The sequence below is a fragment of the Exiguobacterium sp. SH3S3 genome (assembly GCF_004337115.1).
In the GTDB taxonomy this organism is placed as follows: domain Bacteria; phylum Bacillota; class Bacilli; order Exiguobacteriales; family Exiguobacteriaceae; genus Exiguobacterium; species Exiguobacterium aurantiacum_A.
In genome coordinates, this window is sequence record NZ_SJUU01000002.1 from 1 (window position 1) to 57671 (window position 57671).

Annotated in this window: 54 protein-coding genes (1 of these 54 running past the window's edge); 7 read left to right on the top strand and 47 right to left on the bottom strand. The window is 52.6% G+C overall.

The genetic code is table 11. The features are described 5' to 3' along the window. Positions 1–140 precede the first annotated feature (140 nt). From cccA to EVJ28_RS01895, 24 genes are all read right to left on the bottom strand, one after another. A complete protein-coding gene (cccA, locus tag EVJ28_RS01780; RefSeq protein ID WP_070327002.1) occupies positions 141–479 on the bottom strand; it encodes a cytochrome c550 in 339 nt (112 codons plus the stop codon). A 132-nt stretch (positions 480–611) separates the two neighbouring features. Then, entirely contained in the window at positions 612–1706 is a 1095-nt protein-coding gene (gene rpoD / locus EVJ28_RS01785) for an RNA polymerase sigma factor RpoD (protein ID WP_016508087.1), read from the bottom strand. 35 nt (positions 1707–1741) lie between these two features. Continuing rightward, a complete protein-coding gene (gene dnaG, locus EVJ28_RS01790; RefSeq protein WP_236634022.1) occupies positions 1742–3559 on the bottom strand; it encodes a DNA primase in 1818 nt (605 codons plus the stop codon). 110 nt (positions 3560–3669) lie between these two features. Continuing rightward, positions 3670–4512, bottom strand: a complete 843-nt coding sequence (locus EVJ28_RS01795; RefSeq protein ID WP_131458002.1) for a pyruvate, water dikinase regulatory protein — start codon at positions 4510–4512, stop codon at positions 3670–3672. Next, positions 4499–5128: a transcriptional regulator CcpN gene (ccpN, locus tag EVJ28_RS01800; RefSeq protein ID WP_070327000.1), complete on the bottom strand. Its 630-nt coding sequence runs from the start codon at positions 5126–5128 to the stop codon at positions 4499–4501. Before ccpN ends, EVJ28_RS01795 begins: the two co-directional genes overlap by 14 nt. A 21-nt stretch (positions 5129–5149) precedes the next feature. Next, complete coding sequence (gene glyS, locus EVJ28_RS01805; protein ID WP_131487880.1) at positions 5150–7204, bottom strand: glycine--tRNA ligase subunit beta; 2055 nt, start codon at positions 7202–7204, stop codon at positions 5150–5152. After that, a complete protein-coding gene (gene glyQ, locus EVJ28_RS01810) occupies positions 7197–8099 on the bottom strand; it encodes a glycine--tRNA ligase subunit alpha (protein WP_016508054.1) in 903 nt (300 codons plus the stop codon). The genes glyS and glyQ overlap by 8 nt, the downstream gene beginning before the upstream one ends. 280 nt (positions 8100–8379) lie before the next feature. Continuing rightward, a complete protein-coding gene (gene recO / locus EVJ28_RS01815) occupies positions 8380–9129 on the bottom strand; it encodes a DNA repair protein RecO (protein WP_131457993.1) in 750 nt (249 codons plus the stop codon). 3 nt (positions 9130–9132) lie between these two features. Continuing rightward, the gene (era, locus tag EVJ28_RS01820) at positions 9133–10041 is read right to left on the bottom strand and encodes a GTPase Era (protein WP_070326997.1); all 909 of its coding nucleotides are present in this window, start codon (positions 10039–10041) and stop codon (positions 9133–9135) included. Positions 10042–10075: 34 nt separating this feature from the next. After that, on the bottom strand, positions 10076–10417 hold the full coding sequence (locus EVJ28_RS01825) for a diacylglycerol kinase family protein (RefSeq protein WP_131487882.1): 342 nt from the start codon (positions 10415–10417) through the stop codon (positions 10076–10078). Next, positions 10414–10890 (bottom strand): rRNA maturation RNase YbeY, encoded by a 477-nt coding sequence (gene ybeY / locus EVJ28_RS01830; RefSeq protein ID WP_131457992.1) that lies wholly within the window; start codon positions 10888–10890, stop codon positions 10414–10416. Before ybeY ends, EVJ28_RS01825 begins: the two co-directional genes overlap by 4 nt. Further along, on the bottom strand, positions 10868–12949 hold the full coding sequence (locus tag EVJ28_RS01835; RefSeq protein ID WP_236633362.1) for an HD family phosphohydrolase: 2082 nt from the start codon (positions 12947–12949) through the stop codon (positions 10868–10870). Before EVJ28_RS01835 ends, ybeY begins: the two co-directional genes overlap by 23 nt. 17 nt (positions 12950–12966) lie before the next feature. Further along, entirely contained in the window at positions 12967–13929 is a 963-nt protein-coding gene (locus EVJ28_RS01840; protein ID WP_370253379.1) for a PhoH family protein, read from the bottom strand. Positions 13930–14056: 127 nt separating this feature from the next. Beyond that, positions 14057–14521 carry a hypothetical protein gene (locus tag EVJ28_RS01845; RefSeq protein ID WP_131457991.1) on the bottom strand — a complete coding sequence of 155 codons (465 nt, stop codon included), beginning with the start codon at positions 14519–14521 and terminating at the stop codon, positions 14057–14059. 5 nt (positions 14522–14526) lie between these two features. After that, positions 14527–15507, bottom strand: coding sequence for a flotillin-like protein FloA (gene floA / locus EVJ28_RS01850; RefSeq protein WP_016508066.1), 981 nt, complete (start codon positions 15505–15507; stop codon positions 14527–14529). Continuing rightward, the gene (locus EVJ28_RS01855; protein WP_070326992.1) at positions 15504–16016 is read right to left on the bottom strand and encodes an NfeD family protein; all 513 of its coding nucleotides are present in this window, start codon (positions 16014–16016) and stop codon (positions 15504–15506) included. Before EVJ28_RS01855 ends, floA begins: the two co-directional genes overlap by 4 nt. Before the next feature lie 136 nt (positions 16017–16152). Further along, entirely contained in the window at positions 16153–16602 is a 450-nt protein-coding gene (locus tag EVJ28_RS01860) for a GatB/YqeY domain-containing protein (RefSeq protein ID WP_070326991.1), read from the bottom strand. Between the two features lie 33 nt (positions 16603–16635). Then, a complete protein-coding gene (gene rpsU / locus EVJ28_RS01865; protein WP_286203271.1) occupies positions 16636–16830 on the bottom strand; it encodes a 30S ribosomal protein S21 in 195 nt (64 codons plus the stop codon). Positions 16831–16909: 79 nt separating this feature from the next. After that, positions 16910–17575, bottom strand: coding sequence for a deoxyribose-phosphate aldolase (gene deoC, locus EVJ28_RS01870; protein WP_070326989.1), 666 nt, complete (start codon positions 17573–17575; stop codon positions 16910–16912). A 77-nt stretch (positions 17576–17652) separates the two neighbouring features. Continuing rightward, positions 17653–18516 carry an EamA family transporter RarD gene (gene rarD, locus EVJ28_RS01875; protein WP_236634008.1) on the bottom strand — a complete coding sequence of 288 codons (864 nt, stop codon included), beginning with the start codon at positions 18514–18516 and terminating at the stop codon, positions 17653–17655. Between the two features lie 147 nt (positions 18517–18663). Continuing rightward, on the bottom strand, positions 18664–19821 hold the full coding sequence (locus EVJ28_RS01880; protein ID WP_071397776.1) for a bifunctional cystathionine gamma-lyase/homocysteine desulfhydrase: 1158 nt from the start codon (positions 19819–19821) through the stop codon (positions 18664–18666). Further along, positions 19787–20725 carry a PLP-dependent cysteine synthase family protein gene (locus tag EVJ28_RS01885; RefSeq protein ID WP_131469707.1) on the bottom strand — a complete coding sequence of 313 codons (939 nt, stop codon included), beginning with the start codon at positions 20723–20725 and terminating at the stop codon, positions 19787–19789. The genes EVJ28_RS01880 and EVJ28_RS01885 overlap by 35 nt, the downstream gene beginning before the upstream one ends. Before the next feature lies 1 nt (position 20726). Further along, positions 20727–21194, bottom strand: a complete 468-nt coding sequence (locus EVJ28_RS01890) for an S-ribosylhomocysteine lyase (protein WP_016508081.1) — start codon at positions 21192–21194, stop codon at positions 20727–20729. Then, on the bottom strand, positions 21191–21835 hold the full coding sequence (locus tag EVJ28_RS01895) for a class I SAM-dependent methyltransferase (protein ID WP_131469708.1): 645 nt from the start codon (positions 21833–21835) through the stop codon (positions 21191–21193). The genes EVJ28_RS01890 and EVJ28_RS01895 overlap by 4 nt, the downstream gene beginning before the upstream one ends. Before the next feature lie 338 nt (positions 21836–22173). Between EVJ28_RS01895 and EVJ28_RS01900 the strand changes: the two genes are divergently transcribed. Next, positions 22174–25842, top strand: coding sequence for a S8 family serine peptidase (locus tag EVJ28_RS01900; protein WP_131487884.1), 3669 nt, complete (start codon positions 22174–22176; stop codon positions 25840–25842). Positions 25843–25941: 99 nt separating this feature from the next. On the opposite strand, the gene EVJ28_RS01905 is transcribed toward EVJ28_RS01900, so the two are convergent. The 6 genes from EVJ28_RS01905 to hrcA all read right to left on the bottom strand — a co-directional run bounded on the left by EVJ28_RS01905 (position 25942) and on the right by hrcA (position 32333). Continuing rightward, complete coding sequence (locus EVJ28_RS01905; protein WP_131457986.1) at positions 25942–26688, bottom strand: 16S rRNA (uracil(1498)-N(3))-methyltransferase; 747 nt, start codon at positions 26686–26688, stop codon at positions 25942–25944. Between the two features lie 3 nt (positions 26689–26691). Beyond that, entirely contained in the window at positions 26692–27630 is a 939-nt protein-coding gene (gene prmA / locus EVJ28_RS01910) for a 50S ribosomal protein L11 methyltransferase (protein WP_070326982.1), read from the bottom strand. Between the two features lie 18 nt (positions 27631–27648). After that, positions 27649–28755 carry a molecular chaperone DnaJ gene (gene dnaJ / locus EVJ28_RS01915; protein ID WP_131439963.1) on the bottom strand — a complete coding sequence of 369 codons (1107 nt, stop codon included), beginning with the start codon at positions 28753–28755 and terminating at the stop codon, positions 27649–27651. A 109-nt stretch (positions 28756–28864) separates the two neighbouring features. After that, on the bottom strand, positions 28865–30688 hold the full coding sequence (gene dnaK / locus EVJ28_RS01920) for a molecular chaperone DnaK (RefSeq protein WP_071397788.1): 1824 nt from the start codon (positions 30686–30688) through the stop codon (positions 28865–28867). Between the two features lie 29 nt (positions 30689–30717). Continuing rightward, positions 30718–31293: a nucleotide exchange factor GrpE gene (grpE, locus tag EVJ28_RS01925; RefSeq protein WP_131487886.1), complete on the bottom strand. Its 576-nt coding sequence runs from the start codon at positions 31291–31293 to the stop codon at positions 30718–30720. Positions 31294–31310: 17 nt separating this feature from the next. Continuing rightward, complete coding sequence (gene hrcA, locus EVJ28_RS01930; RefSeq protein WP_131457984.1) at positions 31311–32333, bottom strand: heat-inducible transcriptional repressor HrcA; 1023 nt, start codon at positions 32331–32333, stop codon at positions 31311–31313. A 192-nt stretch (positions 32334–32525) separates the two neighbouring features. Here hrcA and EVJ28_RS01935 point away from each other — a divergent pair, with 192 nt between their 5' ends. Continuing rightward, positions 32526–33131 carry a DUF1054 domain-containing protein gene (locus EVJ28_RS01935; protein WP_131457983.1) on the top strand — a complete coding sequence of 202 codons (606 nt, stop codon included), beginning with the start codon at positions 32526–32528 and terminating at the stop codon, positions 33129–33131. Positions 33132–33168: 37 nt separating this feature from the next. Here EVJ28_RS01935 and hemW read toward each other — a convergent pair whose 3' ends face one another. From hemW to lepA, 5 genes are all read right to left on the bottom strand, one after another. Then, a complete protein-coding gene (hemW, locus tag EVJ28_RS01940) occupies positions 33169–34323 on the bottom strand; it encodes a radical SAM family heme chaperone HemW (RefSeq protein ID WP_131487888.1) in 1155 nt (384 codons plus the stop codon). Between the two features lie 66 nt (positions 34324–34389). Further along, entirely contained in the window at positions 34390–35574 is a 1185-nt protein-coding gene (locus tag EVJ28_RS01945) for a DUF1015 domain-containing protein (protein ID WP_131487890.1), read from the bottom strand. Positions 35575–35586: 12 nt separating this feature from the next. Then, positions 35587–36750 carry a phosphoglycerate dehydrogenase gene (locus EVJ28_RS01950; protein ID WP_070326974.1) on the bottom strand — a complete coding sequence of 388 codons (1164 nt, stop codon included), beginning with the start codon at positions 36748–36750 and terminating at the stop codon, positions 35587–35589. Further along, positions 36728–37804: a 3-phosphoserine/phosphohydroxythreonine transaminase gene (serC, locus tag EVJ28_RS01955; RefSeq protein WP_131487892.1), complete on the bottom strand. Its 1077-nt coding sequence runs from the start codon at positions 37802–37804 to the stop codon at positions 36728–36730. The genes EVJ28_RS01950 and serC overlap by 23 nt, the downstream gene beginning before the upstream one ends. A gap of 107 nt (positions 37805–37911) precedes the next feature. Continuing rightward, entirely contained in the window at positions 37912–39735 is a 1824-nt protein-coding gene (gene lepA / locus EVJ28_RS01960; protein ID WP_070326972.1) for a translation elongation factor 4, read from the bottom strand. Positions 39736–39954: 219 nt separating this feature from the next. On the opposite strand from lepA, the gene rpsT reads away from it, so the two are divergent. Next, positions 39955–40215 (top strand): 30S ribosomal protein S20, encoded by a 261-nt coding sequence (gene rpsT / locus EVJ28_RS01965; RefSeq protein WP_034778152.1) that lies wholly within the window; start codon positions 39955–39957, stop codon positions 40213–40215. Between the two features lie 30 nt (positions 40216–40245). Here rpsT and EVJ28_RS01970 read toward each other — a convergent pair whose 3' ends face one another. Beyond that, on the bottom strand, positions 40246–40677 hold the full coding sequence (locus tag EVJ28_RS01970) for a GNAT family N-acetyltransferase (RefSeq protein WP_131487894.1): 432 nt from the start codon (positions 40675–40677) through the stop codon (positions 40246–40248). A 9-nt stretch (positions 40678–40686) separates the two neighbouring features. Beyond that, positions 40687–41691 (bottom strand): DNA polymerase III subunit delta, encoded by a 1005-nt coding sequence (gene holA, locus EVJ28_RS01975; protein ID WP_083273932.1) that lies wholly within the window; start codon positions 41689–41691, stop codon positions 40687–40689. 97 nt (positions 41692–41788) lie between these two features. Here holA and EVJ28_RS01980 point away from each other — a divergent pair, with 97 nt between their 5' ends. Further along, a complete protein-coding gene (locus EVJ28_RS01980) occupies positions 41789–41953 on the top strand; it encodes a YqzM family protein (RefSeq protein ID WP_070326969.1) in 165 nt (54 codons plus the stop codon). Positions 41954–42006: 53 nt separating this feature from the next. Here EVJ28_RS01980 and EVJ28_RS01985 read toward each other — a convergent pair whose 3' ends face one another. From EVJ28_RS01985 to EVJ28_RS02015, 7 genes are all read right to left on the bottom strand, one after another. Continuing rightward, positions 42007–44148: a DNA internalization-related competence protein ComEC/Rec2 gene (locus EVJ28_RS01985; RefSeq protein ID WP_131487896.1), complete on the bottom strand. Its 2142-nt coding sequence runs from the start codon at positions 44146–44148 to the stop codon at positions 42007–42009. Position 44149: 1 nt separating this feature from the next. Further along, positions 44150–44701 (bottom strand): helix-hairpin-helix domain-containing protein, encoded by a 552-nt coding sequence (locus EVJ28_RS01990; RefSeq protein ID WP_131469721.1) that lies wholly within the window; start codon positions 44699–44701, stop codon positions 44150–44152. A gap of 180 nt (positions 44702–44881) precedes the next feature. Continuing rightward, positions 44882–46525, bottom strand: a complete 1644-nt coding sequence (locus EVJ28_RS01995) for a methyl-accepting chemotaxis protein (protein WP_131487898.1) — start codon at positions 46523–46525, stop codon at positions 44882–44884. Next, positions 46522–47493, bottom strand: a complete 972-nt coding sequence (locus EVJ28_RS02000; protein WP_131468362.1) for a BMP family lipoprotein — start codon at positions 47491–47493, stop codon at positions 46522–46524. Before EVJ28_RS02000 ends, EVJ28_RS01995 begins: the two co-directional genes overlap by 4 nt. Positions 47494–47649: 156 nt before the next feature. Continuing rightward, positions 47650–49170 carry a flotillin lipid rafts scaffold protein FloT gene (locus tag EVJ28_RS02005; RefSeq protein ID WP_131469727.1) on the bottom strand — a complete coding sequence of 507 codons (1521 nt, stop codon included), beginning with the start codon at positions 49168–49170 and terminating at the stop codon, positions 47650–47652. A 3-nt stretch (positions 49171–49173) separates the two neighbouring features. Continuing rightward, positions 49174–49695 carry an NfeD family membrane protein gene (locus EVJ28_RS02010; RefSeq protein ID WP_131457976.1) on the bottom strand — a complete coding sequence of 174 codons (522 nt, stop codon included), beginning with the start codon at positions 49693–49695 and terminating at the stop codon, positions 49174–49176. Next, positions 49695–50096 (bottom strand): hypothetical protein, encoded by a 402-nt coding sequence (locus EVJ28_RS02015; protein ID WP_070326962.1) that lies wholly within the window; start codon positions 50094–50096, stop codon positions 49695–49697. The genes EVJ28_RS02010 and EVJ28_RS02015 overlap by 1 nt, the downstream gene beginning before the upstream one ends. Positions 50097–50219: 123 nt before the next feature. Between EVJ28_RS02015 and rnhC the strand changes: the two genes are divergently transcribed. From rnhC to EVJ28_RS02030, 3 genes are all read left to right on the top strand, one after another. After that, positions 50220–51131, top strand: coding sequence for a ribonuclease HIII (gene rnhC, locus EVJ28_RS02020; protein WP_131457975.1), 912 nt, complete (start codon positions 50220–50222; stop codon positions 51129–51131). Between the two features lie 72 nt (positions 51132–51203). Further along, on the top strand, positions 51204–52016 hold the full coding sequence (locus EVJ28_RS02025) for an alpha/beta fold hydrolase (RefSeq protein ID WP_071397801.1): 813 nt from the start codon (positions 51204–51206) through the stop codon (positions 52014–52016). A gap of 343 nt (positions 52017–52359) precedes the next feature. Further along, entirely contained in the window at positions 52360–53382 is a 1023-nt protein-coding gene (locus EVJ28_RS02030; protein ID WP_131458000.1) for a PTS sugar transporter subunit IIC, read from the top strand. Between the two features lie 47 nt (positions 53383–53429). Here the strand turns inward: EVJ28_RS02030 and pheT are convergent, their stop codons facing one another. The 3 genes from pheT to EVJ28_RS02045 all read right to left on the bottom strand — a co-directional run. Beyond that, on the bottom strand, positions 53430–55805 hold the full coding sequence (gene pheT / locus EVJ28_RS02035) for a phenylalanine--tRNA ligase subunit beta (protein ID WP_131457974.1): 2376 nt from the start codon (positions 55803–55805) through the stop codon (positions 53430–53432). Positions 55806–55817: 12 nt separating this feature from the next. Then, the gene (gene pheS, locus EVJ28_RS02040; RefSeq protein ID WP_131457973.1) at positions 55818–56840 is read right to left on the bottom strand and encodes a phenylalanine--tRNA ligase subunit alpha; all 1023 of its coding nucleotides are present in this window, start codon (positions 56838–56840) and stop codon (positions 55818–55820) included. 299 nt (positions 56841–57139) lie between these two features. Continuing rightward, positions 57140–57671 carry the 3' portion of a TrmH family RNA methyltransferase gene (locus tag EVJ28_RS02045; protein WP_131469729.1) on the bottom strand. 215 nt of this gene lie beyond the right edge of the window, so 532 of the gene's 747 nt are visible here — the last part of the coding sequence; its start codon lies beyond the right edge, outside the window — the gene reads right to left on this strand; the stop codon is at positions 57140–57142.

Genomic DNA, 57671 nt, shown 5'->3' on the forward strand with positions numbered 1-57671 from the left:
AGATGATTTTACTCATGGATGCGTTCCCCCGTCTGAATGAATAGGTTCATTATATCGATTCGACCGCACACAAAAAACCCTGAATGAGCACTTTTTATCAAGTGTCTATCATTCAGGGTTCAGTTCAGTACGCCTCACCCTTATTGTTCGATCAACCATGTCGCGAGCACGTCGGCTTCTTCGGCAGACGCGAGACCGGCCGGCATTGTACCTTGACCGTTGACGATGATGTTCGCGATTTCTTCAGCAGACAAACGTTCTCCGACTCCAGTCAACGCCGGACCGACGCCACCTTCAAGATTTCCGCCGTGGCAACCTGTGCAGCCTTTAGCAGCGTACAAGTCTTCCGGGTTCATCTCGGTGACGGCTGGACCTTCAGCGGCTTGTTGCGCTTGGTTTACGCCAAAATACGATAATGAGACCATAGCGATGATTGCGACGATCGCAATCGCTGCAAACGGTAACAATGGATTACGCATTGTATTTCCCCCTCATGTTCTTTCCAAATTTCTACCCATCACTATTTTACTCAAAAAACAATAAAGAAGGAAGGAAAATCACTCATTTTCCTTCCTTTCTTCTAAAACTTCACATTTTATTCAAAAACACGATTAATCGAGGAAGTCTTTCAAGCGTTTCGAGCGACTCGGGTGACGGAGCTTCCGTAACGCCTTCGCTTCGATTTGACGGATCCGCTCACGCGTGACCCCGAACACTTTACCGACTTCTTCGAGCGTGCGCGTCCGACCGTCATCAAGCCCGAAGCGGAGACGGAGTACGTTCTCTTCCCGGTCTGTCAACGTATCGAGCACGTCTTCGAGTTGTTCTTTGAGCAGCTCGTAGGCTGCTGCATCCTGAGGTGCCATCGCATCTTGATCTTCAATGAAGTCACCGAGGTGCGAATCGTCCTCTTCACCAATCGGTGTTTCAAGCGACACCGGTTCTTGCGCGATTTTTAAAATCTCACGAACTTTCTCAGGCGTCAATTCCATTTCCTTGGCAATCTCTTCAGGAGCCGGCTCACGCCCGAGGTCTTGCAACAATTGACGTTGAACACGGATCAATTTGTTGATCGTTTCGACCATATGGACCGGAATCCGGATCGTTCGGGCTTGGTCGGCGATGGCACGTGTGATCGCTTGACGAATCCACCACGTCGCATACGTCGAGAACTTGAACCCTTTCATGTAGTCGAACTTCTCGACTGCCTTGATCAGACCCATGTTTCCTTCTTGGATCAAGTCAAGGAACAACATACCGCGACCGACATAGCGTTTCGCGATCGAGACGACGAGACGAAGGTTGGCTTCAGCGAGACGTTTTTTCGCCTCGTCATCGCCTTGCTCGATTCGCTTCGCGAGTTCGGTCTCGTCTTTGGCACTCAACAAATCGACACGGCCGATTTCTTTCAAGTACATCCGGACCGGGTCGTTGATTTTAATTCCTGGCGGTACAGCCAGATCATTCAAGTCGACCTCTTCGTCTTCTTTTTTCGTAGGAGTCTCTTCGGCATCGGCCGCATCTTCTGTGACGCGGATGTCTTTGCCTTCTAAATCTTCAATGAAGTTATCGATAAAATCTGAATCGACCTCAAAATGGCTGAGGCGATCCTGGATCGCTTGCATCGATACGACACCCTTCTTTTTCCCCAACTTTTCAAGTTCGTCTATGGCGTTAAATAAATCCTCTTTTTTCTTCTCTGCCATCTAGCAGTTCAACTCCTTCCAAACTTCCTTCACGTTCATCGTTCACGTAAGCGGCGACTCCGGGTAATCAATTCTTGTAGCTTCGATGCCTGGTCTACTATACTTTCGGCATCCTGCCCGATTTCCCTTTTTGCTCGCTCGATTTGACGCTGTTCCTCATAACTGTTTATCACCTTAATGTATTCATCTAAAACCTCTTCAGTCAGATCATCAGGCGCTGACATGAGCCGAATCTCTGCATAGCGGTTGGCATAGTCAGGACGTTGGTCGCAGTGACGCTCCATAAAAGGCGGCATGACCTGCTCAAACTCTTCAAGCGTCATATCTTCTGAAACGATCTCATAAAACGCCGTCGCCAACATGCGATGAATCTCATCTTGGTAAGCTAGGCCGAGTCGGTCGCGGACGAAGCGAACCCGTTCCGGTCCGCTGAGCATCGCCCGTAACAGTAATTTTTCGGCCTTCACAAAACGTGGTTCATTCGCCTTACTCGATCGTTTACGGATTGGTTCTGGTTCACGAAGCGCTGGCGATGCCTGCACTTGGCTCGACACCGGTCGCGGCATTCGATTCGCTAGCGTTTCGACAGGAATGTCAAACTCGTTCGCCAATTTTTTTAAATATAAATCGCGGCGAATCGAGTTGTCCGTCTTGCTGATTTCCCCAAGCATCGCTTCAATAAACCGAATCCGTTCTCCTTCTCGATTCATATTTTTCCCGCGCCGAAGCGTCCGGTTCATGAAATCGAGGACGGATAAGCGTTCCGATTCGACAAAACGTTGCCATTGCTCCCGACCGTTCGTCCGAATATAATCATCCGGGTCCGTCTTCTCCGGTAGCATGAGCACTTGGACGTCGAGCGGATACGCCTCGAGCATGCGAACGACTTTGAGCGTCGCCTCTTGTCCGGCATGGTCTCCGTCGTAACAAATCACGACTTCATCGACCATCCGTGACAACGCCCGGGCATGCTGCGATGAAAATGCCGTCCCGAGTGAAGCGACGACCTCGGCCGTCCCGGCTTGGGCGACTTGGAGGACATCGACGTTCCCTTCGACGAGGAGCACCCGTTTTTGTTTCCGCATCGATGCACGTGCTTGTGAAAATCCAAATAACAGCTCACTCTTGTTAAAGAGTGGTGTCTCCGCCGTATTTACATACTTGGGCTGTCTGTCGTCAATCGCACGGCCGCTAAATCCGACGATTGTGCCGTCTCGATCCGCAATCGGAAAGACGACCCTTCCTTCGAACCGGTCAAAATATTCACCGGATCTAGATTTAGAAATAAGTCCTGCCTCGACCATGACTTCTAGGTCGAACCCTCTTCGCTCGAGTGAATCGACGGTGAAGCGGCGTTGATCAGGGGCGTATCCGATTTTGTACTGCCCGATCGTCGTCTCGGCCAAACCGCGTTCACGTAAATAAGTCAAGCCGACTTCTCCGGCCTCGGTTTTCATCAATACCTCGTGATACAGGTCGGCGATGATCCGATGAGCATCACGCATTTGTTTACGAACGACTTGATCGCGTGTCAGCTCTTCGTCACCGGCCACCCCTTCTACAGCGATGTTTGCCCGTGTCGCTAAGCGCTCAATCGTTTCCGGGAAGGACAACCCTTCCGTTTCCATGACGAACGTAAAGACGTTCCCGCCAGCACCGCAACCGAAACAATGATACATGCCTTTTTCAGGCGATACGGAAAAAGAAGGACTATTTTCCGAGTGGAACGGACAAAGTCCGACAAGACGGTGGCCTTGTTTCTTCAATTCAACGCGTTCACTGATCAAGTCCACGATATCCGTGGCTTGTTTCACTTCCGCAATGACTTCATCCGGTATCCGTGGCAACTCCACCACTCCCTATCCAATCTCGCAACGAAACGGAACGCTCACCACGTTCCGTTTCACTATCGTGTCAATACTCTATTATACCGTTAACACGCGTCGATTACTAATGCGAGCGCTCAGTCATCTTTCGACTGTTCAAGCTGACGTAAAATGATCCCTGCCGTCTCTTCGACCGCCTTATTCGTCACATCGATGACCTCGCAGCCGATTCGTTCGTATATCCCTCGCGCGTACTCGAGTTCCCGATTGATTCGCTCGAGTTGAGCGTAATCCGCTTCCGGTTTTAAACCGAGCGATTTCAAACGCTCCATTCGAATCGAAATCAACTTGTCCGGCGAAATGATCAAACCGACACACTTATCCGGTGACAGCTCAAACAGTTCTTCGGGCGGACGCGACTCCGGCACGAGCGGGACGTTAGCGACTTTATAACGTTTTAGCGCCAAATATTGTGACAGCGGCGTCTTCGATGTGCGAGACACACCGACGAGGACGATATCAGCCTTTTTCAAGCCACGCGGATCGCGTCCGTCGTCATACTTGACGGCAAACTCCATCGCCTCGATTTTACGGAAGTAATCCTCGTCTAGACGATAGATCAGACCCGGTTTCTCACGCGGACTCTCCCCCAGTTTTCCCGATAAGATGTCGAGGAGATCACCGAGCAGGTCGATCGTTTTGACGTCATACGTTTTACCGAGCGACACGAGCAATGAGCGATGTTCTTCGTTAACGAGCGTGAAGGCGATCACCGCTCCTTGGGCTCTAGCCTGCGTGACGACATCATGAATCGTCTGTTCGTCTTCGACGAAAGGAATCCGGAGTGTCTCGATCGCATTCTCATGGAATTGGATGCTTGCCGCCCGGACGACGAGCTCACACGTTTCTCCGACAGAGTCACTCACGACAAATACGAGTTGTTTGTTTATCAAACCAATTTCCTCCTCAGAACGATTCATCGTTGGCAAGTGCAATCAACACCTTGGTCATGTTCGTCTTCGTCATTCGGCCGAGCACGATGAGCGAACCATCCTTCTCTTCGACGACAGGCATGGCGTCAATCTGTTTCTCAATCAACTTCATCCCGGCCCGAATGAGCGTCTCACCTTTTTCACAAACGGTAATATTCGGCATCCGTGTCATAATGACGTTGACAGGCAATTGGTCGAGGTCCTGATTGCCGATGGCCGCCCGCAGTAAATCTTTGCGGGACAACACCCCGACAAGTTCATTGTCTTTTCCGACGACGAACAACGACCCGACATCTTCTAAGAACAACGTGACGACCGCATCATACACGGTCATTTCATTGCTGACGACTTTCGCGGACGACATGAAATCACCAACGGTCAGCGAATCAAGTTTTTCGCGGAGCAGCGATGAATTTCGTTTGCCGACGAACGTGTAGCCGACGCGTGGTCTTGCTTCTAATATCCCAGTCATCGTCAAAATGGCAAGATCAGGGCGGAGCGTGGCACGGGTGAGCGATAACTCTTGAGCAATCTGCTCTCCCGTGATCGGTCCGTTCACTCTCACAATCTCAACAATCTTCTGTTGGCGTTCATTCAGCTGCATAGCCAACCCCCTCTAGTTTAATCAGAGTACGAGCGCGCTGAAGTCAGCAACACGCTCGATCGTCGTAGCGAGTCGCTTCATCTCACTGAGACGATTATGGCGAATCGTTTCTACGTCGCTCATGACCATCGTATTTTCAAAATAAGCACTTATCGGTTGTTCAAGCGCTCGAAGTAATGTGATGGCACGCATGTAGTCGCCCACTTCGACCGCTTCATGTGTCTCGGGCAACGTTGATTCGACCGCGGCGTGAAGGGCTTTCTCTTCAGCATTCTCAAACAGGGCCGGATCCACTAGTCCTGGTTCGCCTTTTTTAGCGATATTGACGACGCGCGTCAACTGCTCGATCAACTGTTTCGCCTCGTCTGACAGCATGTTTTGAACCGCCTCCGCGCGAGCGTCGAGCTGTTCGACAGTCAGACCAGTCGTGAGAACGGCGTCAATCACGTCGTATCGTACTTGTCTCTCTTGCAGACGATACTTCAAGCGGAGCATAAAGAAGTCATTAAGTTGCGCCTTGACTTGTTCTTTATCGGCATCATAAAGTCCTGCTTCCACCTGAGATTCGACAACTTGTGAAAGTAATTTGTCGACTGGTAGATCGACGTGCCAATCTCCAAGAATTTGAACGACTCCTTGCGCTTGGCGGCGAAGGGCGAACGGATCTTGTGAACCGCTTGGAATCATGCCGACCCCGAAGAACGCAGCAATCGAATCGAGTTTATCCGCGAGTGCGAGCGCGGCCCCCGTCGGCGTGGCCGGTGAAGCGTCTCCGGCGAAGCGTGGCATATAGTGCTCACGGATCGCGGCCGCAACTTCTTTGTCCTCACCTTGCTGGAGTGCATACTTTTCTCCCATCACGCCTTGAAGCTCGGTAAATTCGTAAACCATCTGGCTAACGAGGTCGAATTTATGGATTTCCCCAGCGCGTTCGACTTTCTGAGCATCGGCATTGAACAGTGGAGCGAGCGTGAGCGCGAGTTGTTGGACGCGGCGAACTTTCGCGCCTGTCGTCCCGAGCTTCTCATGAAAGACGATGCGATCGAGACGGTCGAGCTGGTCGTCGATTTTCGTCTTTTTATCTTCTTCATAGAAGAAGACGGCATCGGCGAGTCGTGCCCGGATGACTTTCTCGTTCCCTTTGGCAACGTTTTGCAGATGGTCTGCGTTACCGTTACGAACCGTCACAAAATAGTGTTGGAGCGTGTCACCGATATAGACTGGGAAATAGCGCTGATGCTCTTTCATCGTCGTGATCAACACTTCTTCAGGAAGGTCGAGGTAGCTCGCGTCAAACTCACCGAACAGAGCTGTCGGCCATTCGACGAGGTTCGTCACTTCTTCAAGCAACGACGCGTCAAGTGGCACCGTCCATCCTTGTTCATTCGCCAACTGTTCGATTTGACGTTCGATGCGTTCGCGACGGTCGTCGTAAGATGCGACGACAAACTCTTGTTCGAGCGTGGCCACATAGCGGTCAGGTGATGAGATTGTCACGTCGCCTTTACTTAAGAAGCGATGTCCGCGTGTCACGTTACCTGTTTGGACGCCCTCGATCTCGAAATCGATCTGTTCTGTCCCAAACATGGCGACTAACCAGCGGATCGGACGCATGTAGCGGAGGCTGCTCGTACCCCATTTCATATTTTTCGGGAACGTCATGCCGCGGACGACGTCTTCAAGGCCGCCAAGTAATGAAGCCGTCGGCTGACCTGACTCGTGACGATCTGCGAAGACGTATTCGACCCCTTTTTCTTCCGCGAAGTAAAGGTCGTCGACTGACAGTCCGCGTCCACGCGCAAATCCCGCTGCCGCTTTCGACCAGTTTCCGTCTGCATCTTGCGCAATCTTTTTAGCCGGTCCCCGGAGCGTCTCCGTCAAATCTTGTTGACTCTCCTCGACGTCACGAACGAGTACAGCGAGACGACGTGGTGTCGAATAGACCGTGACAGCTCCGAAGTCGACGCGGGCGTCCGACAAGAACGCCGCCACGCGCTCTCCTAACTGTTTCTCCGAGCGGAGCACGTATTGGGCTGGTAGTTCTTCAAGTCCAATTTCTAGTAAAAGGTCACGCATCCAAGGCACCTGCTTTCTCTTGATTAAGGAGTGGGAAGCCGAGGCGTTCCCGTTCTTCGATAAATTTGGCCGCACATGCCCGCGACATGTTGCGGACACGTTGGATGAAACCGGTCCGTTCCGTCACCGAGATCGCGCCTTTCGCGTCGAGCAGGTTGAACGTGTGCGAGCATTTTAAGATGTAATCGTACGCCGGGAAGACGAGGTTTTCCTCGAGCGCCCGCTTCGCTTCTTTCTCATACGTATCGAACAACGTGAACAACATATCGACGTCTGACAGCTCAAACGTGTACTTCGAGTGTTCAAACTCTGGCTGATAGAAAATATCGCCATACTTGAAACCGTCTGTCCAGACGAGGTCGAACACACTCTCAACTTCTTGAATATATGACGCGAGACGTTCGAGACCGTACGTGATCTCGACGGCGATCGGGTCGCACTCGATCCCGCCGACTTGTTGGAAGTATGTGAACTGGGTGATTTCCATCCCGTTCAACCATACTTCCCAACCGAGTCCGGCCGCACCGAACGTCGGGTTTTCCCAGTTGTCCTCGACGAAGCGAATGTCGTGTTCGAGCGGGTTGATACCGATCAACTCCAAACTCTCCAAATAGAGTTCTTGAATGTTGTTTGGGGACGGCTTCATGATGACTTGGAATTGGTGATGTTGATACAGACGGTTCGGGTTTTCCCCGTATCGACCGTCAGCCGGACGGCGTGACGGCTCCGTATAACAAACGTTCCACGGCTCTGGTCCGAGACTCCGTAAAAACGTCATCGGGTTCATCGTTCCGGCCCCTTTTTCTACGTCATACGCTTGCATCGTCAGGCAGTTTTTCGACGCCCAAAAATTTTGCAACGTGAGAATGATTTCTTGCACCGTTTTGTGCTTCATATGTGACACCTCCAAAAGTATTGAAACGACAAAAAACGCCCCTATGTGCCATGCACATAGGGACGGGATTACCCGCGGTTCCACCCTACTTGCCTCGGTATCGAGGCCACTCTTTGGATTGGGGCGCTCCGGAATCGCCATTCGCTCTCTTCATGGCGTTCGGCTCTCACCTTCCCGAACTCGCTTTACCCATGATTTAAGAACTACTCATTTTCCCTCACAGCGCACGCTATTTCATTTGTCTAATCGTAGATTATGGTATCGAACCTTGCATGAATTGTCAATCATCGTTCAAGTAAAGTCGCTGCATCTGATCGAGGACCCGTTTCGTCTTGAGGTTCAGTCCGCTGTAAGAGTCCATATAGGCGTCAAACAGTTGCCGTAACAGGAGACGTGTCTCCTTCGTCAACGGGACGTTACTAAACTCTGACAACTCATGCCGGCTCAACAAGTAAAGTAACTTTGCCAGCCGCTCACTCATCTGAATCGACCCTGCCTCTTGGTGGCGCGAACAGAGAAACCCGCCCGACGTCACGGAAAAGAACATCGGGTCGGTCACATCATTGCACCGCACACAACCGGTCAAGACCGGGGCGACGCCGAGCAGATACATAATTCTGAGTTCGAAATGATGGGTGATGATCTCAGGGTCCATTCCGGCGTTCAGCGCTTGGAGCGCGTCATTCAAAATTCGGTATAATGGCCGATTCGGGACTCGATCTTCGACAGTTTTATCGACGAGTTCGAGCAAGTACACGGCATACGCCATCCGCTCGACATCTTTACGGATTTCCGGGTATGACGTGATCACGTCAGACGACTTGAGTTGACCGAGACCGCGGCTCGCCGGGAAGATATAGACGGCTTCGACGAACGGTTGGCTCGCTGCGTGCAGCCGGCTCCCCGGCTTTTTCGCACCGCGTGCCATGACGGCGACTTTCCCGAGCTCTTCTGTGAAGAGGGTCACGACTTTGTTGGATTCACCGTAATTGACGGTCCGAATGACGATGCCCGTGACTTTTTGTAACATGGCTCAATACTCGTCGTCGCGGAACCCGAGGTCACGGAGTTGGCCCATCTTATTGCGCCAATCTTTTTGGACTTTCACCCATAAGTTTAAATACACTTTCGTACCGAGCAAGAGCTCGATGTCATGACGCGCCTCCGTCCCGACCTGACGGAGCATCGCACCTTTCTTGCCGATGACGATTCCTTTTTGCGAGTCACGCTCGACCATGATGACGGCTTCGACGTCGACCATGTCCGAGTTGTCTCGTTTCTTGATCGATTCGATGTTGACCGCGATCGAATGCGGAATCTCATCGCGCGTGTTATGGAGCACTTTCTCGCGAATCAGTTCCGAGATGATGAAGCGCTCCGGGTGATCCGTCACTTGATCAGCCGGATAGTACATCGGCCCTTCTGGTAGCAGCTTCTTGATCTCACCGATGAGCGGTTCGACGTTATTGCCTTGCAAGGCTGAAATCGGAACGTACGCCGCGAAATCAAGTTGATTCGTATACTGTTCGATGACAGCAGGGATCTCGTCCGGATGAATCAAATCGATTTTGTTCATCACAAGGATGATCGGTGTGTCGAGTCCTTTCAACTTCTCGATGATGAACTCGTCACCGGCACCACGCGGCTCTGTTACGTTGACCATGAACAAAATCGCGTCGACTTCGCGCAACGCGTTCGTCGCCACTTTCATCATGAAGTCGCCGAGACGGTGCTTCGGTTTATGGATCCCTGGCGTGTCGATGAAGATGATTTGCGTGTCGTCTGTCGTATAGACACCTTGGACCTTGTTACGTGTCGTCTGGGGTTTGTCTGACATGATGGCGATCTTTTGACCGATGACCCGGTTCAAGAACGTCGATTTCCCGACGTTCGGACGTCCGATAATTGAAACAAAACCTGATTTAAAACCTTCTTGATACATAGTGCACCTGCTTTCTAAATTTCCAATACATTGATTATAAAGCGAATAAATACGGTCCGAAAATGACGAGCGCTGTTACGGCTGCTCCGCCCGAAGCGACGAGGACCGAGCCCGCCGCGACGTCTTTCGCTTGTTTGGCGAGCGGCTCGATGTCTTTCGTCACGAGATCGACCGTCCGTTCGACGGCCGTGTTCATCAATTCGAGAGCGATGACAAGCACGACCCAACCGAACAAGATGAGGTTTTCAAGCGTTGTCGTCGGGAGCCACCAACAAAACAATCCGACGAGCAAGCTTGCAATGAGGTGAATCAGCATGTTCCGTTCGGTTCGCACTGCGTGCACGATCCCGCGCACCGCAAACCAGAACGGATTCACACCTCGCCTCGCTTCAACTCAAAGTGAGCGAGCACTTGCTCCTGACGCGCCGTCATCTCGGCTTCTTCTTCTGGCGTCATATGGTCGTAGCCGAGCAAATGGAGAAAGCCATGGATCGCCAAGAAGCCGAGTTCGCGTTCAAACGAATGACCGTAGTCCGCCGCTTGCTCGCGGCACCGCTCCACCGAGATGACGATGTCGCCCAATAGACGAGGTTCATCCTCATCGAGCATGAAGTCCATCTCTTCTTCTCCCATCTCGTCAAACGCAAAACTGATGACGTCCGTCGGCGCGTCTTTGCCGCGCCATTCCTGGTTGATGACTTGAATCTCGTCATTCGTTAAAAACGTGACTGACAGTTCACTCGGTTCTTCGACTTGTTCCGCCGAGGCCGCGTGAACTAAAATCGATTCGACTAACTCGAGCTGAGACTCGGTCAACAGCCCTTGTTCATCGTTCGAGATGATTTGCATGTAATTCGCCTTCTTTCTTTAGTTCTGGGTATTCGATCCGTTCATGGAACAAGCCGGTCAACGTCTCGCACGCACTCTCGCCGACACGCCACACTTCCTTCGTCGTCAAGTCACACTCTTCGAACTGACCGTCTTGGAGCTTGTCGCGAATGATCGAGCTGACGAGCTGGCGTATCCGCTCCGGTGTCGGCTGTTTTTGCGACCGGACCGCTGCTTCGATCGAATCGACGATCATGACGACCGCCGCCTCACGCGACTGCGGTTTCGGTCCCGGGTAACGGAAGCGTGACTCCGACACGTCTCGTGACTCTTTCGCTTTCACATAAAAGAACTTGAGCAGCGACGTCCCGTGATGTTGCTCGGCGATGTCGATAATCTCTTTCGGCAGTTTATAGCGCCGCAACAAATCAGAGCCGTCGTAAGGATGCGCCATAATGATGTCGGCCGACTCTTCCGGTGTGAGCCGGTCGTGCGGGTTCACGCCGTTTTGTTGATTCTCGATAAAGTGGAGCGGCCGTTCCGTCTTGCCGAGGTCGTGATAATAGCTCGCGACCCGGGCGAGCAGACCGTCGGCCCCGATCGCCTCACACGCCGACTCGGCGAGATTGGCGACCATCATGCTATGGTGATACGTACCCGGAGCCTCCATCAACAGTTTTCGCAGCAGCGGGTGCGTCGGGCTCATCAATTCGACTAAGCGTCCGGACGACAACACGCCGAACCAAGGCTCTAGAAACGGCAGGAAGCCGAACGTGAGAACGATCGACAACAAGGCGCTCGTGATCGCGAAACCGGATAAATAGGCGACCATCTCCCACGTCACTTGCGTGTTCCGCAAGAACAGGAGCGCGAGCACCATGATGATGTTGATGATTCCGAGCAAGACGCCTGAAAGGAACAAGCGTTTCCGTTGAATCTTCGGTTCGACCAAAAAGACAGCCAGGAAACTCCCGGTCGCAAAGTAAACGACCGTCATAAAGCTCGTATTTTGGCCAAAGCTCGCAACAATTGAACCAGCGATCATCGTGATGAGCGCCGAAGCCAACGCGACCCGTTCATCGACTAAGATACGGAGCAATAAGACGACGAACGCCGTCGGGGCGATGACGTACGCATACGTCGTGAACTCGATCCCGATATAACCGACGCCGAAGAAAATACCTAGTTGCAGCAATAGTAGGCCATAGACAGTAATCAAAATTTTAGGTCGGAGCAAAAGTTCTTGAATTTTTGAACGGATCAGCATGAATAAAAATCCGACCGTCAAGAGTCCGCTGAGCAAATAGGCACCGAACAAAGGCGCGAACGAACGGTTCGGGTCAATCGCACCGGTCAATTCGAGCTTCCGATAGATTTCACGGGTCACGACTTCCCCTTGGTTGACGAGGAGCTGTCCTTCTTGAATGATGACCGGTTCAACGGCGTCGATCGCTTCTTGTTCTTTCTGACGAGTCGCTTCCGAATCGAAAACATAGTTCGGGACGATCAGTTGGTCACTTAAACTCGTCGCGACCGCTCGGAATTCTAACGACAACGGTGATTGGTCGATGACCGTCGACGCCCGGTCTCTCGCCTCGGCAATCGACTCGGAACTCGTTTCGATCCGATTCGCCATGACTTCTTGAAGCGCCGTCACGGCGACGTCTTCGACGGTACGACGCGTGTTCACGGTCGCCTCCAGGAGTGAGTTCAACTCATCGTCTGCAAGGAGCCCGTTCACTTCTGTAGAGTTCAATCGATTTTTGATATCAGACAGTTCAGTGTCCTCATCCGTGTCTTCGAACGCCGCAAACAATTGCTCGATTTTGGCAATCTGTTGATCGGCGAATTCACGGCGTAATGAGAACTGACTCCCGACGGCGTTCGTCGCGTCTTGTCTCAGACGGTCCGACGCGACCCTGTCCTCGATCGTGATCGGGGAGCGGATATCTTGTGCGGCGATGCCAAGCGGCTCTACGCTGATGATTGATGGGCGCACCGTAAAGTAGAGGATCGCGCCAAGGATGAGAAAAAAGAGGACGGAGATTGTGGCGACCGTCCAATGACGTGCTTGCTGCATCAGTGCCCCCCCTTTCGTCATGTAATATCTGTACTGTAGGCGTTGATGATTTTTTTGACGAGTGGATGCCGCACGACGTCTGAGGCGCTAAAGTGTTCGAAGTGAATCCCGTCGACTCCTTCGAGGAGATGGAGCGCTTCTTGAAGCCCCGACGCTTTCCCTCTCGGTAAGTCGACTTGCGTCAAATCACCGGTGACGACCATCTTCGACCCGAACCCGAGCCGTGTCAAAAACATTTTCATCTGTTCTTTCGTCGTATTCTGCGCCTCATCCAAAATGACGAACGCATCTTCAAGCGTCCGTCCGCGCATGTAAGCGAGCGGGGCGACTTCGATCGTCCCTCGCTCGAGCAGACGGTTCGTGTGTTCGACACCATAGACGTCAAACAAGGCGTCATAGAGCGGTCGTAAGTAAGGGTCGACTTTCTCTTTTAAGTCACCCGGCAAGAAACCGAGGTTCTCACCCGCCTCGACGGCAGGACGCGTCAAAATGATCCGTTTCACTTGACCTTCCTTCAGCGCCCGCGCAGCCAGGACGACCGCCAAATACGTCTTCCCGGTCCCGGCCGGCCCGATCCCGAACACGAGGTCGCGTTTCTCGATGGCCCGGACGTAACGGCTCTGTCCGACCGTCTTCGCCCGGATCGGTTTTCCTTTGTTCGTCGTGAAGACGACGCGGCCATAATGTTCGAGCAGTTCTTCCCCTTTGCCGATCTTAATATGTTGGATGACACTGATCGCATCGCCCTCGTTCAACCGTGCACCTTGTTTAACGAGTTGTTGCAACGTCTTGATCACACTTTTCGTCAATTCGAGCGTCTCCGCGCTGTCGGCTTGGATGATCAGCTCTTCGCCACGAGGCGTAAGTGCGACGGCAAGCTCGGCCTCGATCGCACGGAACACCTCGTCTTTCGGTCCGAGGAGTGCCTGCCCTTCGCTCGCATGTTCCATGACGAACGGTATCTTATCTGTCGTAATCAATGGATGTTTCTCCCCCTCATCTATAGATTGTTCCTTCTTTACTTTAGCACTATCATGCCGTTCGTGAAAGAAAGACCGTTAGCTCGAGCCACAAAAAAAGCAGCGACATCGAGTCACTGCTAAAAAATTACCGACGGCGGCGTTTCGAGACCGGCGGCTGAAGAATCTCACTCCAGACGATGGCTTGACGCGCTTGCTTCATCGTAATGCGCGGTTGCGCTGTCTGTCGTGAATCGGTCGCTTCCGTTATCGGAGGGATTTTGACTGCCTGTTCGAACGCAGCGCTCACTTTCGGGAGCGACTCACGCGACTTTGGTGCGTGCCGATTCGGATCAAACTCGTGCCGGTCTGAATTTTCGACCGGAATCGCGACACGACGACGAACTTTTTGCGGTACTTTATTCTGTCGTTCGTCTCGCGGATCGTTGAGTGGTCCATCGACTTCTTTCATCATGTCGCCGACCGTATCCAAATACCGTTTCAGATCCGTGCTCGGTGGCTTTTCTCCTGTAGATGACGACTTCTCAAGTCGCTTCATGACCGCGGAAGCGACCCCGAAGGCGACTAATAGTAAGATCCATAATCCATCCATATCGATTACTCTCTATCAGATTCGACTGGGTGCCCGATCGCATTACGCATTTGCGTATCCGCTTGGACGTTCAAGTAGTTGACGTAATCCATGACCCCAAGCTTGCCGTTACGGAGCGCATCTGCCATCGCGAGCGGAACTTCCGCCTCGGCCGCGACTACTTTGGCGCGCATTTCTTCGACCGATGACTTCATCTCTTGCTCGCGGGCGATCGCCATCGCGCGACGTTCCTCAGCTTTCGCCTGCGCAATTTTCTTATCTGCCTCGGCTTGGTCGGTTTGGAGCACCGCGCCGATGTTTTTACCGATATCAATGTCGGCGATATCGATCGACAAGATTTCAAACGCCGTCCCTGAATCGAGACCTTTCGTCAATACGGTACGTGAAATCATGTCCGGGTTCTCAAGCACGTGTTTATGGTTATGTTGCGAACCGATCGTCGAGACGACCCCTTCACCGACACGGGCGATGATCGTTTCTTCACCGGCACCCCCGACGAGGCGGTCGATGTTGGCCCGGACCGTGATCCGCGCTTTCGCTTTCACTTCGATCCCATCCATCGCCACACCGGCGATGAACGGTGTCTCGATGACTTTCGGGTTAACCGACATCTGAACGGCTTCTAACACGTTCCGGCCAGCAAGGTCGATGGCGGCGGCACGTTCGAACGATAATTCGATATCGGCACGGTGCGCCGCGATCAAAGCGTTGACGACACGGTCGACGTTACCGCCGGCTAAAAAGTGACTCTCGAGCTGGTTCGTGTTCAAGCCGATGCCTGCTTTGACGGCTTTGATGAGCGGGTTGATGATTTTAGACGGGACGACGCGACGAAGTCGCATCCCGATCAATGTGAAGATGGAGACGTGGACGCCTGAAGCAAACGAGCTGATCCACAGGCCGACCGGTACAAACGTGAAGAACACGGCGAGCGCGATCAATCCCCCACCTGTGATGAGTAACGTGCTTAATAGTTCTGGTGTCATTCTGTTACATCCTCCTTCGGTTCTACAAAGCGTCGGACGACAACGCGTCCCGAGTCGACTTTATACACCTCAATTTTTGTTTGTTCATCGAGATAGCTACCTTCTGCCACGACGTCGATTCGTTCGCCTTCAATCTCAGCAGTACCTGCTGGACGAAGCGGCGTCAATGTGACGCCGACTTTCCCAAGCAACCTCTTACGGTCGTCATGAGACAAATACCCCTTATCAGTCGACGTCGAATCGGTCAAAATCAAGCCTTTGTACATGAGTGAGCGATTCGACTGAAGTCGACGGTACGCCCAAAAACCGAGTCCCGCAACAAGCGCCGTCGCTAAACCAAGTGACAGCCAAAGCTGCCCGATCGTGGCACCTGCCATAATCAAACTCGCCACGACGGCGCCTATCCCGAGGACCCCGAACAATCCAAAACCGGCAACGAACACTTCAATTCCAAGAAGGACAATCCCGACGAAAAACACCGTCAGAATCACTCCGAGACCAAATGTCATCGTATTGCTACCCCCTTCCAAATCCAAAGCTACCTCTTATCTCTAGTGTATACGAAACAAGATTGAATGTGGTTTCATAATACGCAAAAAAAGGCAGAAACTTTTGGATTTCTCCAAAGATCCCTGCCTTTTATCATTAATTCGTCAATTGTTGTTTGACAATTCGGTTCACAAGACCACCGTCAGCCTTGCCTTTAACTTGTGGCATGACGACGCCCATCACCTTACCCATATCGGACGGACCCGCAGCGTTCGTCTCGGCAATTGCTGCCTTGACGATTGCTGTGACTTCGTCTTCAGAGAGTTGCTTAGGCATGTAGACCTCTAGTACGACAATTTCATCAGCTACTTTAGAAGCAAGGTCTTCACGACCAGCGCTTTCGAATTCTCGGAGGGAGTCTCTGCGCTGTTTCATCTCTCGGTTGAGCACCGTGAGCTCCTCTTCCTCAGTAAGATCTTGTCGACCAAGTTTGATGGCCTCGTTCTGGAGCGACGCTTTGACCATCCGGATCGTCGTGAGACGATCTTTCTGTTTAGCGCGCATGGCTTGCTTCATGTCGTCCGTCAAGCGTTCTTGCAGACTCATGAGCCAACACCCTCTCTACAAAAGAAACTTCAATCAGAATTTCTTGTTCTTGCGAGCAGCTTCTGATTTCAATTTACGTTTTACGCTTGGCTTTTCGTAGTGACGACGTTTGCGAACTTCGGCAAGAGTGCCATCTTTCGCAACACCGCGTTTGAAACGACGAAGAGCGTCTTCAAGCGATTCGTTTTTACGGACACGAGTTTCCACTAGTTTTCCCTCCCTCCGAATTACACGACTAAGGAAACGTGTTTCACACGTCATACCACATTATAGTGAAATTAAGTCGTGTGGTCAACTACTACTTCAATTAATAATCGCTGTCCGAACGCCCGCCTGTGACGATGGCAATTCCAGCAGAAGCGCCAATGCGCGTTGCACCAGCATCGATCATCGCTTGTGCGCCTGCGAAATCACGGACGCCGCCTGATGCTTTGACGCCAAGATCCGGTCCGACCGTCTCACGCATGAGTCGGATGTCTTCGACGGTAGCGCCGCCAGTTGAGAATCCAGTCGACGTTTTCACGAAGTCTGCACCCGCTTTGACTGACAGCTCAGCCGCTTTTTTGATTTCTTCTTTAGTAAGCAGGCACGTTTCAAAGATGACTTTGACGAGCGTACCGTTTGCTGCTTCGACGACGGCACGGATGTCGCGTTCGACGAGGTCGAAATCGCCGTCTTTCATCGCACTGATGTTGATGACCATGTCGACTTCGTCTGCGCCGTTGGCAATCGCATCTTTCGTTTCGAACGCTTTCACTTCAGGTGTGTTCGCACCGAGCGGGAATCCGATGACCGTACAAACTTTGACGTCCTCATCTAATTTAAGTTGCTCGGCAGCGTAAGCGACCCATGTCGGGTTGACACAAACGCTCGCGAATTTGTACTCAAGTGCCTCTGCACATAGTTTTGTGACTTGATCTTTCGTTGTTTCTGCCTTCAAGGCCGTGTGGTCGATATAACGTGCTAATTCCATAATAAATTCCTCCTCTGACATATAGGTCTGACATCTAACATATTATCATGTTTTTGAGAAATGTAACAGCTTTCACTTCATGCAAGTTGACGGCGTTTTCGCGTTTGGACCCAGCTGTTCCAACTGAAGAAAAAGATGGCGATCCAGATGCATGTGAACGCGAAGATATGATACGTCGTGAACGGTTCATCGTACAAGATGACACCGATCGCCAGACTGAGCGTCGGGGCGATGAACTGTAAAAAACCGACGAGCGTGAACGGGATATGTTGCGCCCCGTAACCGAACAACAGGAGCGGCAACGCCGTCATGACGCCCGTGCCTAAGAGCGCGGCCCAAACAATCGGTTCGCCCGTCATCGTGAGCCCGCCGCGCGACGTTTCGAAGGCGAGGAAGATGACCGCGACCGGAACGACCGCGAGCGTCTCGATGCCTAGACTGACCGTCGACGCAAGCGGCCGCCGTTTTTTGACCATCCCGTAAAACCCGAACGTACTCGCCAATACGAAAGCAATCCACGGGAACGACCCATAACCGAACGTCAAGACGAGCACCCCGACCGTCGCGACACCGACCGCGAGCCATTGGACTCGGTTTAATGATTCCCGAAAAACGAGGACACCTAACACCATGCTGACGAGCGGATTGATGTAATATCCGAGCGATGCCTCGATGATATAGCCGTGATTGACCGCCCATATGTAGACAAACCAGTTCGCACTGACGATAAAGCCGTTCAACATAAAGGCGTTCCGCGTCGCCCGATGTCTGAGCGCATAATTGAATTCAGTCCACTGTTTCGTCCATTTCAAGACGAGTAAAATGAATAGAAACGACCAGACGATACGGTGGGCGAGGATTTGACTGCTCGGTATTTCCTGTAGAAACTTCCAATAGATCGGCAGGATGCCCCACATGACGTACGCACCGATTGTGGGCATGACTCCTTTATTCAATCCGTTCACCCGCTCTCCTAATCAATTATCGTCAGTTTAGTCGATGCGTTTCGGACATTCAAGCGATTTCTTCCACCCTTCCCACGACAAAAGAGGCGCGCTCTGAGAGCGCACCTCTTGTCACACGTTCGTTCAGCTCGTGATTGTCGTCAAGGCCGCAAGTGCTTGCTCCAAGTCTTCAATCAAATCGTTCACATCTTCAAGTCCGACAGAGATACGGACGAGCCCATCCGTGATGCCGAGTTCTGCCCGACGTTCGGCCGGAATCGAGGCATGTGTCATCCGTGCCGGCACGCTGATCAAGCTCTCGACCGCACCGAGACTTTCAGCGAGCGTGAAGTAGTTCGTTTTCGCAACGACCGTCTCTGCCGCTTCGGCCGATCCGACGTCAAAAGCGATCATGCCGCCAAAGCCTCGGGCTTGTGACAGATGGACTTGTTTCGCCGTCTCGCTGGCAATGCTCGGGTGCAGCACCCGGCTGATCGCCTCGTGAGACGTCAAGAACTCGACGAGTGCGAGCGCGTTCGTCTCGATTTCTTCCATCCGGACCGCGAGCGTCTTGATGCCGCGCACGACGAGGAAGCTGTCTTGCGGCCCGAGCACGGCTCCGACCGAGTTTTGTAGGAACGCCAAACGTTCCCCAAGTTCTTCGGTCCGGGCGACGACGAGACCGGCGACGACGTCACTATGCCCGCCTAAATATTTCGTGGCACTGTGCAAGACGTAGTCCGCACCGAACTCAATCGGATTTTGGAAATACGGTGTCATGAACGTATTGTCGACGACGAACAAGACGTCAGCCTCGGTCGCAATGTCACGCACACTCCGCATGTCCGTGACGTTCAAGAGCGGATTCGTCGGCGTCTCGACATAAATCATTTTCGTGTTCGGTTGGACGGCTTCGCGGACTGCCGCCGCGTCAGACGTATCGACAAAAGATGCTTCCAAGCCAAGTGATTGAAATACTCGATTGAATACACGGTACGTTCCCCCATATACGTCAGAACCGACGATGACGTGGTCCCCTGATTTCATTAACATGAGAATCGTTGAGATGGCGGCCATCCCTGAAGCGAACGCAAAACCACGCGCCCCGCCTTCGATGTCGGCGATCAGCGTCTCAAGCGCCGTCCGCGTCGGGTTAGCCGTCCGCGAATATTCATACCCGTCCCGCAAATTGCCGATTCCGTCTTGTTTATAAGTACTCGTTTGATAGATGGCTGGTGTCACGGCACCCGTCAACGGGTCCGTCGTCTTACCGCCGTGAATAAGCGCTGTTTTTGTACGCATGTTCTGCCTCCTTGACTATTCCTTGACTTAAATATCGTTCGACACTGTCCGGTAAAATCGTGACGATGACACCTTTGGTCATCCGGTTTGCTTCTTGCACACAGGCGGCGATGGCCGCACCGGACGAACTTCCGACGAGCAGCCCTTCTTGCTTCGCCAAATGGGCGACGTAATAAAACGCGTCATCATCAGAAATCGTATAGATCCCGTCGACAAGTTCACGATCTAAAAATGGAGGCCACTTCTCGACACCGATTCCTTCTGTTTTATGGGGCCCTGGTTGCCCACCGTTTAGGATTGATCCTTCGGGCTCGACGACGACGTTGCGGGTGCCGTGATTTTTTAGAACCGCGGCCACCCCAGTGAACGTGCCACCCGAGCCCGCGCCGGCGATGAAGACGTCGATATTCGGTATATCTTGCAATAGCTCTTCGGCGAGTGAATCGACGTACGTATCCGGGTTATCCGGATTCGAGAACTGTTCAGGTAAATAGGCGTTATGTTCAAGCGCCAACTCTTTGGCCCGCTCGATCGCACCCTTCATCCCGAGCTCGGTTTCCGTGTTAATGACAGTCGCGCCGAGCAATGACATGAGCGCTTGCTTCTCTTGACTAAACTTTTCAGGCGTGACCGTCATCAAGTTCACTCCGTACCGCTGACAGGCGAGGGCGAGTCCGATACCAGTATTTCCGGCCGTCGGCTCAACGACCGTGCCACCTCGTTCGAGTTGGCCGCGTTCAAGCGCTTGTTCGATCAAATGAAGCCCGAGCCGGTCTTTCACACTCCCGCCTGGATTCATCATCTCGAGCTTGCCGTATATTTTAACGCCTTTCGGAACAGGCAACGTCCGTAACTCGAGCAGCGGCGTGTCCCCGATCAGTTCATAGACGTTGTTGACGAGCATATTACGCTTCGTCCTTAAAGATGATGTGCCACTCGTCACGTTTCGCGAGCATGTCGGCCGCTAATTTTTTTGCGCCCTCAAAGTCGTGGTGGTTGGCACTTCCGCATTGGATCGGGTTTTGCGCCGGCAACTCTTCCGCAGCGACCGCATCACGCAACGTCGCTTCGACGAGGCTGAGCATCGCTTCGTAGTCTCCATCGTTCAACATCGTCCAGTAAAAACCAGTCTGGCAACCCATCGGCGAGACGTCGACGATTTGCTCCGAGTGACTGCGGCTATTTTCAGCGATCAAGTGTTCGAGCGAGTGGACGGCCCGCATCGGCATGAGTCCCTCGTTCGGTTGGATGAAACGAATGTCGTATTTATAGATCGTATCGGCCGTCCCTTTTTTCACACCCGCTAAACGGACGTAAGGCGCTTGTACTTTAGTATGGTCCAAATTAAAACTTTCGACTTTATAACTTTTCATGATTGAGTTCCTCCAGATTGTTTCGTAGCCACGACGAGCCAGACGAATTTATTTTTTTGTGTCAGCGAGACCGTATAGCCGTTCGCTTCGAGCATTGCTTGGATCGTTTGCGTGTACGGATAAAACTCACGGTTCAAGTCTTCGATTAAATCGTCGTAACCGTTCCCGCTCGCCCAGTCGAGAATGTCTCGCTTCGCCTTTTGCGAGGCGAACATCGTGTCGAGTAAGACGAATCGCGGTGAATCGAGCTGCTCGACGTAACCTTGAATCGCTGTCCGTTTCTCTTCATCCGTCAGATGGTGAAATGCGTATGACGACACGATCGTATCTATCTGCTCTGTCGTCGGATAGTTTAAAAAGTCACCGTCGATAATATCAATCTCAAGTTTTTCGGCGGCGACAGCCCGCATCTCCGGTGACGGTTCGACCGCAACCAGCTCGTGACGTTCTAAAATCTTCATACTTAAGTTCCCGGTCCCGACTCCGAACTCCATGACCTTCCCTTCGAGATGATCCACGACCTCGCTCAACATCTCCTCATAACCTGCGAACACTTCTTTATATTGCTCGTCATGTCCGGCCACGGTCGTGTCGTATTGCGTTGCCCATTCCTTAAAAATGTCCATGAACTGTAATCCCATTGCTCCACCCCACCGCTTTATTCCGACTATGTCGATAAGTTTTATATGTTTTATCTATTCAGACCATACCAATTTTCCAAAAAAATCTCAAGCGAATTGTTCGGATCATTTTATTCGAGGGCATATCACGCCCCAATTTTGAAACTTGAGTTGAACGCGTGAATTTAGACCTAGCTGTTTTAGTAAAAGATAGGCCGAAAGTAATTGTCAGAATTTTTAAACTTGTTCAAATTCATTACCCTTTATTTCGAAAAAACCAAGGATTATCAGTTCGAATTAGGCTATCATTTTCCATAAATACATATACTTCTCAATTAAACGATTGGAGGATTTTCAAATTGCCAAAACTTAAATTTTATGTAAACGTCTCCCTGGCGACATGCCTGGCGTTGACACCTGGGCTGCTCGGACTCGGAACAGATCCGGTACTTGCCAAACGATCCGTTACGCCGAACGCTGAGATTGCCGACAAGCAAGAAAAATTGCGTGTCGTCGTCGAACTCGTCGGTGCACCTGCCATCGAACAAGCAAAAAAGAAAGGGAAAAAATTCAATGAATTGACGAAGGCCGAGAAAGACAATGCTCACGGGCTCGTCAAAGCCGAACAGAAAAAAGCGAAAGCCGCCATCTCAAAAAAAGGTGTGAAAGCAGAAACGATTGAAGAGTTCACGACCGTCTTCAACGGATTCAGTACGTTGCTCTCGGCTACAGACGTCCAGAAAGTTGAAGCGTTGCCTGAAGTCGCTCACGTCCATGTCGTCAATGAATACGAGCGTCCCGAGGTCAAACCGGATATGGTAACGAGTAACGGCATGGTCCAATCGCAACAGACATGGGGCGACTATGGGTATACCGGCGAAGGAACGATCGTCGCCGTCATCGATACGGGTGTCGATGCAGACCATCGCGACTTCCGCTTAACCGATGATACAAAAGCAGAGCTCACGCAAGGTGAGGTCGAGTCGGCAGTCAGTGAGTTCGGTTTGCCGGGAGCCTACATAAACGAGAAAGTTCCTTACGCTTATAACTATTACGACGAGAACGATGATATTCGCGATGATTCCCCTGGCGCCTCGATGCACGGGATGCACGTATCGGGTACGGTCGCGGCCAACGGGGATGAGGCGACTGGAGGTTTGAAAGGTGTCGCTCCAGAATCGCAAGTACTCGGTCTCAAAGTATTCAGCAACGACCCGAACTACGCCTCGACGTACGGCGATATCTATATTAAAGCGATCGACGATGCCATCAAACTCGGCGCCGACGTCATCAATATGAGTCTCGGATCGACGGCCGGTTTCGTCGATGCCGACTCACCCGAGCAACAAGCGGTACAGCGTGCTGTCGATAACGGTGTCTTCATGTCGATCTCAGCTGGTAACTCGGCGTACTTCGGAAACGGATACGATCTCCCTTATGCGAACAATCCGGATACCGGCGTCGTCGGCGCTCCGAGCGTGAGCTCGGCCTCGACTTCAGTCGCCTCACTCGAGAACGACCAAATCCAATTGGACGCTTTCTCGATTCAATCCGGTGACAAGACAGATAAAATCGGATGGAAGAAACAAGATGGCCCAGCTTTCACGAACGGGGACTATGAACTCGTCCATGTCGGTGACGGACAGCCTGGTCAATACGTCGGGAAAGACTTGAAAGGGAAGATCGTCTTCGCGGTGCGTGACGGCGCCTATTTCTACTCGAACATTCAAAAGACAGCCGAAGCGAACGGGGCTGCCGGTGTCATCGTCCGCGGTGCCGTCGGTCATGGTGATTACGTCAGTATGGCGCTAGCGAACCCACAAATCCCGATGGCGTCACTCAGCATTAAAGACGGAAATGAGCTTCAACAGCGACTCGTTGCCGGTGAACAAATGAACATTAAATTCGCAGGTGACCGCATTAGCGTCGCTAACCGTGCAGCCGGTTCACTGTCTAACTTTACTTCGTGGGGCGTGACGCCAAACCTCGATTTCAAACCTGAAATCTCGGCGCCAGGCGGACAAATCTTCTCGACGTTGAATGACGATCAATACGGATTGATGAGCGGAACGTCGATGGCTGCACCACACGTCGCAGGAGGCGCCGCCCTCGTGCTCGAACGTGTCGATCGCGAGTTCGCTTTAAGCGGTACGGCTCGGGTAACAATGGCGAAGAATTTGTTGATCAACACCTCGAAAGCCGTGACTGATATCGGTCCATACAACCAACAGTTGAATCAGAACCTCCCATACACGCCGCGTCGGGGAGGAGCCGGTTTGATGCAATTGCACGCGGCCGTCTCAACGCCAGCCGTCGCCTATGAAAAGACAACAAAAGAAGCAAAAGTTGCCTTAAAAGAACTCAACCGAAGCAAGGCGACGTTCACGCTTGTTGTCGAGAACTTATCCGACAAAGTCGTGTCATACGATGTTTCGTCTTCACTTCAGACCGACCTCGCCATCGAACGGACGGCCGGGACGATTCAAAATGCGATGGAGGCCCAACCACTCCAAAACGCCAGCGTGACGATCAACGGGAAGAAAGCAAATACGGTCAAACTGAAAGCGAAGCAAACAGTCGAACTCAAAATCGCGCTCGACGTCTCGAAAGCGCAGGTTCTCAATCCAAAGACGCTGAGCGGTCTCGTCTCGGCCAAAGACGTATTTGAAAACGGCTATTTCGTCGACGGTTTCGTGCGCTTGACCGATGTGAACGGGGCAGAAGGCAATCCAGGACTTGTCGTACCGTTCGTCGGTTTCGAAGGCGACTGGGGCAAAGCACCAATCTTCGACGCTTCCATCTATGAATCAGGATCGTTCTATCAGACGGCTGGAATGGTCGATCAGACAGGGAATTATTTGGGCATGAACCTAGATGAGTCGTTCACGTCCAACGCAATCGCGTTCTCTCCTGACGGGGACAACGTAAAAGATGTGGCGACACCGGTCTTCTCGCTCCTTCGTAACGCCAAAGACGTCAAATATCGCATCGTCGACGAGTCAGGCGATGTCGTCCGCACGCTCCGGCAAGATGACGAGTTGCGTAAAAACTACTTCGATGGCGGACGCAATACACCTTACTACTACTCAGCCGACTACAAATGGGACGGACAATTGAACGGTAACCCGGCCCCGGCCGGCAAGTACTTCTATGAGATCGAAGCGAGCATCGATTACATGAAAAAAGAGGCACAGACGCTCCGCTTCCCGGTTAAAGTCGACTATACAGATCCGACGTTCTCGGCGAAGTGGCAAGATGACAGTTTGTCCGTAAAAGCGAACGACGACTTCTCTGGTATCCATTCTGTCGAATACTTCTTGAACGGTAAGTCTGTCGCCAAACTTGCAAACGGGTCGGCCAGTCATGCCTTCACGTCGCCACTTAGTGAGACCGATGAAGTCAGCGTCCGCGTCACCGACCATGCCGGAAATAGCACGACCAAAACAGTCGCCTATTCGACGGATTCAGAAAAACCTGGCGTCTTCTTGGACGCGCCGCTCGCTTTGTCACCTTACGCGACGTCAATCGTCCCCATCAAAGGATCGATTCAAGACGCATCAAACATCAACTCATTCCAAGTCGATGGGATTGATGTCCCGCTCACATGGAATGAAACAACGAAACGGTATGACTTCAGTACGAATCGGACATTTATAGATGGCGTGCACAAACTCCGCTTCGTCGCTGAGGATGCGGCTGGAAACGTCGCCAACTTCCAACGGACGATTTTCGTCGATGCGACACCAGCCGTCATCGAGATTGGGAAACTACCGAAACAAATCGGGAAAAAACAAACTGCGGTCAACGTCAACGTGACTGTCAAAGATAATTTTGATGAAGTGAAGCTCCTCGTGAACGGTGATTTGAAATTCAGCCAGGCACTAAAAGCACCTTACGAGATGCGCGCTTTCTCAAGAACTGAAAAAGTCACGCTTCCTGTGACGTCAGGAGAGAATACGTTCACGTTCGAAGCGGTCGACCTCGCCGGTAACGTGACGACGAAGACGATCACGTTGTTCAAAAAATAATCGGTCATGAAGAAGAGCCCTCGCCTAGATGAGGGCTCTTGTCATGTGGTCATTAAACATAAAATCAGCTCCCGCAGTTTGCGGGAGCTGATTTCGTGTTCAATTCAATTCAAGCGCATACGACAACGCCGCTAACGCATAGAGCGGAGCCGTCTCGGTGCGCAAAATCCGGGGACCGAACGCACACGGGCGCGCGCCTTGATTCGTCCAGGCGTCAATCTCCTGCTCGTCAAATCCGCCTTCAGGACCGACGATCAGCAGGAGACGCTGTCCGCGCTCAAGCGCTTTGAAGACAGCCGCGAGCGCCGCTTGTTCACCTTGCTTCGCCGACTCTTCATAAGCGATGACGACCGCATCGTAATTAGAAAAGTCGTCTAACAGGTCACGCGACGAGACGTACGCGCACGTCGGGACGACGGCCCGGTACGACTGTTCGGCCGCTTCTTGCATGATCTTCTGCAAGCGGTCGACTTTCTTCGGGGCTTTTTTAGCGTCCCATTTCGCGACCGATCGTTTCGACTCGAACAACTTCAAATGATGCAACCCGAGCTCGGTCGCTTTTTGAGCGACGAGCTCGACTTTATCACCTTTCGGCAGTGCGTAGGCGAGCGTCACATCAACGGGCAGTTCAGTCGTCGCCTGCCGCGCTTCGAGTACTTTTGCCGTCCCCGATTTTTTTTCGAGCGCAATCACCTCACAGACGTACTCGACACCTGTACCGTCTAACAACACCATCTGATAACCCGGTCCCGCCCGCAACACCGTCCCGATATGATGGACGACGTCTTGCGGCAATGCGACCGTGTCTGTTTTAAACGCATCACGTTGTAAGAAATAGCGTTGCATGGCTTACCCCTTCTTCGCGATGATGGCGACCCAGTCTTCCATGACTCGCGTCTCTTCGATCGAGAATCCAGCCGCCTTGAGCGCTGCCGTCACTTCATCTCGTTTTTGGCCGATGATGCCCGACGTGATGAAATAGCCGCCTGGTTTGACGCGCACGTAAGCATCGTCAACGAACAGCATGATGACGTCAGCTAAAATGTTGGCGACGATCAAGTCATACTCACCGCTCATCCCTTTCAACAAATCACCCGTCTTGACGTCGACGACGTCCAGAACGCCGTTCGTCTCGACGTTTTGGCGGGCCGATTCGACCGCGACCGCATCCAAATCGAGCGCCTCGACTCGTTCCGCGCCAAGCTTCGCCGCCGCGATGGCAAGTACGCCTGAGCCCGTCCCGACATCGATCAAGCGGTCACCCGGTTGGATATAGTTCTCGATCGCTTGAATGCATAGCATCGTCGTCGGGTGCGTCCCGGTCCCGAACGCCATACCCGGGTCGAGCAAGATCACGTTCTCTTCCGGTTGTGGCACGTATTCTTCCCACAGCGGCACGATCGTGAGATGTTGCGAGATCTTGACCGGTTTATAGTACTGCTTCCACGAGTGGGCCCAGTCCTCCTCATCCATCTCGAGCGCCGTCACGGTACCAGCGCCGACTTCAAAGATATTGCGCAGCCGTTCAATTTCTTTTTTCAGTGTCGAGAGCGTGTCCGGTAGGTCGCCTGAGACAGGAACGTACGCTTTCACGTGAACACCCGACGTTGGATACGTATCGCGGCCGGATTCGTCCCAAATCTCTCCGAAATGATCTTCTGCCATCATCCGGTCGTAGTCTTCGACATCCTCGATGACGACACCTTGTGCCCCCACTTCATGTAGTAAATTTGATACGGCTTCGACTGCCTGCTGTGTCGTGTGGACACAAATTTCAGACCATTTCATCGCTTGTACACGCTCCTTTTACTGGCTAAAAAACTTTTTCATCTTTTGGAAGAGGCCGTGCTGTTCTTCCACGCCCGCTTCTCCGCTGATCTCTTCAAACTCGCGGAGCAATTCTTTTTGACGATCTGTCATGTTCGTCGGTGTCATGATGACGATATTGACGTACTGGTCGCCGTTGCCGCCGCCGCGAACGCTCGGCATCCCTTTTCCACGCAAACGGAATTTCGATCCGGTCTGTGTTCCGGCTGGCACTTTCAAGCTGACCTTGCCGTGCACGGTCGGGACTTCGAGTTCGGCGCCGAGTGCTGCTTGCGCGAACGTGACCGGCATCTCCATCGAGATGTGCTGGTCGACACGCTCGAAGATTTCGTGCGCCCGAACGCGAACGACGATGTAAAGATCGCCGGCCGGGCCACCGTTAGCGCCAGGACCACCTTTGCCGGACATGCGGATCTGTTGGCCGTTATCGATACCGGCAGGAATTTTGACTTCGACTTGCTGTGTCTTCTTGACGTGACCAGAGCCATGGCACGTCGTACATTTCTCTTTGATCGTCTTGCCTGTTCCATGACATTGGCTACACGTCCGCTGATTGACCATGCGACCGAGCACCGTGTTCTGTTCGACCGTTTCGACACCGCTACCGCCACAACGGCCGCACGTCTCTGGTTTCGTACCCGGCTTGGCACCGCTACCCATACACGTGTCACATTCGACTTCGATCTCAAGGTCGATCGTTTCCGTCTTACCGGTCACGCTCTCCATGAAGTCGAGGTCGACGACGTATTGATAATCTTCTCCGCGTCGCGGTGCGTTCGGGTCTTGACGACGTCCGCCGCCGCCGAAGAACATGTCGAAGATGTCGCCGAATCCACCTTGGAAGTCACCGCCGCCTCCGAATTGGCTCGCTCCTTCAAATCCGAAGCGGTCATATTGAGCCCGTTTCTGCTCGTCTGACAGCACTTCATACGCCTCACCGAGCTCTTTAAATTTATCGGCCGCATCCGGCTCTTGGTTGATGTCTGGATGATATTCCCGTGCCAATTTGCGATAGGCCCGTTTGATGTCTTGCGCCGAGGCCGATTTGTCTAGGCCAAGCACTTCATAATAATCTCGTTTCGCCACGTTACTCTCTCCTCTTTACTGTTTCAAGTTCGATTTTACCGATTCTACCTTAACATGGAAAGAGCCAAAGCAGAAACCTGCTTTGGCGCCATCCAATCTATCGGTTGCCTTATTTACGATCGTCGAGATCTTCAAACTCCGCGTCGACGACGTTATCGTCTTTCGCTTCTGTTTGTGTCTCAGCGCCTTCAGCACCTTGCTGTTCAGCCATGTTCGCATATACTTTTTGCGTCAATTCTTGTACGACTTCAGATAGCTCATCTTTCGCCGTACGGATTGCTTCGAGGTCTGTACCTTCAAGTGCTGATTTTGCTTTTTCTTTCGCTGCTTCGGCTTTGTCTTTATCCGTTGCGTCGACTTTATCTCCAAGGTCTTTGATTGCCTTGTCCGTCGCGAAGACGAGTTGGTCCGTTTCGTTACGGAGCTCTGCTTCTTCTTTACGCTGTTTGTCTGCTTCCGCGTTCGCTTCCGCTTCTTTCACCATGCGCTCGATTTCAGCCTCGTCGATACCTGAAGACGACTGGATCGTGATCGACTGCTCTTTGTTCGTACCGAGGTCTTTCGCCGATACGTGAACGATTCCGTTCGCATCGATGTCGAACTTGACTTCGACTTGTGGTACACCGCGTGGTGCCGGCGGGATGTCCGTCAATTGGAAACGACCGAGCGTCTTGTTGTCAGGCGCCATCGGGCGTTCCCCTTGCAAGACGTGGATGTCAACGGCTGGCTGGTTGTCTGCCGCTGTCGAGAACACTTGTGATTTCGATGTCGGAATCGTCGTGTTGCGATCGATCAACTTCGTCATCACGCCACCCATCGTCTCGATACCGAGCGAAAGCGGAGTCACGTCGAGAAGGACGACGTCTTTCACGTCACCGGCAAGGACACCACCTTGGATCGCTGCGCCGAGGGCAACGACTTCGTCCGGGTTAACGCCTTTGAACGGCTCTTTCTTCGTGAAATCGTGAATCGCTTTTTGGACCGCAGGGATACGGGTCGAACCACCGACGAGAATGATCTTGTCGAGGTCAGACGGCGTGAGGCCTGAGTCTTTCAACGCGCGGCGAGTCGGTTCCATCGTGCGCTCGACGAGGTCTGCTGTCAATTCATCGAATTTCGCACGTGTGAGTGTTGTTTCGAGGTGAAGCGGGCCAGCTGCTCCTGCTGTGATGAACGGGAGGCTGATGTGCGCGCTTGTCACGCCTGAAAGGTCTTTCTTCGCTTTCTCGGCCGCATCTTTCAAGCGTTGGAGCGCCATCTTGTCTTGCGCGAGGTCGATACCGTTCTCTTTTTTGAATTCAGATACGAGGTAATCGATGACTTTTTGGTCAAAGTCGTCTCCACCGAGTCGGTTGTCCCCTGCTGTCGCGACGACTTCAAACACGCCGTCTCCAAGCTCAAGAATCGAGACGTCGAACGTACCGCCACCGAGGTCATAGATCAAGATCGTGTGGTCTTCACCTTTGTCGAGGCCGTAAGCGAGCGCCGCTGCCGTCGGCTCGTTGATGATCCGTTTGACATCGAGACCGGCAATTTTCCCGGCGTCTTTCGTCGCTTGACGCTCAGCGTCGTTAAAGTAGGCAGGAACGGTGATGACCGCTTCAGTTACTGACTCACCAAGATAGTCCTCTGCATCTTTTTTAAGTTTTTGCAAAATGATGGCCGAAATTTCTTGTGGCGTGAATTTTTTACCGTCGACTTCGACCGTATGTGACGTTCCCATATGACGCTTGATCGATTGGATCGTGTTCGGGTTCGTGATCGCTTGACGCTTCGCGACTTCACCGACTTGACGCTCTTCCCCTTTGAATGCGACGACAGACGGTGTCGTACGGTTCCCTTCTGCGTTTGAGATGACGACCGCTTCGCCACCTTCCATAACTGCTACACAAGAGTTCGTTGTTCCTAAGTCAATTCCGATAATTTTAGCCATTGTCTATTCCTCCATCTAGTTAAGTAATTTTATTCCGAAACTTTTACCATGCTTGGACGAATGACGCGTCCGTGCAACGTGTACCCTTTTTGAAGCTCCATCGTTACAATCCCAGAATCGAACTCATCGCTCGGTTCTTGCATGACCGCTTGGTGATAATTCGGGTCGAACGGCTGACCGACCGCTTCGATCACTTCAACGTTCTCGGCGTTTAACACGTCGAGCAATTGACGGTGGATCATATCGACGCCCGCTTGAATCTGTTTAGCGTCATCCGATGACGCTTCGACTTGAAGCGCACGCTCAAAGTTATCGATGAGCGGAATCAATTTCTCGATGACGGCTTGCGAAGCGAACTTGACGCGTTTCGCGTTCTCTTCGTTCGTTCGGCGGCGGAAGTTGTCAAAATCAGCACGAATCCGAAGCTCGCTCGCTTTGAGCGCTTCGATTTCTTGTTGCAAATCTGGTCCCTCAGAACTTTCTTCCACTATTTCAGCATTTGAAACCTCGTCAGCGTCCGCAGTCTCTGACTGCAACGCGTCGAAATCTTTCTCTTCGAGCACTTCTTCTTCTTGGTCTGGCCCGTTTTGATTTTCAGTAGTCATATTGAGGCTCCTTTCGTTCACTCTTCTAGTTTCGTTCGCCTTAACGCTTCAATGATTTGTCCCATCATCCGCACCCCGTGCCGATAATCCATCCGGGTCGGACCGATCATCGCGATCGTCCCGAACGTCTTGCCGTCTAGCGTATAGTCCGAGGTGATGACGCTACAATTTTGAAGCGCAAGGATCCCATTCTCGCTCCCAATGCTCACATAAATCTCGCGATTTGGCAACGATTCGAGCCAGTCGGTCAACCGTTCTTGCTCGTCGATCCACTCTAGGAACGGACGTAACGTATCGAGCGTTTGAAACTCGGGTTGGTTGAAGATGTTTTTCTTCCCACCAAGATACAGCGAGGTCGGATGATGTACCCCGACGGTCGCTTGAATGAGTTGCATCATCGACTCATATTGTTGTTGATGAGCGAGGCGAAGGTTTGACACTTCTTCTCCGATACGGAACTTCAGTTGACCGAGCGGAGTTCCTTTTAGACGATCGTTTAAAAATCGGATTGTTTGTTCGACCAGATCCGGCGCCATCGGCGATTCGAACACGACCGTTCGATGTTCGACGTGCCCTTGATCCGTTACGATCAAGACGACACCGCGCCGTTCATCGAGCGGCATCAAATCGATCCGTGCCAGCCGGTTCATCTGACTGCTCGGGCCGAGCGCTACCGTCGTATAATTGGTCAAATCAGAGAGTAGGTCAGCGGCTTGACGAATGAGGACTTCTGACTCTTGGGCGGACGCTCGCAAGCGTTCCCCGAGCCGATATGTTTCCCGCTCGTCGATGAGTTTCGTCTCGACAAGGTGATCGACGTAATAACGATACCCGACTTCAGACGGGATTCGTCCTGCTGAAGTGTGCGGTTTTTCGATCAAGCCCATGTCTTCTAAATCCGCCATGTCGTTTCGGATCGTCGCCGAACTGAACGACAAGTCATCCCGTTTCGAAAGCGTCCGTGAACCGACGGGCTGGGCTGTCTGAATGTAATCATCAATGATCGCTCGTAAAATAAGCAATTGTCTCTCTGTCAGCACAACATCACTCCTCTCTGAAGGATTGGCCTCACTTTTATTAGCACTCATATTTACTGAGTGCTAATCACACTTCAAATATTATCATGTTCTCCTTATTTGTCAATTCAAATGCATCATTTTTTCCATCGATTGAAAGTCATTCGAAATGCATCTTCCGCGCACTTTCGGTATGATACGAATTGAGGTGATCATATGTTTACAACTAAACAATTTAACGTGTTTACGCAAGACGGGCTCGACGCCCGCATGTCAGGTATTCGCGCGGACATTCAACCGCTGTTCCATCGCATCTATGACGAGGTCGGTCCGCAGCTTGAAGCCGACGTCGGCATCCCGCTCTATCTCCACGTCGCCAAGCACGCCCGTCGGACGGTCAATCCGCCGAAAGATACGTGGATGGCGATCTGTCACGATAAACGTGGCTATAAGAAACATCCGCATTTCCAAGTCGGTCTGTTCGACGACCGTGTCTTCGTCTGGCTTGCCTTCATCTATGAGATGCCGAACAAAGATGCAATCGGCAAACGACTCATGACAATCGATTTTAAACATGAATTTCCCGACTTCCATCTTGCCGGCGATCATATGAAAAAAGAGGCGTTCTTGATCGAAGAGACGTCTTCTGCGTCAATCGATGCCATCGTCGAGCGCTTCGCGACCGTTAAAAAAGCCGACTTCTTGATTGGTCGTCAACTTTCGGCCGATGCCTCGATCCTCCAAAACGAAGCGGCGTTCCTCGCCCTCGTCGAGGATACGTTCGGACGGCTCATGCCGATCTACCGCGAGCTCGTTCTCTAACTAAAACAGGCGAATCCGATGTCGGATTCGCCTGTTTTTACGTTGTCACATCATTTAATCGTGCCTCACCGATGAATGCCGCGAACGCCTCGTTGGCGAGCGGGAGTCCCGACTCGGTCAACCGGACGTGCGTGTCCGTCGTTTCAATCAACTGTTTCGCTTTCAGTTCGGTCAAGACGTGCCCGAACACCGACTCCATCGAGACACCGTACTTCGCTTCGAACGTCTCGAACGACACACCGCTGCGCATCCGGAGTCCGAGAAACAACTCTTCTTCCATCCGCTCGAACGTCTCGAGTGTCGTCGTACTTCGAACCGGTAAACCTTCCGCCTTGATATAGTGCGGGATCGGCGCGACGTTCGCCCGGCGCTCGCCGTTCAAGTAACTGTGAGCCCCGGCTCCGAAGCCAAAATACTCCTCGTTCCGCCAATACACTTGGTTGTGACGGCTCTCCCGTCCCTCGACACTGTAGTTCGAGATCTCGTACTGCTTGAGCCCACGGCGTTCGAGCGTCTCCATGACTTTCAAGTACATGGCGACTTCGATGTCCTCACCCGGCAGACGAAGCTTGCCCTTGCGGTCTTGGATCGCGAAGACGGTGTGCGGTTCGAGGATCAAGGAATAGGACGAGACGTGTTGGATCGGCAGTTTGAATGCCAAGTCGAGGTCCCGTTCGATCTGTTCGAGCGTCTGCTCCGGTAGTCCGAACATGAGGTCGATCGAGATGTTGTCGAACCGTTTCGCCGCCTCCGTTACCGTCGCGAACACGTCATCCGCCCGATGCGTCCGCCCGATCCGTTCAAGCCCGCCGTCGTCGAACGTCTGGACGCCGAAACTGACGCGGTTGACACCGCCTCGTTTCATCGTATCGAGCTTTTCCGCGCTCACAAAGTTCGGATTCGCCTCGACCGAGTATTCTATATTCTTTGTAGCGAGCGGGAGCAAGTGCCGCTCGACCATGCCCATGAGACGTTTCATCTGCACCTCATCGAGCGCGGTCGGCGTTCCTCCGCCGATAAAGATCGTCTCGATCTCATCTGTCGGATATTGTTCAAGCGATAGGACGATCTCTCGTTCTAACGCATCTAAATAGTCATCAACTGGTTGGTTCTTTAAGAACACCTTGTTGAAATCGCAGTAATAACAAATATGTTCACAAAATGGAATGTGAAGATATACGGCTTTAGCCATGGCGGCCACCCCTTTCTTCTCCTTCCATTTATAACGCTTTTTACGTCTTCACGCCACTGTCTGCATTCAATCGAAACGATGGATGAACAATCCGCTCTTCAGTTTCGGATCGAACCAAGTCGATTTCGGTGGCATCTGTCCGGATTCATCGGCGACCTGCATCAACTCTCCCATCGCCGTGGCGTGACATGTCAACACGACGACATCCGGTCGTTCGGCCAACCGTTCTAGTTGTTCGACGGCGTCTGAGCCGCCGACGAAGTCAATCCGTTTATCGGTCCGGACATCGTCCACTCCGAAGTACGGTTCGAGAATATCCCGTTGTAGCGTGGCGACGTCGAGAGCCGCGGTCGACTGTCGTTTCGTCAACTCATACTGTTTGCCGCGGTAAGACAATCCGAACGAACCGCGCGCTTGCGGAACGACGAGGCCGTCAGTCGACACCACTTCGTACGAGAACGAAATCCCGTCCAATAAAGCCGCGACTTCTTCAGGCGTAACATCGGTCAACAGGCGATGGTACGGCAAGATCGTCAACTCGTCGCTCGGGAAGAGCACACCTAAAAAGTGATCGCGCTCTAGTTTCGATTCACCTTCAGGCAGTTCTCGCGCCGCGACGACAGCCGCCGCTTTGGCCCGATGATGTCCGTCGGCGATATAGATGGACGGAATCGTCGCCCCGATCATAATGACACGCGCCTGGTCTTTCGACGGCACCGCATAGCCTTCGTGCAAGACACCTTGATTGTCCGTGAAGGAAAATAGAGGTCGTTCGTTCGTGGCGGCTTCAAGGATACGCCGTAACGCCTCGTCCGGCTCATGGCTCAGTAAAATCGGTCCGGTGTGCGCTTTCGTCGCCGCCACATGTTCGACGCGTTCCCGCTCTTTCACTTCTCGTGTATGTTCATGGATCTTGATTCGGCCCGCCTCATAATCCGCGACCGAAAACGTCGCTACGAGACCGGTTTGACGCCGCCCTTGATTCGTCAGCCGATACACGTAAAAGCCGTTTGCCTGTTCCGTCAGTTCAGTCGCGTACAACCGTTCCAACTCGGCCCTCGCACGTCGTCCCCACGCTTCGAGCGACAGATCAGCGGCAAACAGTTCCGGCTTATCGACCGAGAGAAATGAGTTCGGACGTCGCTCGACGTCTCCTCGTGCCTGTTCGACGTTCACGACGTCGTACGGGTCAGCCGCCACAGCTTCAGGGTAGGTCGGCATATACGGTTTAAACGGTTTAAATATGACCATATTGATCCCTCCTTAAAATTCACGGACGCGCATGACGCCCTCGATGTCGTACAAAGCATGCACGGACAGTTCTTCTTGTTTATGGTTATCGATGTCGATCATCGTATAGGCCACATCGTTCCGGCTACGATTCACCATGTTATCGATGTTGATCCCGTTCTCGGCGAGCCGGCTCGCAATTTGACCGACCATGTTCGGGACGTTCAAGTGCAGCACCGCCAAGCGTCGCTTGCCGACATAAGGAAGTTCAGTGTCCGGGAAGTTAGCGGAATTCCGGATGTTTCCGGTCTCTAAATACAGTTTCAGCGTATCGACGGCTTGAATCGCGCAATTCACTTCGGATTCTCGTGTCGAAGCCCCAAGATGCGGAAAAGCGACGACTTGAGGATGGCCGAGTAACGCCTGTTGCGGGAAGTCTGTAATGTACGTCGCCACTTTATCTTGCAACGCCTCAATCAAATCAGCGTCGTTCACGAGCTCGCCACGGGCGAAGTTCAATAACGTCACTCCTGGCTTCATCCGTTTGAACCAACTAGCGTCGATCAAGTTGCGTGTGTCGTCCGTGAGCGGCATATGGATCGAGAGCAAATCGACGTCTCTAAGCAAGTCGTCCAAGTGCTTGGCTCGTTTTACTTGCTTCGATACGTTCCACGCCCCATCGACCGATAAATGCGGGTCGTACCCGACGACGTCGACACCGAGCTGGAGCAGGTCGTTCGCGAGCGACGCCCCGATCGCACCGAGGCCGACGATGCCGACCTTCTTCCCTCGTAATTCAGAGCCGACGAAACGGCGCTTCTCGTCTTCCATCGCTCGCTCAAGTAACGCTTGGCTTGGGAACGTTTGCTCGTTGACCCAACGCGCGCCTTCAAGGATCGGCCGGACCGATAAAAGCATGCTCGCGAGTACGAGTTCTTTGACCGCGTTCGCGTTTGCCCCTGGTGTATGGAACACGACGACCCCTTGACGCGCCAAGCGCTCAAGCGGGATGTTGTTCACCCCAGCCCCGGCCCGGGCGATCGCGAGCAAGTACGGGGGAATCTCGGCGTCGTGTACGTCATGGCTCCGAATGACCCAGGCATCGGCCTGCTCCACTGCGTTGACGGCGTATTCTCTCGGCTCAAAACGCTCTAGCCCGGCTGATGCGATTTGATTATATGTTTTGATGTGGAACATCGTATCCCTCCTGTTCAAATGCTTGCATCACTTCGACTAGACGTACGACCCCTTCGAGCGGCATCGCATTGTAAAAACTGGCCCGCAGCCCTCCGACCGAGCGGTGGCCACCAAGTTCGATCAATCCACGTTCCTCGGCAAACTGTTGAAACGCTTGATCCGTCTCGTCCCGTCCCGTCGTGAACGGAATATTCGTCAATGAACGGATATCTCCTGTGACGAGCGACCGGAACAACGTTGAGCCGTCTAAATAAGCATACAATCGCGCGCTCTTCTCACGGTTGCGCCGTTCCATCTCGGCGACGCCACCCGTCCGTTCAACCCAGGCGAGAACCCGTTCGGCGACATACATGCTAAACGTCGCCGGTGTGTTCAAAACGGTGTCGGTGTGACGGGCGTAGTTCAAATAACTTGGCAAATCACGGTCGACAATCAAGTCGCGACGAATGATGACGACGCTTAACCCGGCCGGTCCGATATTTTTTTGGGCGCCTGCGTACAGCAGACCATAGCGGCTCACGTCGATCGATTCTGCCAAAATATTGGAGGACACGTCCGCGACGAGCGGGATGCCTGTATCCGGAAGCATCGTATAACGTGTCCCTTCGATTGTATTGTTCAGCGTCAAATGGAGATAATCGGCGGTCTCGCCATCCCCTTTATAGTCAGGCAGTTCCCGATAATTCGAACTCGCCGAACTGCCGACGACTGAGACGTCCCCATAGTGGCGGGCATCAGCGATCGCTTTTTTCGACCACGTGCCACTGTCGAGATAAGCGAAACGCCCTGTCGTACGCAAGTTCATCGGAATCATCGAGAACTGGAGCGTCGCCCCGCCTTGCAGCCAAAGGACGGCGTAATCGTCTGAGATGTCCATCAACCTCCGCAGCCTCGCTTCGAGCGCCTCGGTAATCGCAATGAAGCGCTCCGAACGGTGGCTCATCTCGACGATTGAGACACCCGTTTTTTGATAAGACAGAAACTCGTCTTGCACTTCTTGTAGTACCGATTTTGGCAAAACGCTCGGCCCTGCCGAAAAATTATAGACGGTCACCGCTACTCCTCCTCTATTTTTCTGTAAGTGGGTACTATTCCGTACCGGACGTCACGAATCCTGCCAAATGAAAAAAATCGCCCTTATCAACGGATAAGGGCGACTACTCATTCTTCGTCCATCGATAAGACGGACATGAACGCTTCTTGCGGCACTTCGACGGATCCAACCATCTTCATGCGCTTTTTACCTTCTTTTTGTTTCTCGAGAAGTTTACGTTTCCGCGAGATGTCGCCGCCGTAACATTTGGCAAGGACGTTTTTACGCAACGCCTTGATCGTCGACCGGGCGACAATTTTCGTACTGACCGCTGCTTGGATCGGCACTTCGAACTGCATCCGTGGGATGAGCGCCTTTAACTTTTCAACGATGACTTTCCCACGTTCGTAGGCAAAGTCGCGGTGAACGATAAAGCTGAGCGCATCGACGAGCTCGTTGTTGAGGAGAATATCCATCTTGACGAGGCGTGACGGACGATACCCGATCAAATCATAGTCAAGTGAGGCATAGCCTTTCGTACTTGATTTCAATTGATCAAAGAAGTCGTAGACGATTTCACTGAGCGGAATATCGTACGTGATTTTAACACGGGTCGTATCAATATATTCCATATCAATAAAACTGCCGCGTTTCTTCTGACAAAGTTCCATGATCGAGCCGACGTAATCGTTCGGTGTCATGATCGCCGCTTTGACGTATGGCTCTTCGATCAATTCAACTTTTTGTTGCTCAGGCATCTTCGACGGGTTATCGACGTGGATGACGTCTCCTGACGTCGTCGTGACGTGATAGATAACCGACGGTGCCGTCGTGATCAAGTCGATTCCAAACTCGCGCTCGATCCGCTCTTGAATGATTTCCATATGAAGCATGCCGAGGAATCCGCTACGGAAACCAAATCCGAGCGCTTGTGACGTCTCGGGCTCGAACTCGAGTGCCGCATCAGATAACTGGAGCCGCTCAAGCGCTTCACGCAAATCGTTATACTTCGCCGCATCAATCGGATAAAGACCGCAGTATACCATCGGGTTCATCTTACGGTAACCAGGAAGTTGCTCGGTCGATGGGTTTTTAGCGAGCGTGATCGTATCACCGACACGAACGTCGCCAACCGTTTTAATCGATGCCGAGAGCGTACCAACGTCTCCGACATTCAACTCTTTCACAGATAACGGTTTAGGTGTCGAGACACCGAGATCCGTCACTTCGAACGATTTACCGGTCGACATCATTTGGACTTTATCCCCGACTTTGACCGAACCGTTGACGACTCGTATCGAGGCGACGACGCCACGATACGCATCGTAGTACGAGTCGAAGATCAAAGCCTGAAGCGGTGCTGACGGATCTCCCGTCGGCGGCGGCACAAGCTCTACGATCTGTTCAAGAATTTCTTCAATCCCGATTCCTGCCTTGGCAGAAGCTGGCACCGCATCACTGGCGTCCAGTCCGATCACGTCCTCAATCTCTTGACGGACGCGTTCGACGTCAGCCGACGGTAAGTCGATCTTGTTGATGACCGGGATGATCTCGAGGTCGTTGTCGAGTGCGAGGTAGACGTTTGCGAGCGTCTGCGCCTCGATCCCTTGGGCGGCATCAACGACGAGGACCGCACCTTCACACGCCGCGAGTGAGCGCGAGACTTCATACGTGAAGTCGACGTGTCCAGGCGTGTCGATCAAATGAAGGATGTACTCAACTCCATCTTTTGCGGTATAGTTCAATTTAACAGCGTTCAATTTGATTGTGATGCCACGTTCCCGTTCGAGATCCATCGCGTCAAGCGTCTGTTCTTTCATTTCACGCGCCGTAAGCGCACCAGTTCTCTCGAGAATCCGGTCAGCTAGCGTCGACTTACCATGATCGATGTGGGCGATGATGGAAAAGTTGCGAATCTTCTTCTGACGGTTCTCTAATTCTTGTTTATTCATATATGGGTTCACCTATCCTTCTCATGCATACCGTGTCATTATATCAAAATCCTAAGTTAATGTGTACGACCTACTACAACAATACCACATATAGTTTTCAGAATAATCATCAAGTGGTTGCTTTTCGAATAACCGTTTGCTACAATTGTGCTTGTTCTGTTGAATGATTACTTGAAGTAATGAGAACATACACTTTCTTGTTTCAGGAGGTGAAATAACATGGCAAATATCAAATCAGCAATCAAACGTGCAAAAACTTCTGAAAAACGTCGCGTCGCTAACTCGCAAGAGAAAGCAGCAATGCGTACAGCAGTAAAACGTGTCGATACTCTCGTCGTCGAAGGAAACAAAGAAGCAGCTCAAGAAGCTTTCGTCCTCGCTACGAAGAAAATCGACAAAGCTGCAGCAAAAGGTCTCATCCACCAAAACAAAGCAGGTCGTGACAAATCACGTCTCGCAGCTCGTATCGCAGCTCTCTAATTAGAGAACAAACGAAACAGCCGCCTCCGTTCAGGAGCCGGCTGTTTTTTTGTATAGCATGACGTAATGTGTCCCGATGCCTTCGATTTCGAACGGATCCCCGATGATGACGAGGCCGTTGCGTTCGTAAAACCGGACCGCGACTTCGCGAGCGTTACACCACCAAGAAGCGTTCAGTTCACGATGGACCGCCTGTAAGAAACGAGATCCGACGCCCGTCCCGGCGACGTCCGGATCGGTGGCCATGCCGCGCAGTTGAAACGAAACTCGCTCGCCAGACAGCTCACGGTCTTGTCGTATCACCGTCGCAATCGATAAGATATGCCCGTTTTCAGCCCAGGCGTAGTGACAGGTCGTCTCAGCGTCATCCCCGTCAAAATAACACGTCTCGACCGGGAGACCCGGCCTTAATACGAGGTGTCTGAGCGGGATCACTTCTTCAAGCAACACTTGCTGCAACATACAACCACCTCACAGTAATGTTAATTGACAGACGAGCGTGTCAAACACGATCTGTTTGTCGCCCCGTCCTGTCTTCATCGCTTCGTCCGCATCGGCGATGAGCGTGAGCGCCTTGGCGAGCTGCGCCTCTGAAAAGTTACGGCTCGCTTGCGTCGCCAGTTTCACCGTATAAGGGTGGGCGCCAATTTTTGAGGCGATTTGCTTCTCGCCGTACCCTTTCTCGGTCAACTGCTTGGCGAGGTACATATTTCGATATTGACGAGCGAGCAGTGCCAAGAGACCGATCAGTTCTTGGCCTTGTTTTTCTAAATCACGGACGAGGCGCAGCGCCAAATCGGCCCGTCGGCCCACCAAATACTCGGACAGTTGGAACACGTTGTCCTCTAGCGTCCGAGGCACGAGATCGTTGACGATTTCAAGCGGGATGTTGGCTCCGTCGCCAGCATAGAGCTGGAGCTTCTCCAGTTCCCGGACGAGCTTGCCCCAGTCGTCTTGACAAAGGAATAGCAAGCGTTCGACCGTCGTACGCTCCATCGACTGCCTGCGCCGGTTCAGCTCGTCATTGACGTAGCGCATGAGCTCGCTTTGGCTCGGCTTCTTCGCCTCGAGGACGATGGCTCGCTCTTTCAAGCGCTTGACGACTTTCTTCCGTTCATCGAGTTTTTCCGCTTCAACGATGAAGACGAGCACCGAGTAAGGCGCCGGCTGCAACACGTACTCGGTCAACCGCTCGAGATTTTGCTTTTGCTTTTCTTTGGCGCCGGTTAAAAATTGGGCCTGTTTGACGATGACGGTGCGGTAGTCACTAAAGAACGGTACCGTTTCAGCTTCGTCTAACGCCGTATCAAGTGACGTTTCATGTAAATCGAGCTGCATGACGTCAAATTTGTCGCCGGACGGACTGGCCGCCTTGACGATTTCTCGTTCCCACGTCTCGAGTAAGTACTTCTCTGTCCCATACAGGACGTATACGTTCGACAACTTGCCGTTGTGCAACCACGGTTCATTCAACACACACACCACTTTCACAATTTATTCTTATCTAAAACATAGATTATCCTTCGTTGATTCGCTATACTTAGGAAGGAAACATTTTAAGGAGGGACTCACTATGCATATTAACTCGGTTCGCCCGCAAAGCGAAAACCCGTTTGAGAACGACGTGCAGTGCAAACGTAACGATGCCATCGATTCAGCAATCGGCTTCATCGTCCCGTTCGGCTTTTTCGTCACAATTTTCGCAATCGGTGTTCTCATCAAATTCTTAAGTCTTTAAGTCGTAAAGCGATTGCCCCGGGGGAGCAATCGCTTTTTAGTTTATCATAGTTTTCATGGCCTGACTGCCCTTCTCACGCTCCCGAAACACCCTCCCCGCTCACAGACGACCATCCCGTCCTCATCCGTCCGCAGCAACCGCCTTCCCTGAATACGGGCGAGCGTGTCTGGGTGCGGATGACCGTATCGGTTGTTGGCGCCGACGCTGACGACCACAAATTCTGGATCCACTCGAGCGATCAAGTCAGCACCGGAAGACGTTTCGGCCCCGTGATGGCCTAGTTTGAACACATCGACGTCGACAGTCGGGATCAACCGCTCGTTCGCCTCCGGTAAGTCACCCGTCAATAAATAGGACAAGTTTCCGACTTTCATAAAAACCGACACTGAATTCGCATTCTCGTCCTCACCCGCATCAACCGGTGTGACGACCCACATCCATGGATAAGGCCGCTCTCCTGCTTCTAACAACCGCACGTTCACGTCATACGGTTCGAGCTCGTCAACTAACGCCCGCCGCTTCGTTTCATCGGCCACTTCCGCCGCAATCCACACTTCCTCGACCGGAATCAGATCAAGCACGCCCGTCAGCCCACCGATATGGTCATGGTCGGCATGCGTCAGCAAAATGAAATCAAGTCGGGTCTCGCCTCGTTTCCATATGTAAGGGACGACGACATCGGCACCCGGGTCGAACGTCGACCGTTTCTGCTCGTCCGAATGTTGAAACACGCCGCCGACATCGATGACACCGGTGATACCGGCTTGCTCAACGACGATGGCGTCCCCTTGCCCGACGTCTAAAAACGTCACCCGTGGCTCCTCCGACCATTCTAACCAGACGTGCAGCGCAAGCAGCGAAACTGCCGCAAAAATCCATCCGACCGAACGTCTCTTATCTAACAGAATCAATCCGATCCCGAGCAAAACGAACAAATAGACCGCATGCCAAAATGTGATGTCGTGCAACGGGACCCACGGACGATACGTATGATGCATCTGAAACATCCCGTTCAACCCGTCGAGAACCGGATAGAGCGACGGTTCGAACGACGGCATCACATAAGCGACGAGCGCGAGCGGAAGAATCGCCCAGGAAATCAACAATCCGGCAATCACGTTGTACACCGGAGCAAAGATTGAGATGACCGGCTGGACTTGCCATAAAAAAATCAAGCCGAACCATTGGGCGTAAAGCGCTACGCTGAACAGATTAGTCCACATCGACCGCGTCAAAAGCAAAAACAAGGTCATGCCGACGGTCAACTGAAATCCGAGATTCCATAGCAAGTACGGTTGAACGGCTAACAGGACGGCTGCACACCAACTGAGCATACGAACCGGGTCGCGAATCGTCTGACCGCATAGCGACAAGACGAGCACGACGTCAGCGACAAGCACGGCTCGTGCCACCGGCGGCGAAAACCCGGTCAGCCAACCGAACGCGGTCACGCAGACGATCACGAGGCCAAGTTTCGTCTCCCGATGAAGCGGCAACGGACGAAACACCCATCTGAGCGCAAACACGAGCAAGGCGATGTGGGACCCGGAAATGACGAGCAAATGAAGCAGACCCGTCACGCGATAGGAGAACGATGTCTCCTCGTCGAGCAGACGGCTCTCGCCAAACAGTAACGCCTCCATGTAAAGCGCCACGTCCGGACGGTGCGACGCTTCGATCCGTTCGAGCTGACGTTCTTTCCAGCGCAGCATGCGCCCATTTAATCCGTCACTCGGTCGACACCGCTCGACATGGACATCCTTCCCTTTAAAAGACAATCCAGCCCCGTGCGCCCATTTCGCCTCGTCAAAACCTCCCGTATTTCGAAGCGGTGAAAAAGGGACTGGTTCGAACGTGACGAGACACGTCTCACCCGGACGCCCGAGCTCGACTTCGCGCCCGATCAAGACCCCAGACATCCCGTTCGATTCACCATAGAGTCGAACCGAGTGACCGTTGTCGCGTCGGCTCTCGATGGCGAAGACTGAGTCCCCGGCTTCATGTACCTCTTGTACCGACGGAGTAGAACTTTGTAACAGGACTAGGAAAACGAGTGAGATCGCACCGACATGTGTGTAGATCGCTTGCCGACGCCACGTCAGGAACAAGGCTAGCCCGAACAAGAGCACGACACCAAAAGCCCCGGACTTCCAAGCAATGAATAGACCAATCGGGATCAATGGATAGATCGGCATATCACGGGACCAACAAATAGCCTTCCATGCTCTCGAGCGTTTTCTCACCGAACCCTTTGACGTTCCCGAGCTCGTCGTACGATTTAAATGGACCGTTTTCTTTCAAATAGTTCAAAATAGCGTCCGCTTTGGCCGGACCGATCCCGGGGACGGTCATCAACTCTTCTTTCGTCGCACTGTTGACGTGAATGCCGTTCGTCGTATCGGTTTCCGGGACTGCAACGGCCTCTCCTTGTTTCGGTACCGTGATTTTCGTGCCGTCTACGAGCAATTGGGCTAAATTCAGCTGTTCAGGGTCAGCTTCGTCCGTCAACACGGCGAGAGACAAGACGTCCCCGACTCTAGCCCCTTGCGGCATCGTATACGTGTCGGGCGCTTTGACCGCTCCCGTGACGTAGACGACAACTTCTGTCACCGGGACAGCCTCTGCTTTTTCCACCGTCGTAAACTCCTCGACCATCGTCGTTTCCGGCTCTTTCGAATAGAACATATAGCCGACACTGACAAACAAGATGACGAGCAACGCGACGACATACCGTTTCCACTTCTCCATATCGTTCCCCCCACATAAACGAATGTCTCTTCATTAGTATGCGAGAAATAGCCGGCTCACGCTCAAGTCCTAGTTGCTAGATGCGGTCGCAATGATTGAGCGGTCACCCACGGATCGATGACGTATCGGAACGCAAAAAAGAGACAAGCCGAAACTTGTCTCTTTGCTCTTCAACTTGTCTCATTGCTCTTCAAAATGTTGGACTTGGCTCGCCAGTGAGGCGGCTTGTCCTTCTAGCTCTTGCATCAGGGCAAAGATTTGATCAAAGCTTGCCTGTTGCTCTTTCATCGAGGCAGCGACTTCTTCGTTACCGGCTGCTAATTCTTCGGTCACACCACTCACTTCTTCGACGCGTTTCAACACGTTCGTGACTTCACGGCTCGAAGCGACCATTTCTTGTTCGATCGTGCCTACGAACGAGGCCACGTGATCGGTCCGATCATGGATGCGTGTGAACGCTTGCTTCGTCAGTCCGAATGCTTGAAGTTGCGCCGTTTGCTCGTGGCTCGACTCTTCGACCATCTCTGTCAAATTACCGACCTCGTCTCGAATCGTTTGGACGACCCCGAAGATCGAACGCGTCGCCACATTACTCTCCTCAGCCAATTTCTTCACTTCACTCGCGACGACAGCAAAACCTCGCCCGGCCTCACCGGCTCGTGCGGCTTCAATCGCGGCGTTCAAGGCAAGTAAATTCGTCTGGGCGGCAACGTCTTCCACGAGTTTTGCCATCTTCTCGATTTCTTCTGTTTTTCTCGCGAACTGGTCCATCCGTTCGACGAGCGATTGGTTGCGCTCGCCCGACCGACGTAAAATATGTTCTTGATCCGTCAACGTCTCGATTCCGGCCGCCACTTCACGCGTCATCTCGGTCGTCTCTTCAGTCGTTTGTTTCGTCTGGTTCAAGCTCGTCTCGAACGATGTCGCCATGATCCCGACCGACTCGAGCGTCTCTTGAAGTTCAGTCGCGATCGATTGGGCCCCGTTCGCCATCTCATCGACCGCGTTCGTGATGTTCGACGTCGTACTCACGACCGCTTCATTTTCAGCGGCGGCCGTCTCTGTCATCTCATTCACTTTGACCGACGTGACCCGAATCGAGCCAATCACGGTTTGAAGCGACGCCGTCATATCTCGCATGGCGCGTTCTAGTCGGCCGATCTCATCGCGTCGCGTTGAATCCGGCAACGTGATCAAGTGCCCGGCCGCGATCGCCTCGGCTGCTTTTACGTTCCGTTCGAGCGGAAGTGTGATCGAGCGGGCGAAGAAGAAGTTGTACAGGCTTAACACCGTGACGACGAACACCGTCAACAAGATTGAGACGAGGAACAGGCGCTTCGTCTCGTCGGCAGCTTCTTTTTGCAACGCCTCGTAAAACGTTCCGTTTTTTAACAACAACGTGTTCACGTCGTTCAAAACCCCTTCTAGTTTCGCCGCTTGAATCCGGGCAGCAATGCCGCCTGCTTGAGCCGTTTCAATATTCGCTCCAATGCGCTCATATTTGGCTGTGGCTCGGTCAAGGTGCGTTGAAAACTCATCGATCAAATAGGTTTGATTCATCTCTTGGAACGTCTCCGTGTTCGTGGCACGAATCCGCTCGAGCTGTGTCAGCGTCGATTGACTCATCTGTTCACCGAGCGACGTCCAAAGGGATTGTTCTTGTAAAAGTGACGTCTCGAGTTGAGATAACTCGATCATCTGGGTGCCGTATTGCTCATTGTACGTCTGCAACCGGTTCAACGTCGTCAATACATAACTCATCATCAAGACGATGAGTAAGACCGTGAATACGGTCGAGAAGATAAAGCGTTTGCGTAAACTCATTGTAACGCCCCCTCCAGCAACCGTTTCTGAACTGCTTCAAACTGCTCTGTCTCTTCATCGGTCCATTGCACACGGCGCAGCGCTGCTAGCCCGATACCGCCCTCGTCGATCCCGAGTTCGATATGGTCGTTGATCGCTTCTGTTTCAAGGCTGTCCGCAATCTTGACGATGGCCAAGTCGACTTGCTTTAACATCGACGTGATGACCGCATCAGGTGCGATCATCGATTGATCGCTGTCGACGCCGATTGCCTTGATCCCGTTTCGTTCAGCCGTCTCGAGTACACCGACACCGGTCAGACCGGCCGCTGCGTAGAGTACGTCGGCCCCTGCGGCAATCTGTTTTTCCGCCAATTTCCGTCCGATCTCAGGCGAGGCGAAATCGTTCGCGTAGTCGACGATCATTTCGACGTCCTCGTTCACGCTTTTCGCCCCTAATTCGAACCCGGTTTCAAATTTCTGAATCAGCTCGTTGTCGACTCCTCCGATGAATCCGATTTTATCGGACTCCGTTTCAAGTCCCGCGACCGCACCGGCCAACGCGCTGCCTTCTGTCTCTTCGAACGTGACCGAGATGACGTTTGGTAACGTCGATACCGCGTCGACTAAGGCAAATTGTTGATCTGGGTGCTTCGAAGCCACCGTTTCTAGATCAGTTTGACTCGCGAAACCAAGACCGACGATCACATCATGTCCGTCTTCGACCAATTGCTCAAATCCTGCTTTGTATGTTTCAGTCTCGTCCAATTCTCGATAATCGACGAACCAATCTCCCGCCTCTCGCAACTGTCCCATGCCACGCATCGCAGCGTCACTGAACGATTGGTCCCCGAGACCAACGTCAGACAGGACGACACCCATCGATTGGCGGGGTTCGACCGTCTGTTCCGGTTGATCGATGACAGACTGACACCCGGATAGCCAAACGATACAAGTCGTCAGTGCGCCGATCATGATTGTTTTGTTCATAACATGTACTTCCTCTCTCTAATGGTCTGACATCTCATGTATCGTCTGATTTACGCCGGATTTGAAGTCAAACCTTTTAAAACTTAGGGTAATAATTTGAACGACGTCACGACAAACAAGGCTGCAGACGATTGCCTGCAGCCTTGTTGATTCAACTTATTCTTCCGACGCCGCGACGGTCGTTTCCGTCAACTTCCGTTCAGGTGTCGGTGAGGTCGGTACGTTTCCTTTCCCGGCAAAATTATCAAGTAAGTCTTTCATATCGATGCCAGACGACGCTTTGAGCGTCTGCTGCAGTGAAGCCATCAAATCAGTCGCGTAACCCGTGACTTTCCCGGCTCCCCCGTCTTTACCGCTCCCCGTATCGACGACCGTGATTTTGTCGATGTTACCGAGCGGTGCCGCAATTTGCTTCGCGTAGTCAGGAAGCATCTTGACGACCATGTCGAGAATGGCGGCTTGACCGTACTGTTCGAACGCCTCGGCAATCTTTTGTTTCGCTTCGGCTTCGGCGAGACCAGTAAGACGAATAATATCGGCCTCTGCTTCCCCTTTCGCCCGTTCAGCATCGGCTTCGGCGACACCAGCGAGACGGACGCGTTCAGCATCGGCTTTCGCCTCAGCCTCGATGCGGTACTTCCCGGCATCTGCTGCGGCGATTTGACGCGCTTTATCAGCTTCCGCAGCCTGTTCGATCGCATAGCGGTCGGCGTCGGCTTTTTTCTTCACTTCTGAATCATATTGCTTTTCACGACGCATGATTTCTTTCTCTTCGAGCTCGATTTGCTTTTGACGCTCGATGATCTGAACTTGCATCTGTTGCTCTGTGACTTCTTGTTTGGCCTTGGCTTCTTCAAGCTCGTACGATTGGTCAGCCCGTGCTTTAGCGACATCTTGCTCGCGGCGGTAGTCGGCGATGCGGAGTTGGTTCTCTTTTTCCGCTTCCGCGATTTCAGAGTTTCGTTCAAGCTCCGCTTTCCTCGCGTCCTTCATCGCTTCCGCTTGTTTGATGCGCGTTTCTTTATCCGCTTCGGCCGTGGCGATGTCGGCGTCACGTTTTACTTGGGCGATCCGTGGCTTCCCGAGCGACTCGAGGTATCCGTTCTTATCCCGCACGTCTTTAATCGTGAACGAGACGATGACGAGGCCCATCTTCGCTAAATCTTGCGAGGCGACACGTTGCACTTCTTGCGAGAACTTGTCGCGGTTTTTATAAATCTCTTCGACCGTCATCGAACCAAGGATCGAACGAAGGTGACCTTCGAGCACTTCTTTCGCCTCGTTCTCACGCTCGATTTTCGGTTTGCCGAGGAATTGTTCGGCCGCTGTCGCGATCTCACTGATCGAGCCACCGATTTTAATAATGGCCGTCCCGTCAGCCATGACCGGGACTCCTTGCTCGGTATACACTTCAGGCGTCGTTACTTCGAGCTTGCTCGAGAGCAAGCTGAGCGGTTCCGCTTGTTGGAATACTGGCAAGACGAACGCCCCGCCGCCGCGAATGATTTTGACGCGGTTACCGGAAGCGTCACTGTGGACGTTCTTTTTACCTAAGTAGCTCCCGGTGACGATGAGCGCCTCATCCGGTCCGACTGTACGATATTTCAAGACAAACACGAAGATCAAGGCGAGCAAAATCACCCCGACGATAATACTGACTAAAATGGTTGTGTCCATACATTATTGCTCCTTTCGAATAGTGGGTTCGTCATATTCCATGACGACCGCGATATTTCGTTGTACTTCGATGATGACGACTCGACGATCACTAGGAATCGCTTTCCCGTCAATACTTTGTGCCGTCTTCAAAATCGAACCGACGACCGACTCGACGAGCACTTCACCGTAACCGCCTTCAGGGACGGGGACGGTCAATCGCCCGACCAATCCGACGAGCGACTCATCAGTCATACCAATCGACTCTTCCGCATTTGACAGCGGTAGGAGGACGAACAAGTATAGTAACGTCGTGAGCGCGAATGAGCCGGCGAGCGCCACCGCGAGACCGATCATCGGCGACACATGGGCGAGCGCGTTCAAGATTAACCCGATACCTGCCCCGAGCGCCAGGAAAGAGAGGATGACGGCCGGATTGAACCAGCCTTCGAAGAAATCGAACGCGTCCGAGAACAGCATGTATAAAAATGTGCCGAGACCGGCAATGATGAGTACCCACCAGTACAGTTGTTCTAACGATTCCATTACCATCCCTCCTCGGTGCGGCGCTGTTGTTCATATGCGAGCACACGTCGCAAATGTTCGACTTCAAGCGCGAGCGCCTGTTCAATCGTATCCCATTCCGATAACGGCCGGGTCGGATACTGTACCGCCTTCCGCACGCGACCAAGCGTTCGTTCAAGGTTTAAACGATCATACCGGTCAACCTCTTCGAGCCGTTCCTGACGCAGTAGTTTTAAATAGTGATCGACTTCGCCCTGTAACGTAATAATCTGCTCTGTCGCCGCCTCCGACGACTCTTGCATCAGCAGGCGACGCACCCTGACTTGATGGGCAACCAGTTTGGCAATCCTGGCCTCGAGCTCGAGAATATGTTTATAGAGGAACTCTGCCTCATCTTGGTCCGTGTCATCGCGCCACCACATCTCCGTCTCACCTCACTTCTTTTCTACTCACTCATTCATACGTATCAATTGAATCATTGGTTTCAAAATGCGCGAAAAAAATGTAAGATAAATTTGCGAACGTTAAGAAAGGAAGTGCTCACTTTGGGCAATCAAGTCATCAAATTATCAACCGCGGCTCAAGAACAATTAATCCAGAGCTATCGCGCTCACGCGGTCAATCCGCCACCACACGCTCGCTTCAGTGCCAAGACGCCCCACTGTGTGGTCACCGTGTACAATTCGGGAAAAGTCATGTTTCAAGGTCGGGCTGCGGATGAAGAGGCGGCCAAATGGGGAGATTCCATCAAAAAGGAAACGTCCGTTCCAAAACATACGTTACCGGCCGGTTTTTCCGATTGGTCCGTCATCGGGAGCGATGAAGTCGGGAAAGGTGATTATTTCGGTCCGCTCGTCGTTGTTGCCGCCTACGTCCCGAAGGAAAAGATTGCCCTCGTCAAAGAACTCGGTGTCAAAGATTCTAAATTACTTACCGATAAAGATATTTTACGCATCGCTAAAGACTTGCACGTCACGATTCCCTACCAAAAAGCGACACTGCACAACCCGACGTACAATAAAATGCAACGGACGATGACGCAAGGGAAGATGACCGCAATCGCCCATAACGCGGCGTTATCGGCGCTCTTGAAAAAGTTAGACGAGACGCCAGAAGCGATTCTAATCGACCAGTTCGCCGAAAAAGCCGTCTACTACAAACATTTGAGTTCTGAGACCGATATCGTCAAAGACGATGTCTACTTCTCGACGAAAGCGGAAGGTCTCCACGTCGCCGTCGCCGCCGCCTCGATCCTCGCCCGCGCTTTTTTCTTGAAAGAGATGGACAAATTGAGCGCGACACTCGGTGTCACGTTACCGAAAGGGGCCGGAGCGAAAGTCGATCAAGTGGCCGCGACCTTGATCCTTCGCTACGGTCAAGAACGTTTGAACGATATCGCTAAAGTTCACTTCGCGAACACGAAAAAAGCGATGCGTTTGTGCGAGCAGAAACGATAGTTCTCACTTCAAAGATATGTTATATTTATTTTATGGTTCAATGAACTTAAAAACTTTTGGGGGATAGCGTTCATGTTGCATTATAAAACGTACACATTAAGCGACGACCATCCTTGGGTCATCTTCATACATGGCGCAGGCGGGAGTCTATCTCACTGGTATCGTCAAATTCGTCCATTTCGAAAGAAATATAACGTCTTGCTGCTCGACCTCCGCGGTCATGGCGGCTCATATAACGAAGAACAATCTTTGAATCAACCACTCAACGCCTACACACTCGATGTCGTCGTCGAAGACGTCGTCGAAGTGATGAACCATTTAAATATTGAAAAAGGCCATATGGTCGGGCTATCGCTCGGGACGATCGTCATCCAAGCGATGTTCGAGCATCACCCCGACCGCATCGCCTCTGTCGTCTTAGGTGGTGCGATCGTCAAGTTCAACGTCCGCTCGACATTGCTCATCCGGCTCGGCAGCCTCATGCAAAGCTTCGTGCCTTACATGTGGCTGTATCAACTATTCGCTTGGATCTTGTTGCCGAAGAAACGGCATAAAAAATCGCGGATGATGTTCGTGCGCGACGCGGCGAATTTGTGCCAACGCGAGTTCATCCGTTGGTTCAAGATGACGGAAAACATGAATCCGTTGCTGCGTCACTTCACTTCAATCCAAACATCCGTCCCCATCCTCTACATTATGGGCGACGAGGATTACATGTTCCTTGAGGCCGTCGAACGAACGGCGAAGCATCAACCGACGGCACACGTCCAAGTCGTCCACGATTCGGGGCATGTCGTCAACGTCGATCAACCCGATACGTTCAATTCCATTTCAATGGACTTCATCGATCAACAAGTCGGTTTACTGGCAGCCAGTACGTCTTAAGTCTATACCTTTCAACAGAGACTCACTTCCTTAACCGGAAGCGGGTCTCTGTTTTTGTCTGTGGAAAAAATATTTTCCGGAAAGTTTTCAGAAAATATTGATTATTGAAAAATATCGTGTTACTCTTAGACAAATCTTGAACAGAGGAGCTGGCGACGATGCGTACACCATTACATAACGGCCTACTGATTATTATTCGACTGAGGGACTGAAAAATCGACTCGCTGACCGAGACGAATTTTTGGGCCCTTGTTTCGATGGTTTCGGACGAGGCGCTCATGGTATGACCGACGCGCCTATCCAATCAGGATAGGTTTTTTTATTGGATCGATACACAGAGGAGATGATGGAAGTGAAACAGTACGCAATGGATCGGATGATTAAAATATCAGCAGGGATGGCTAGCGCCGTCTTGGTCACACTCGGGGTCGGACTCTTGATTGAAACGATCGGTAAGATGGCCGGAATCGAGACGCTCGTCTTGATCGGACAAGTCGCGAAGTCACTACTCGCCCCGGCGCTCGGTGCCGGAGTCGCCTATCAGCTCGGCGGCAACACCCTCATCTTATTCAGTTCGATGATTGCGGCGACCGTCGGGGGTGCGGCTCTTCAAGCGACGGAGAGCGGGCTTGTCCTCGTCCCCGGTCAACCGATCAGTGCCTTGATTGCCGCAGCGGCGGCCGTCTGGTTAGGCAAACGCGTCCTCGGTAAGACGAAGTTCGATATGATGGTCGTCCCGGTCACGGCCGTGCTCGGCGGAGGCATCGTCGGTGTCGGTGCCGCTGCCGTCACGACACCGCTCATCAACTCGATCAGCGCGAGCATCACTTCGTCGGTCAACACATCACCGATCGCAACGTCACTCGTCATCGCTCTCGTCTTCAGTGTCATGCTCATGTCACCTGCCTCATCAGCCGCGCTTGCGATCGCGCTTCAGCTCGACCCGGTCGCGAGTGCCGCCGCCTTGATCGGCTGTACCGCTCAATTCGTCGGCTTCACGCTCATGGCTTATCGCCAAACCGACCCAGGTGGCTTAGTCGCATCGTTTTTCGTCACACCGAAAGTCCAGTTCCCGAACGTCGTCAAAAATCCACGGGTCGTCATGCCACCGTTCATCGCCGCGATGATCAGCGCTCCGATCGCGACGCTTTGGTTCTCACTCGAGGTACCATATGAGATTGCCGGGCTCGGCTTGAACTCAATGATCGCCCCGCTCAATATCCTTGCCGCACAGGGCATGGAAGCGTTTCTCATCTTCGTCGGCACCGGCGTCATCCTACCGGCTGTCATCACATTCCTTCTTTATAAAGTGACTTGCCTCGTCGGTTGGACGAAGTTCGGTGACTTGGCGCTTGAAGTTCAATGAATTCTAAAAACAGCGATTCCCACAATAAAGGGAATCGCTGTTGTCTGTTAAGCGCGTACTTCTGCGCCATATTCGATTTTGACTGCTTCGATGATTGCATCATACGACGCTGTCACTTCCTCATCAAGAAGTGTACGCGTCGGATCTTGATATTTGAGCGAGAAGGCAATCGACTTCTCCGTTTCACCGACGTTATCGCCCGTGTAGACGTCGAACAGAGCGAGCTCGATCAAGAGCGGACCAGCCGCCTGTCTGATCGTCGCCTCGACTTGACCGGCCGGAATGTCACGCTTCAACACGAGCGCAAGATCTCGCGAAATCGATGGGGAACGTGGTACGTCTTGATAGACGAGCATCGCTTCAGACTTCAATGCGCCAAGGTCGAGCTCGAAGACGTACACTTCTTTCAAGCCGTATGCGTCTTTCGACACGGCCGGATGGACTTGTCCGACGTATCCGACGACGTTCCCTGCGATGAGAACGTTCGCCGTGCGGCCAGGGTGCATGTCTGAAATGACGGCCGCTTCATATGTCACGTCGATGCGTTGCGAGCGCATGAGTGTATCGACGATGCCTTTCGCGACGAAGTAGTCGACCGGGACGCGTGTTCCTTGCGAGCGGTGATCGTACCAAAGTCCTGTCACTACGCCCGCGACGCGTTCCGTTTCGCGTGGTAACGTCTCTCCGTGCTCTACGTACACACGTCCTGTCTCAAATAGACGGACGTTCGCTTGTTGACGCGCCGTGTTATAACGGGCCGCTTCAAGCAATCCCGGAACGAGTGACGTCCGTAGCACCGAACGCTCCTCGCTCATCGGCATGGCGAGTCGGACAGTCGTCGCTCCCTCGCCGTCGAACCGTGACGCATGAAGCTCGCTCGTGAGCGAGTAAGTGATCGCTTGTGACAAGCCCGTTCCTTGAAGGACGCGGCGCACTTGACGACGAAGTACGTTGTCTTTTGGCAGGTAGCCTTTCGACTGCGATGCTGGGAGCGTCGACGGAAGGCTGTCGTATCCGTATAGTCGCGCCACTTCTTCCGTAATATCAGCCGGCACTTCTAGGTCCGGTCGCCGCGACGGGACGTGAACCGTCAACGCTTCGTCTCCTGTCACGTCTAACCCGAGCCGCTTTAGAATCTGTTTGATCGTCGTCTGGTCGAGATCCATCCCGAGTCGATGGTTAATATAATCGATTGACACGTCAATCGTGCGGGCGTCGGACGCTTTGCTTCCAGCGATGACGGGTTCACTGATTGTCCCGCCGCTCACGTTGACGATCAGCGCAGCGGCACGGTCAAGCGCGAGGAGTAAACGTTCCGGATCGACTCCTTTTTCGAAACGGGCGCTTGAATCGGAACGAAGACCAAGCGTTCGGCTCGTCTTCCGGACCGAGGCCGGCGTGAAATAAGCCGACTCCAGGATGATGCTCGTCGTCGTCGCGTCGACTTCGGTATTCGCTCCGCCCATCACTCCAGCGATCGCGACCGGATGTTGTCCATCGGTAATGACCATCATCGATGAGTCGAGTGTGCGCGTCGCATCGTCAAGTGTGACGATTTCTTCTCCGTCCTGGGCTTGGCGAACCAAAATGGTACGGCCGAGCTTAGACGTGTCAAACGCATGGAGCGGTTGACCGAGTTCGAGCATGACGTAGTTCGTCACATCGACCACGTTATTGATCGGGCGCACACCTTCCGCGATCAAGACGTTTTTTAACCACTGTGGCGACTCGCCAATCGTTACCCCGTCGACGCGTCGCGTCGCGTAGTATGTGCAGTTGTCTGTCTCGAGTCGAACAGACACGTCGTTCGGTGTATCCGTTTCGACATCGGCTGCTGGCAACGTATACGGGCGTTCTAAAATCGCCGCGACTTCATGAATGATGCCGTATAGGCTAAGGCAGTCCGAACGGTTCGGCGTCAATCCGAGTTCAATCACTTCGTCATCGAGATCGAGCAAGCTGATGACGTCCGCTCCGACTTCAACTTCTTCCCGGAACGTATGGATGCCGTCCTGTTCGTCTTCGCGAATCTGTTTTTTCTCGAAACCGAGTTCTTCGAGCGAACAGATCATGCCTTGCGACTCGACGCCACGAAGTTTTGCTTTTTTGATTTTAAGGCCAGGTAGTCTTGCGCCGACTTTTGCGACGATGACATGTTGTCCGGCCGCGACGTTCGGTGCACCACAGACGATTTGGACAGGGCTGTCGTCACCGACGTCGACCGTCGTCACGCTCAACTTGTCCGCCTCTGGATGTTTCGCGCATGAGAGGACGTGTCCGACGACAAGACCTTTCAATCCTTCAGAGCGGTCTGTCACACTCTCGACTTCAATCCCGTTTTTCGTGATCAAATCGCCTAACGCTTGCCCGCTCAAGTCTGAGACGTCGATATATTGGTTCAACCATTTTTTCGATAATAACATGTATGATCCTCCTTAGAATTGCTCGATGAAACGTAAGTCGTTTGTATAGAAGTGACGAATATCATCGACACCGTGTTTGAGCATCGCCATCCGTTCGACACCGATCCCGAAAGCAAAGCCAGACATTTTCGTCGCGTCGTAGCCCGCCATCTCGAGGACGCGCGGATGGACCATCCCGCCTCCAAGAATTTCAATCCACCCTGTCCCTTTACAGACGTTACAGCCTTTGCCGCCACACTTGAAGCATGAGATATCGACTTCAACGGACGGCTCTGTGAACGGGAAGAAACTTGGACGAAGCCGGATTTCTCGTGTCTCACCGAACAGTTGCTTGACGAACACTTCAAGCGTGCCTTTCAAGTCGGCCATCGAGATATGCTCATCGACGACAAGTCCCTCGATTTGCATGAACTGGTGTGAATGGGTCGCATCATCTTCGTCGCGACGGTACACTTTGCCCGGACAAATGATGCGAATCGGTTTCCCGTCCGCATCGAGCATCGTCCGTGCTTGCACCGGCGACGTATGCGTCCGCAGCAGCGTCTCGTCCGTGATGTAGAACGAGTCCTGCATGTCACGTGCCGGATGATCTTTCGGCAAGTTCAGCATTTCAAAGTTGTACAGATCGGTTTCGACTTCTGGGCCTTCGGCAATCGTATACCCGAGACCGACGAACAAGTCTTCCATCTCGTCGACGATTTGTTGCAGCAAGTGGCTATGTCCCGGAAGTGCCGTTCGACCAGGGAGCGTGACGTCGATCGTCTCGGCTGCGAGTTTCGCTTCGAGCTCGACCGCCTTCACGTCCTCGATCCGTGCCTCTAACACCTCTTGAATCGTCGTTCGCACCGTGTTGGCGAGTTCACCGACGACCGGGCGCTCTTCGGCGGACAACTTGCCCATCCCGCGCAATACTTCGGTCATCGGGCCTTTTTTACCTAAATACTTAATCCGGACGTCATTCAACGTTTTTTGTGATGACGCCGTTTCAATTTCTTGAAGTGCCTCACGTTGTAATTGTTCTAACTGTTCTTTCATCAATGTTTCCTCCTCTACAAAAAAAAGTCCCTTCAGTCGATGACTGAAGGGACGAATAAACGCGGTACCACCCTACTTGGCCGATCAGGCCCACTTGAGAGCATCGGTATCGGGATGCCAGTTCGGTGTTGTCTCCAACACGACTCCAGAGTGAATTCAGCGCCGACCTCGGCATCGGCTCTCAATCTAGGCCGATGCTCCCTGTGCTCGTTCGGGGGTTCGCGTACTATGCTCTTTCAACGTCTTACCTATATTGTTCGATGTTTCTAAATTATCACGATTCTCAAGCGGTGACAAGGTTATTGTAGCGCGATGCGATACATGAGAATGCCGGCGGCGACTGCCGCGTTCAATGACTCGGCTTCTCCGATTACAGGAATGTGGACACGTGTGTCACAAAGGGCGAGCACGTCGTCATGGACGCCTTGTGCTTCATTCCCGATGACAAGCGCGATTTGATCGTTGAACGCGACTTGGTCGTATGACTTCGCATTCGAGAGTGCCGTCCCATAGACGTGAAACCCTAAACTTTTCAGTTCCGGCAACGTGTCGAGCAAGTCGACCGATTGAATGTTCACATGGAACAACGATCCTTGCGTCGCCCGTACGACTTTGGCATTGAACGGGTCGACCGTACCTTTGCCGAGAAACACGGTATCAAATCCGGCTGCGTCTGCTGTCCGAATCATCGTCCCGAGGTTACCCGGATCTTGAATGCGGTCAAGGACGAGCACATGCTTCATCTTGCGTTCGACCGGCGTCATCTTGACGACAGCGAACACCCCTTGCGTCTTCTCTGTTTCTGATAACAGATCGGCGACATGGTCGGAC

Bases quoted from the DNA above. Each gene is read 5' to 3' on its own strand.
- EVJ28_RS02015 (WP_070326962.1), bottom strand. From the start codon at position 50,096: ATGTGGTGGCGCGATGACACGGACCAAGATGAGGCAGAGTTCCTCTAT.
- rpoD (WP_016508087.1), bottom strand. From the start codon at position 1,706: ATGGCAGAGAAGAAAAAAGAGGATTTATTTAACGCCATAGACGAACTT.
- EVJ28_RS02030 (WP_131458000.1), top strand. From the start codon at position 52,360: ATGATGGAAGTGAAACAGTACGCAATGGATCGGATGATTAAAATATCA.
- hemW (WP_131487888.1), bottom strand. From the start codon at position 34,323: ATGGCTAAAGCCGTATATCTTCACATTCCATTTTGTGAACATATTTGT.
- EVJ28_RS01880 (WP_071397776.1), bottom strand. From the start codon at position 19,821: ATGCGTACAAAAACAGCGCTTATTCACGGCGGTAAGACGACGGACCCG.
- pheT (WP_131457974.1), bottom strand. From the start codon at position 55,805: ATGTTATTATCGAAAAAATGGTTGAACCAATATATCGACGTCTCAGAC.
- glyQ (WP_016508054.1), bottom strand. From the start codon at position 8,099: ATGAAGCACAAAACGGTGCAAGAAATCATTCTCACGTTGCAAAATTTT.
- prmA (WP_070326982.1), bottom strand. From the start codon at position 27,630: ATGAAATGGTCTGAAATTTGTGTCCACACGACACAGCAGGCAGTCGAA.
- cccA (WP_070327002.1), bottom strand. From the start codon at position 479: ATGCGTAATCCATTGTTACCGTTTGCAGCGATTGCGATCGTCGCAATC.
- rpsT (WP_034778152.1), top strand. From the start codon at position 39,955: ATGGCAAATATCAAATCAGCAATCAAACGTGCAAAAACTTCTGAAAAA.
- dnaK (WP_071397788.1), bottom strand. From the start codon at position 30,688: ATGGCTAAAATTATCGGAATTGACTTAGGAACAACGAACTCTTGTGTA.
- EVJ28_RS01895 (WP_131469708.1), bottom strand. From the start codon at position 21,835: ATGGGATTACAGTTCATGGACATTTTTAAGGAATGGGCAACGCAATAC.
- EVJ28_RS01885 (WP_131469707.1), bottom strand. From the start codon at position 20,725: ATGCTCGTCAACAACGTCTATGAACTGATCGGGGACACGCCGCTGCTC.
- floA (WP_016508066.1), bottom strand. From the start codon at position 15,507: ATGACACCAGAACTATTAAGCACGTTACTCATCACAGGTGGGGGATTG.
- EVJ28_RS01950 (WP_070326974.1), bottom strand. From the start codon at position 36,750: ATGTTCCACATCAAAACATATAATCAAATCGCATCAGCCGGGCTAGAG.
- EVJ28_RS02000 (WP_131468362.1), bottom strand. From the start codon at position 47,493: ATGAACAAAACAATCATGATCGGCGCACTGACGACTTGTATCGTTTGG.
- EVJ28_RS01970 (WP_131487894.1), bottom strand. From the start codon at position 40,677: ATGTTGCAGCAAGTGTTGCTTGAAGAAGTGATCCCGCTCAGACACCTC.
- EVJ28_RS02005 (WP_131469727.1), bottom strand. From the start codon at position 49,170: ATGGACACAACCATTTTAGTCAGTATTATCGTCGGGGTGATTTTGCTC.
- EVJ28_RS01890 (WP_016508081.1), bottom strand. From the start codon at position 21,194: ATGAAAAGTTATAAAGTCGAAAGTTTTAATTTGGACCATACTAAAGTA.
- EVJ28_RS01845 (WP_131457991.1), bottom strand. From the start codon at position 14,521: ATGGATGGATTATGGATCTTACTATTAGTCGCCTTCGGGGTCGCTTCC.
- glyS (WP_131487880.1), bottom strand. From the start codon at position 7,204: ATGCGTGACCTTTTACTAGAAATTGGACTTGAAGAACTACCAGCCCAA.
- grpE (WP_131487886.1), bottom strand. From the start codon at position 31,293: ATGACTACTGAAAATCAAAACGGGCCAGACCAAGAAGAAGAAGTGCTC.
- EVJ28_RS02010 (WP_131457976.1), bottom strand. From the start codon at position 49,695: ATGGAATCGTTAGAACAACTGTACTGGTGGGTACTCATCATTGCCGGT.
- EVJ28_RS01995 (WP_131487898.1), bottom strand. From the start codon at position 46,525: ATGAGTTTACGCAAACGCTTTATCTTCTCGACCGTATTCACGGTCTTA.
- lepA (WP_070326972.1), bottom strand. From the start codon at position 39,735: ATGAATAAACAAGAATTAGAGAACCGTCAGAAGAAGATTCGCAACTTT.
- pheS (WP_131457973.1), bottom strand. From the start codon at position 56,840: ATGAAAGAACAGTTAGAACAATTACAACGTGAGGCACTTCAAGAAATT.
- EVJ28_RS01980 (WP_070326969.1), top strand. From the start codon at position 41,789: ATGCATATTAACTCGGTTCGCCCGCAAAGCGAAAACCCGTTTGAGAAC.
- EVJ28_RS01855 (WP_070326992.1), bottom strand. From the start codon at position 16,016: ATGACATTTGGTCTCGGAGTGATTCTGACGGTGTTTTTCGTCGGGATT.
- rarD (WP_236634008.1), bottom strand. From the start codon at position 18,516: ATGCCCACAATCGGTGCGTACGTCATGTGGGGCATCCTGCCGATCTAT.
- EVJ28_RS01905 (WP_131457986.1), bottom strand. From the start codon at position 26,688: ATGCAACGCTATTTCTTACAACGTGATGCGTTTAAAACAGACACGGTC.
- EVJ28_RS01860 (WP_070326991.1), bottom strand. From the start codon at position 16,602: ATGAGTCTGCAAGAACGCTTGACGGACGACATGAAGCAAGCCATGCGC.
- era (WP_070326997.1), bottom strand. From the start codon at position 10,041: ATGTATCAAGAAGGTTTTAAATCAGGTTTTGTTTCAATTATCGGACGT.
- EVJ28_RS01945 (WP_131487890.1), bottom strand. From the start codon at position 35,574: ATGGTCATATTTAAACCGTTTAAACCGTATATGCCGACCTACCCTGAA.
- EVJ28_RS01990 (WP_131469721.1), bottom strand. From the start codon at position 44,701: ATGGAGAAGTGGAAACGGTATGTCGTCGCGTTGCTCGTCATCTTGTTT.
- EVJ28_RS01935 (WP_131457983.1), top strand. From the start codon at position 32,526: ATGTTTACAACTAAACAATTTAACGTGTTTACGCAAGACGGGCTCGAC.
- EVJ28_RS02025 (WP_071397801.1), top strand. From the start codon at position 51,204: ATGTTGCATTATAAAACGTACACATTAAGCGACGACCATCCTTGGGTC.
- deoC (WP_070326989.1), bottom strand. From the start codon at position 17,575: ATGGAATTAGCACGTTATATCGACCACACGGCCTTGAAGGCAGAAACA.
- ybeY (WP_131457992.1), bottom strand. From the start codon at position 10,890: ATGCAAATCATCTCGAACGATGAACAAGGGCTGTTGACCGAGTCTCAG.
- recO (WP_131457993.1), bottom strand. From the start codon at position 9,129: ATGTTACAAAAAGTCACGGGCATCGTCATTCGGACCGTCAATTACGGT.
- EVJ28_RS01795 (WP_131458002.1), bottom strand. From the start codon at position 4,512: ATGAATCGTTCTGAGGAGGAAATTGGTTTGATAAACAAACAACTCGTA.
- EVJ28_RS01985 (WP_131487896.1), bottom strand. From the start codon at position 44,148: ATGCCGATCTATCCATTGATCCCGATTGGTCTATTCATTGCTTGGAAG.
- EVJ28_RS01835 (WP_236633362.1), bottom strand. From the start codon at position 12,949: ATGCAGCAAGCACGTCATTGGACGGTCGCCACAATCTCCGTCCTCTTT.
- ccpN (WP_070327000.1), bottom strand. From the start codon at position 5,128: ATGCAGCTGAATGAACGCCAACAGAAGATTGTTGAGATTGTGAGAGTG.